The sequence below is a fragment of the Paenibacillus sp. 32O-W genome (assembly GCF_007679495.1).
Taxonomy (GTDB): domain Bacteria; phylum Bacillota; class Bacilli; order Paenibacillales; family NBRC-103111; genus Paenibacillus_L; species Paenibacillus_L residui.
Genome location: NZ_VEGP01000014.1, coordinates 57672 through 100312, shown reverse-complemented (window position 1 = coordinate 100312; position 42641 = coordinate 57672). Strand labels below are relative to the sequence as shown.

Below are 42641 nucleotides of genomic sequence, written 5' to 3'. Positions count from 1 at the left end.
CTCGCGGACGATGTCTTCATAGTAATGGCCTGTTGCCTCAATACCCAGGAACAAGCGAACAGCCTCTGTGGCTGTAATCGCTTGATTAATCTTCTTGCAAAGCAGCTCCATACCAGAATTATTCACTGAGAAAAAGAAGGGTTTTTCAATGATGTCGCCGAAATAGTTGCATATTAAGGCTTTTTGGTGGAGCTTGGCCGCATCGATCGCAACGATGAGGACTTGCTCCAGGTTAACGCCCCTTAGCTGTTGACTGAACTTAGTTCCCTTACGGCCTTGAATGTGCGAGGATTTCCCCATGCGACTTCAACCTCCTGTGGTTGGTAGGTAAGATTGAAGCTTCCCTGTCAGGTGCTTCTTTCTTCGATAGTCGCTGGGGATTTCCTCTTTATATTTTGATTATATTACACGCCAGAAAGTATAAGTTTCGCCTTATACTTGTTCTCATATTTCATCGGTAAACGCGCCCGTCCTAAGGACGGCTTATAGCAGTTTATCCTTGATGTGTTATTTCATTAGACACTATTTTCCCCATTTGTTATAATTGTGGGGATTATTCATTTCAAGAGACTGGAGGGAAACGGCGAGAATGCAGTATATTAACAATTACGTAATTGTCGCCATTTTCGTTTCGTTAGGCGTACTGCTCCCAGTAATCGCTCTGACGATCGGCAAGCTTTTGAGACCTAATAAACCGCACGAAGAAAAATTGACCACCTATGAAAGCGGTAACGTACCAGTGGGAGAAGGTCAAGTTCAATTTAATATCCGCTATTATTTGTTTGCTTTGATGTTCGTAATTTTTGATGTGGAAGCCGTCTTTCTTTACCCGTGGGCCGTAGCTTATCATAAGCTAGGGCTGTTTGCGCTTGTAGAGATGCTAATCTTTATTTCCTTGCTGGTTGTGGGGCTAATCTATGCTTGGAAGAAGAAGGTGCTGAAATGGAATTCCCGTTAGAGTCTATTCGTCCGGAGGAAAGACAGGAGCTGGAGAGAACTGTTTTTTACTCGACCATAGAGCAGGTCAAGGGTTGGGTTAGGAGCAATTCCTTATGGCCGCTCACTTTCGGTTTGGCTTGCTGTGCCATTGAGATGATGGGAGCCGGTGGCCCCCACTATGACTTTGACCGCTTCGGCGTCATGTTCCGTACCTCGCCCAGACAGGCGGATGTCATGATCGTGTCCGGGACGGTGACTAAGAAGATGGCCCCTCTCATTCGCAGGCTGTATGAGCAGATGCCGGAACCGAAATGGGTTATTGCCATGGGCTCGTGTGCAACAGCAGGAGGGCCTTATGTCCGGTCGTATGCGGTCGTCAAAGGAGTAGACCAGATTGTACCTGTCGATGTTTATATTCCAGGCTGTCCGCCTAATCCCGCAGCGTTGATTTATGGGGTAATGAAGCTGCAGGAGAAAATTCGTTACGAAGCGAAAACCGGGAAGCAGGTGACGAATCTGTGAGTGAGGATAAGAAGGAGCAGGGGAAGAGAGAAGATATTCCATCTGAGGAGCCGAGACAACAGGACCATTCGAAGAACAGCGGCGAAGTCTCATCTGGTGATTCTGAAGCGGTCAAGGCGAAAGCTGAAACAAGCCCTCCTCCCGAATCGGAACAGGATAAAATTATGAAACCGCTTGCGGGGGAGAATGCGGCCAGCCCACCTCCCAGAGCCGCGCGGAGTACCCGGAATCAAGCGGAGAGCCCGAAACCAGAGGCTTCAGAGCAGAAGACTGCTTCAGAGCCTTCCGATTCCGCGCCTAAGGAAGGAAAGGTACAGGCTGCAGAGGACCGCGAAGCCAAGCTGAAGAGAGCCGCGGAGGCGCGTGCCGCCAGAGCGGAAGCCAAGGCTAAGAAAGAAGAGGCGGAAGTTCTCAAGGAGCCCTCTCCGATGCAGCCTTTATTGGATAAGTCGGTACAATGGATAAGGGATAAAGTCTCTCCCGAGGCCGTTGAGGATGCGTTTATTAACGAATTAGACGGTCATCGGCCATACATTATCATCAAGAGCGATTATTGGGCGGAAACAGCGAAATTCGTTCGGGATCATGAACATTTTCAATTGAATTATTTACGGAATGTTGCCGGGATCGATCAGGAAACGCATATGGAAGTTGCGTACCATTTAATTTCTTTGAACACGAAGCAGGAGTTTTTGTTTAAGGTTAAGACCGACCGGGAGCAGCCTGCCGTTCCTTCTGTTACTTCCGTATGGCAAGGGGCAAATTGGCAGGAGAGGGAAATTTACGATTTGCTGGGGATTGATTTTCCGGGGCATCCGGATTTAAGGAGAATTATGATGCCGGACGATTGGGTCGGTCACCCGCTGCGCAAAGATTATGAACCGATTGATCCGGAGGTGTAACGATTGATACGGACAGAAGAGCTGCTGCTAAACGTAGGACCACAGCATCCCAGCACGCATGGAGTGTTCCGCATCATTGTCAAGCTGGATGGAGAGGTCATTAAGGAAGCCATCCCGGTTATGGGTTATCTGCACAGAGGGACAGAGAAGCTGGCCGAGAATTTATCCTATACTCAAATCATACCTTATACGGACAGGATGGATTACGTCTCGGCCATGACCAATAACTATGTGCTTGTCCATACAGTGGAGAAGCTTCTGCAATTGGAGGTTCCCGAGAGAGCCGAATTTCTACGGCTTATTGTCATGGAGCTGCAGCGGGTCGCCAGTCATCTGGTCTGGTGGGGGACTTACCTGCTCGACATTGGGGCGATGAGCCCGTTCCTGTTCGCCTTTCGCGATCGGGAAATGATTATTAATTTATTCAATGAGCTGTGCGGGGCCCGATTAACTTATAGTTATATGAGGGTAGGGGGCGTCAAATGGGATGCTCCCGAAGGCTGGATTGATAAAGTACGTGATTTCGTGCCGTATATGAAGAAAAAAGTCGAAGAATACGACCAATTGGTGAGCGGCAACGAAATCTTTCTGGCCCGAATTAAGGGAATCGGCCAATACGATGCGGAAACTGCCATCAGTTATGGGTTAAGCGGAGCCAATCTCAGATGCACGGGTGTGAACTGGGATCTGCGTAAAGCTCAACCTTATTGCCTCTATGACCGATTTGAATTCGACGTTCCGGTAGGCAAGAACGGGGATTGCTATGACCGCTATTGCATTCGGCTGGAGGAGATCAGGCAATCGCTTCGCATCCTGGAACAAGCTTTGGAGCAGTTCCCCGAAGATGGGCCAATTATGGGTAAGGTACCGAGAGTCATCCGCGCTCCGGAAGGGGAAGTTTATGCGGGAATTGAATCGCCACGCGGGGAGATTGGATGTTATATTATATCCAGAGGGCGTGATAAGCCTTATCGATTGAAGTTCAGAAGGCCTTCATTTATCAATCTGCAAATTCTTCCTAAACTGCTGGTAGGGGAAACGATGACCAATCTGATTACGATTCTCGGCGGGATAGACATCGTTGTTGGGGAGGTGGACAGCTAATGGCCAACTGGTTTCTGGACGCGTTAACGTGGAAGAGCTTCACTATTTATTTTCTGTTATCCGTAGTACTGCTTCTCGTCATCCTTGGTTATGTGACCTATGCCATCTATTTCGAGCGGAAGGTGATCGGCTGGATGCAGAGCAGACACGGTCCGAACCGGGTGGGCCCACTAGGGCTGCTGCAGACGGTGGCCGATGTCGCCAAGCTGTTGATGAAAGAGGATACGATTCCGAAGAAGGCGGAAAGACAGCTATTCATTCTCGCGCCGATCATCGCATTCGTTCCTTCCTTTGCCGTATTAGCCACCATTCCTTATACACAAAACATATATTTCGCCGACTTGAATGTCGGTGTGCTCTACTACGTCGCCCTGTCAGGAATATCGACCATCGGAATTATTCTGGGAGGCTGGGCCTCGAACAATAAATATGCGCTTCTGGGCGGCATGCGCTCTGCGGCACAGATGATCAGCTACGAAATTCCGCTCGTGATTTCGGTGGTTGGGGTCATTATGCTGTCCGGCAGCATGCAATTAACCACCATTGTAGAAGGTCAAAGCGGAGGTTTCTGGCACTGGAACTTCCTGCCCCAAATCATCGGCTTTGGTGTATTTGTCGTGGCTGCGGTTTCGGAGCTGAACCGGACCCCCTTTGACCTGCCCGAAGCTGAATCGGAGCTGGTGGCGGGTTATCATGTAGAGTACAGCGGCTTTCGCTTCGCCTTCTTTATGCTGGCGGAATATGTCTACGTCTTTGCCATTGCTTCGCTGACTACCGTTCTGTTTCTGGGCGGCTGGCATGCGCCGTTCCCTTTTCTTGATTTCGTACCGGGCATCATCTGGTTTTTGCTGAAATTCTCGTTTATTGTCTTTTTCCTGTTCTGGCTCCGGGCTACTTTCCCACGGGTGCGAGTGGACCAGTTGATGGGGTTGGGCTGGAAGGTGCTGCTTCCGCTGGCCCTGCTTAATATTATTATAACCGCCGTCTTCTACGAAATTTTTGGCCGGTAGAGCGAGCCGAAGGGAGGAGATCTCATGAAAGGCTTATTGAAAGGACTAGGCGTGACCTTCAAAAATATGACCCGGAAGAAAGTGACTTACGCTTATCCGAATGTTCCGCTGAAAATGCCCGATCGTTTCCGGGGAATTCAGTATCTGGATCCCGAAAAATGTATTGTATGCAATCAGTGTGCCAGAGTCTGTCCGACGGAGTGCATCACCTTGGTAGGCAAGCCGAACCCCGATCCGGAGTCGAAAATAGCCCGGGTACTGGAAACGTTCGACATCAATTTCGAAATATGCATTCTTTGCGATTTTTGCACAGAAGTATGTCCGACGGAAGCGATAGTGATGACGAATAATTTCGAACTAGCGACTTACAGCAGGGATGATTTGTTCAAGAACATGCAATGGCTGTACGAGAACGATCAGAACATTCGACAGGAAAACCATTCGTCGTCTCCTAAAGGGGGGGCGAAGAAGGATGCTTAGCAATATTGTCGAATTTTTCTCGAACGGAAGCAATCTGGTGTTTTTTGTCTTTGCCTTGTTGATTATCGGGGGAGCGATCTTCATGATCAGCTTCACCAAAGTGGTTCATATGGTCGTGGCGCTGGCCTTTTCTTTTCTAAGCCTGGCAGGCTTGTACGTGCTGCTTGAAGCGGAATTTGTAGCTTTTGTCCAGGTGTTGATCTACGCAGGGGCAGTATCGATCCTGATGATCTTCGGAATTATGATGACCAAGCATCGGGATGAAGACAAGGCACCCCCTCCCCGACAGACGCATAACATTCTGCTCGGAATCGGTATCCTGGGTTTGTTCGGAATTTTGTTCTATGCCATCCAGACAGCGGATTTTCCCGTGGAGAACGTCTCGTTGGCACAGGATAACACACTGGAGATCGGAACGCGTATTTTTACCGATCATGTCATCCCGTTTGAATTAATGTCGGTGCTGCTGACCGTAGCCTTCATAGGAGCGATTGTCGTGGCCAAAAGAGAGGAGGATTGACGATGAGCGGCCTTATTTCTCCTTATTTAACCTTGGGAGCCATTCTTTTTTGTATCGGTCTATATGGAGCACTTTCCAAAAGGAACGCCATCATTATCTTGCTTTCGATTGAATTGATGCTGAACGGGGTCAATCTTAATCTGGTAGCCTTCTCGAAGCTGGGGATCAACCCTTCCTTGACCGGTCAGGTGTTCTCTTTATTTGCAATAACCGTTGCGGCGGCGGAAGCGGCTATCGGGGTAGCTATTCTGATTATGCTCTACCGAAACCGGGGAACATCGAATGTCGATGAAATGAACTCGATGAGGCATTAGCCTAATCTTTAGAAAAAAGCCTCTTTTGTCTAACAACCATAAGGAGGAACAATAAATCCATGGAATTGGACATTTCACAATATGCGTGGTTAATCCCGCTAATTCCGTTATTGGCTTTCCTGGTCCTGATCGGCGTAGGCCGGCAGGCTAAAGATACGGGCGCCTACATCAGCATTCTAGCCTCGGCCGTTTCGTTCATCCTGGCTGTGCTCGTCTTGATCGAAAGGCTGGGAGGCCCGACCGAAAATTATTTATGGACCGGAATTCAATGGCTTAAAATCGGGGATCTGTCCGTAAAATTCGGATTCGAGATTTCCAATCTGAATGCTCTCATGCTCGTAATTGTATCTACAGTCAGTCTGCTCGTTAACATATATTCCAAAGGTTATATGCAGGAGGACGAAAGAAAGTCGGTCTTTTTCAGTTATTTATCGTTATTCACATTCTCGATGCTTGGCTTGGTCATGTCGCCTAATCTTCTACAGCTGTACATATTCTGGGAATTGGTAGGGGTATGTTCGTTCTTGCTTATCGGCTTCTGGTATTATAAACCGGAAGCGAAGGCTGCGGCCAAGAAGGCTTTTATTGTGACGCGAATCGGGGATGTGGGTCTTCTTCTGGCCATATTGCTTCTTTTCTGGTATATGCCAGGTCATGCTCTGGACTTCTCATCCATACATAAGGTATTCGCTCTCCAGCCGGATATAGCTCCCGGCATCGTTACATGGATTGCCATATTAATCTTTGTCGGCGCCGTCGGGAAATCAGGGCAATTCCCGCTTCACGTCTGGCTGCCGGATGCAATGGAAGGCCCGACTCCGATCAGTGCGCTTATTCATGCTGCAACGATGGTCGCTGCCGGTGTTTACCTGGTCGCCCGCACCTTCGATATTTTCCGGGCGTCGCCGGATGCCTTGACAGTGGTTGCGATCGTAGGAGCCTTCACGGCCATCTTTGCAGCCACTATAGGAACGGCACAGAACGATATCAAGCGGGTACTCGCTTATTCTACCGTCAGCCAATTGGGGTATATGATGATGGCGCTGGGGATAGGTACATGGGTATCCTACACGGCGGGAATTTTCCATTTGTTTACCCATGCATTCTTCAAGGCTCTGTTGTTCCTGGCTGCGGGCAGTGTCATTCATGCCGTGCACACGCAGAACATTAACGAAATGGGCGGATTGGCGGGCAGAATGAAGATTACAACCTGGACCTTCGCCATCGGGGCACTGGCGCTTGCAGGTGTGATTCCACTATCCGGGTTCTGGTCCAAGGACGCTATCCTGTCCGAGGCTTATCATCATAATCAGATGTTATTCTGGGTCGGGTTAATTGCGGCTTTCTTCACGGCCTTGTATATGTCCAGATTGTTCTTTCTCGTCTTTACCGGTCGGCCCAAGACCGAGCATGAAGTGAAGGAGTCGCCGGCATCCATGACCTTCCCGATGATAGTTCTTGCTGTGCTTGCGGTCATCGCCGGGTTTGTGTTTATTCCAGGGCTTAATCCCTGGTTTGGAAATTGGCTTGCACCGGAGGCGGTCGAGGAGTCGCTGAATTGGATCGTAGTGATTCTTTCCAATTTGGCAGCTATTCTTGGAATCGGTTTGGGGTGGGCGATTTATGGCAAAGGCAGCTTGTCCAGAGAAATGGTTTCGGAGAGAGCACCTTGGCTGTATCAGTTGGTCAACCGAAAATATTATATCGATGAGCTGTACAGCCGGATCCTTGTTCGTCCGCTGAAGGTTTTGGGGAAGCTTCTCTACGGGATAGACCGGTCCGTAGTCGATGGTCTGGTACGGCTGGTAGCGGGGTCTGTCGTTTCGCTCGGACGTCTCGGAACGAAGCTGCAGAACGGGCAGGTCCAGACTTACGGGCTCGTTACACTCCTTGGCTTTGTTGCTTTAGCATTGGTTTTGGCCGGAAGGAGGTTTATCGACCTTGGCTAATTTACCTATCCTGAGTATGATTGTCTTTGCTCCGCTGCTGGGCATCCTGGTTCTGTTATTTATCCCTAAGCAGCAAGGCCGCTGGATCAAATGGATTGGAATCGCCGCAACGCTGATACCATTAGTATTGGCGGGCTGGCTGTATGTTGATTTTAATCAGTCTGACGGAGGGGATCAGTACGCCGAGAGCTATAGCTGGATCAACATTCCGCTAAATTCAGAGCTGCTTTTTAACGAGCAGGGCACTTTCCACCTGAAATTCGATTACAGCCTCGCGGTAGACGGATTGTCGCTTCCGCTGGTGTTCTTGACAGCGCTCGTTGCTGCCATGGCGGCTCTGGCCTCGTTCTCAATTAAGAAACGGTGGAAAACTTACTTCATCATGTTCCTGCTGCTGGAGATCGGGATGTTGGGTGTATTTATGGCCCGGGATTTGTTCCTGTTCTTCGTCTTCTTCGAGGTCACGCTGGTTCCGATGTTCTTCCTGGTAGGCATATGGGGATACATGAATCGGGAGAAGGCCGCCAACCGTTTCCTGCTTTATAACGGAGTAGGATCCGCCATCATGCTTATTGCTTTCCTGATTGTGGTGACGACCGCCGGATTTGCTCAAATAGAAGGACCCGATGGAACGTCGGTTTATTTCACCGGAAGCTTGTACGAGATTTCAAACCATTTGTTTAATGAACCGCAGTCCTTCGTCAATACAGATCATCCACAGAGCCCATTCTTTATGACGGAAGGGTTAAAATGGGCGCTCTTCCTGATGCTGCTCATAGCCTTCGGCATCAAGCTGCCGATGTTTCCTTTCCATAGCTGGATGCTTAAGGTCCATACCGAAGCTCCACCGTCTGTTGTTATGATTCACTCCGGTATTCTGCTTAAGATGGGAGCGTATGGATTAATTCGCTTCGGGATCCTGCTATTTCCGGAGCAGGCCAAGGAATGGGCGTTCGTACTTGCCTTGTTGGGGTTAATTAACATTTTGTACGGGGCCGTACTGGCTTTTGTACAGAAGGATTTCAAGCTTGTGTTGGCCTATTCCAGTATCAGCCATATGGGCATAGTCCTGCTCGGTTTGGCCGCCTTTAACGAAATCGGCATGCAGGGGGCGGTTTTCCAGATGGTGTCGCATGGGTTGATATCTGCACTGATGTTCCTGCTTGTAGGAAGTATTTATGAGAGAACGCAGACATCAATGCTGGATCAACTCGGAGGGATGGCGGCATCCGTGCCGTTTATGAGCGGCATCTTGCTCATATCGGGTATGGCTTCCCTGGGCTTGCCCGGCTTGTCAGGCTTTATCAGTGAATATCTTTCCTTCCTCGGCTTATTCGGCTCCATGAAGATCATCACGGCCATCAGCTTGCTGGGGGTTATTCTAACAGCCGTATATGTCCTCCGTGCGGTAATGAAGATTACTTTCGGTCCAATGCCGGAGCAGTATAAGAGCCTTCGCGACGCACGTTTGATAGAAGCGGTGCCTATGGTCACCCTAGTCGCTTTCATTCTGCTGCTTGGGATTTATCCGGGCATTCTCAGCCAGCCATTGGACACAACCATAAGCGGCTTGAACCAGTTTATACAACAAGTAACTGTAGGATTGGGAGGGTAGACCAATGGAACAAGGTATCCAATTAAGCGATTTAGCTCACTTGGCGCCGGAGCTGACATTGGTCATCTCTGCTGTCATTATTTCATTAATCGATCTGCTGATGCCGCGTCATCGGAGCCGAACCGTCATTGGCTGGCTCACGATTGCCGGGTTACTGGCCGCTGCTGTCTTCATAGGTATGCGCCTTAATCTGGAGGAGCCGATTGAGCTGCTCCATCACAGCTATCGGGTCGACCATTTCGGCGATCTGGTGAAGCTGGTGCTGCTGGGATCTACCGCCTTGATCGTGCTGATGAGCATCGGGGGGATCAAGCAGAAGGAAACTCCGCATGTCGGGGAATATTATTATTTCTATCTTCCTGCGGTACTGGGCGGCATGATTATGGTTTCTTCCGGCGATCTGATTACATTATTTGTCGGATTGGAGCTCCTAAGCATTACTTCTTATATTATGGTAGCCATGAAAAAGAAGGACAGCCGATCCAACGAAGGGGCCTTTAAATACGTGGTGCTTGGCGGAGTGTCCTCGGCCATGATTTTATACGGGATGTCATTCTTGTATGGAATGTCGGGGTCCACCAATTTGGCGGAGATCAATGCGCAGCTGTCTCTTTATTCCGGTTCTTTCGGGGCTCTGATCTATGTGGCGTTTTTCCTGCTGCTGGCCGGCTTTGGTTTCAAAATAGCAGCAGCGCCTTTCCATACCTGGGCACCGGATGTTTATCAAGGGGCCCCGACACCGGTTACCGCTTTCCTGGCGGTAGTCTCCAAAGCGGCAGGGCTTGCCCTGATGTTCCGGGTGTTCTATATGGTCTTCTTCCAGGTCAACGCCGGCCCCAATCTGCCGATCGATGCGGATGTTTATATGTCCCTAAGCGTGCTGGCCGCGATCTCCATGATTGCCGGTCATTTCATGGCCCTTAAGCAAAAAAACATGAAGCGACTGTTGGCTTATTCCGGAATAGCCAATGCCGGATATCTGCTGGTTCCTATAGCGGCTAAAATCTCATTAATTCATACAAGCAATTTCTCTGAATTTATCTATTATATGGTAGCCTATGCATTGATGAATATCGGAGCGTTCGCTCTGTTATTCACGATAGAGGCAACGTCCGGAAGCTCTGAAATCAAAGGGTTTGCCGGATTGTATTACCGTGCTCCATGGACAGCCGTCGCGATGGTCTTAATCATTCTGTCCCTGGCCGGGATTCCGGTTACCGCCGGTTTCTTCGGAAAATTATTCATCCTCCTGGGCGCATTGGAGATGAAGCTCTATTGGCTGGCGATCATTATGATTTTGACCAGTGTGGCTTCTTACTATTACTATTTTGGCGTTATCCGGCAAATGTTCATGCGCAGCGGCGAGGAGCCGGAAGAGCTCAAGACAACCATTCCTCAGCAGATCACTCTATGGGTATGCGCCGGACTTGGAATTGTGCTCGGCTTTTTCCCCGGTTTATTGTTAAATTATGTAGAGTCGGTTTTCAGGCTGGGCAAGGATCTGTTTATTTACTAGCGAGTTCTTCAACGATGCGGGCGCATTGAAATCTCTAAATAATAAACCTTCTCCGAACCTACTGGGTTGCGGGAAGGTTTATTTTGCGATTAATCCGGAATCGAGTCAATATTTAGATTTGAACCACGACAGAATATATTCGATAGCCAGGTCATAGTTGCCGACCTGACAATGCTGCTCTCCGCCTTCGGCTTCGGTGAAGAGTCTGCTGGTCACATTGGCGTAAGGCAAATGCTCTTTTAAATAGTCAAACTGCCGATCGGAATAACTAACTGAATTCCGTAATGACGGTGCATCAGCTTGTTTTGCTCGCTGCCGAACATCACGATAAAGGGGTCGGCAAGACCAATAAAATTCATGTCGGCTTCACCACCGTAGTCCAATAATGATTGTACTTGCAGCAAATATGAGGTGTGTACGTCAAAGAATACAAGTTTTAACCATCGCAGAGGGCATTTCCATCTTGTGGAATGCTCCTTGATTATCTAGCATGATACTTGTTCCGGACATCGAATGGCAAGTAGAGTTTGTAGGTCTTTGTATGGGAAGTGGCAGATTCAGAGACCTTACTGATCACCTCATCTGCACAGCCTCGATAGCCGTTGCTTTCATTAATTCTGTCCCATAATCCAGCTTGCAGTTAATTATTCAAAGATATAGGTCTTTAGACCCTTTTGTGAAAGAGCGGAAGGGGGTAGTGTGAAGAGTATCGAATGTATTTTTTAAGAAGAAATTAGGACTACCTTTAAAGAGGATTATACATATGCGACTAACTAAAGCTCTGCTCTCCTTTGGCTTGGTTTGTATTCTGCTTCTGTCCTTCCCGTTATTCGCGGCGGAGGAACCCACCCCCTTGCTCTCGTCAAATACTACGGATTCCGAATTATCCTGGATTATTCAGTGGAAGAATGATGTGGACCCGGTTGTTTATGAGAACAGTTCGATCATTTCTCAGTATCCCGACATGAATGTAATGGTCGTTCGTCCCAAAACAACGGAGAATGAAGCTGCCTGGCTGGATTACTGGCGCGCTTCGGGACAAGTCGAATACATTCAGCCCAATCATCAATACCGTATAGCCGAAATGCCGAACGATTCAATGCTAAGCAATCAACAATATTTGAAGTTGATTCATGCGGAAGAGGCCTGGGATCAAGCGGTCGGCAGCGAGGATTTGGTTGTAGCCGTGGTCGATACCGGCATAGATATGAATCATCCGGATTTAAAGGATCACTTGATTGACGGGGTGAATCTCATTCAACCGGGGACTCCCCCTTATGATGACAACGGTCATGGAACAAGCGTTGCCGGTGTGCTGGCTGCGGTTTCGGATAATGAGATCGGGGTTTCCGGACTTCTGTGGAGGGCCCAAATTATGCCGATCAAAGCCTTGGAAGCGGACGGTAGCGGCGACGAGGATAAGTTAGGAGAAGGCATTCGGTACGCAGTCGATAATGGGGCGCGTATCGTGGTCCTTTCTCTTGGTTTGAATAAGCCTTCACCATTTATGAAATCCATAGTTCAATATGCGGAAGATCATGGGGTTCTTCTGGTGGCGGCTGCCGGGAATGAAGGGAATGCAGTCAAGTATCCGGCGGCCTATCCAACGGTTATCGCTGTGGGCGGGGTCACTCATGATTTACAGCCCCATAGAAGATCGAATTACGGCCCTGAACTGGATATAGTTGCTCCTTGGAACGTCTTTACGACTCTTCCGGGGGGAAATTATGGATATAAGGAAGGCACTTCCTTGGCTGCTCCGCAGGTAGCAGCGGTTGCCGGGTTGATATGGAGCAAGTATCCCGACCTGAAGCCTTATCAGGTGCGCAATCTGATCCGCCAATCGGCCCAGGAGATTACACAAACGGGGTGGGATCCGAAATCGGGTTATGGTCTGCTTCGGGCGGACCGGGCGCTAACGATTCCGTATAAGGAAGATATGTATGAGGGAAATCAAAGCCCGGACGGTGCTTATCCCATTTCCATCAGTCAACAAATCAATGCGGCTTTATCCGGAGCTTCTGATCAGGATTGGTTTTATATCGATGCGCCTTATGACGGAACCTTGTCTTTCTCGGCAGAGGCCGATCAGGCTGGGGCCGGAATGACCTTGACTTACTATACGGATCCCGGCGAGTCCGGCGTGCCTTATGAGAACATATTGTCAAGCGGAGCGGATATCCAGGTAAACAAAGGCAGAAGCTATATCAAGCTGCAGGCGGACCAGCCTGTAACTTACCGTCTGACCACCGATTTTTTAATTTATAAGGGTCCTTTCGAAGATAATGACCGGCAATATAAAGCTTATGTACTGCCTGACCGAAGCCAGACGATAGTAGGAACCTTCCATCAGGAGAATGACCATGACTGGTTCGCGATGCATGTGCGGAGCGAAGGCACCTTGCAATTGACGGTGTCCGTCGATACGGCACGGATAGACCCTGTTCTTCTTGTTCAGAAGCAAGGGGAGAAGGAGCTTCTGATCGATAAGAACGGAGATGGCGAAACGGAAACTTCGGGACCGATGAATGTCACACCGGGAACCTATTATTTCAGAGTAAGCAATATCCCCGGTTACTCGGCCCCTGTAGTTGGCGAATATACGCTGTCTATCGAGTACTCCCCCAAATTGGAGGATCCCAACGAACCTAATAATAGACCGAACCAGGCTTCCTCCCTCAATTTAGGAAAAGAAGTAAAGGGCCACATTCAGACGAAGGATGATTCGGATTGGTTCCAGTTCAGGCTGAATGAACGCAGCTTGGTGGATGTGGGGCTGCGGGATATTCCGCAAGGGGTACGGATGGAGATGGAGTTATACGATCATTCCATTCAATTGATCAGCCAGGAGCAGGGGAGTGCGGATGCCCTTACTCTTTCGCAGGAGCTGGAAGCGGGAACTTATTATGTTCGATTAAGAGCCGATCAGGCTTTTGATAATCAGTTTTATAGACTGAAAGCCGAAAGCATTCCGTTGACCGCCGGTTTCCGCGATGTGGAGGGACATTGGGCGGAAGAGGATATTATACGGTTAACGAACCTGAAGATTGTCGAGGGAATTGAGCCATTCCGTTTCGCCCCTGATCAGCCTATGACGAGGGCTCAGGCAGCGGCTGTTATTAGCCGGGCCTTCGGCCTTACCAGCAAGAGCGGAGCAGCGGCCTTTCCCGATGTGACTCCCAGCCACTGGGCTTACGATGCGATATCCGCCGTGTCCCAGCAAGGATGGATCGACGGATATCCCGACGCTTCATTCCAACCGGAAAGGACGATAAGCCGGATGGAGATGGTCGCTCTTCTGGCCAAAGTGCAGAATCTGATGAACGGTCTGCCCGCTGTTACAGAGGCCCCGTATGCAGATGTGGACCCGAGCTACTGGGGAGCCCCTATTCTAGTCAAGCTGATGAATGAAGGTTGGGTTTCAGGCTATCCTGACAATACATTTCGTCCCGACCATAAAGCCACCAGGGCAGAATTTGTTTCAGTCCTTGCTAAACTGTTGAAATAATACTAGTCTTGCCTTCAGCTGATGCCATTTAAGGCAATTTCGGATGGTAGGAAGCCTGAAGAAGCCATCGGGGTTCTGAAGGGTACCGGGAATCCCTTCTCCCTGTGGCCAGTTGCATTCTTACTTAATGAGACAAAATGAATTCAGCACTTCTCAGAAGTTTTATATAGAAGTTGGGCTATTTAATGGCTATACTATAGTTGCGTCAGCAATTTGTAAATTTAATGAAGCCTGTTATTTATAGCCACTAGGAAGGCGGGGAGCAGGATGGGCGAAACCGACTCCATCGGTTTTACTTTTGCAATGAGCGGAATGATTTACATATTGATTGTTTTGGTATGTATCGCCCTCTCCTGGTGGGGGCTGCAGCAATTCCGATTCGATCTGTTTGTGAAAAATCCGCGAAGCATTCAAAGCAAGCTGCTGCAAATTTTTCTATCCTTGGCATTAGGATATCAGGTGGCCCGATTCTTCATTGACTACTTTAACTGGTCGGCTATGCTGAAGGGGCTGTTTTAGAGTGATTAACCAGCGGCGGGGATGATTACCCGGGTCGGTTGCACCGCTCTATCAAGACTTCGAATAACATCGGTCTTACTTGTCAACAATGGAAATAAAACAGGTTGTTTCGACAAACTTCGAAGCCCAGCGAACATAGGAACGACGAAGGTTTGGAGCTAATATACGCAGCTACTGGTCTAAGTTAGATGCGTCTTTAATAATATAGACGAAGAAAACAGCGTTTTGGTTCTCAAACTGTGTGTAATGTTCGATTATTCGCCGATAATTTAATCGAGGGCGGATTATGAAGATAGGCTGGTATCCAGCCCTTTTTCAACAGAATAAGGAAAAGACATAAATACAACGGAACGCGGAGGGACCAGAGATGAGCAAAATAATCGTCCGCGGTGGCAAACGATTATCGGGAAAAGTCAAAGTACACGGCGCCAAAAACGCTGTTCTGCCTATTATTGCTGCTTCCTTGCTCGGTACAAAAGGAATTAGCGTAATTAAGGATGCCCCTCTGCTGGAGGATGTCAAAACGATTTACCAGCTGATCAAAAGCTTGGGGGCACAAATCAAATATGAGAATGAGGTCATTCGGGTCGATTCCTCGCGCTTGGATTCATGCGAAGCACCTTATGAGTTGGTCCGCAAAATGCGGGCTTCCTTTCTTGTTCTCGGTCCGCTGCTGGCCCGGATGGGGAGAGCGAGAATACCGCTCCCCGGCGGCTGTGCTATCGGAACCCGGCCGATCGATCAGCATTTGAAAGGCTTCGAGGCCATGGGGGCGGATATAGAGCTTGGCCAAGGCTTTATAGAAGCTAGAGTGAAGGGGAAGCTGCGGGGCGCCAAGATCTATTTGGATGTTGCCAGTGTCGGGGCCACCGAAAATATTATGATGGCGGCCACCTTGGCTGAAGGGACCACCTACATCGAGAACGCGGCCATGGAACCGGAAATTGTAGATTTGGCGAATTATTTAAACGCCATGGGTGCCCGTATTCGCGGTGCAGGGACCGGGGTGCTCCGTATAGATGGGGTTGATTCGCTGCAGGGTGCTATACATACGGTAATTCCGGATCGGATTGAAGCGGGAACTTACATGGTTGCAGCTGCTATTACCAGAGGCACCTTGTTTATAGAAGGGGCAATCTGCGATCATCTGAAGCCCGTCATTTCCAAGCTTAGGGAGATGGGCGTGAAGGTGCTGGAAGACGAGAATGGAGTCGAGGTATGCGGGGAAGGCCCGCTGCGGGCTGTCGATATGAAGACGCTGCCGTATCCCGGGTTTCCAACCGATATGCAATCGCAAATGATGGCCCTTCTCTTGAAAGCGGAAGGAACGAGTCTTGTGACAGAGACGGTGTTCGAAAATCGTTTTATGCATGTGGATGAATTTATTCGAATGAATGCCGAAATTAAGGTCGAGGGCCGGACGGCTGTTGTTCAAGGCAATACCCGTCTGCGGGGAGCCAAGGTGAATGCCACGGATTTAAGAGCGGGGGCGGCGTTGGTGCTTGCTGCTCTGGCCGCGGATGGGGAAACGGAAATATCCGGTATCCACCACATTGACAGGGGCTACGTGAACATTGTTGAGAAGCTTCAAGCGCTGGGAGCGGACATCCAGAGAGTGGATGGAGCCGTAGAAGTCGAGGAGAAACCTAGCGAGGTCGGCTTCTTCGCGGTGCAGCCCACTTGGGCGTAATGTTTGCCTCGGTCTGAGTCCTTCCCGTATAACTTAAATATAAAACGAATGATCTGCCTTGGTCTGATGACCGAGGCTTTTTTATTTTATAGGTTTTCTGTCATGAACAGGGTTTAAATTCTATTTGGCGATAAGAAAGCTTCTATTAATCCCCCTTCGCAGATGTCGACGCATCCTTCCTTACCGAATATTATCCCGGCTGGCTAGCAAGCTATTAAACGTTAACGCTTCTTTATGTTCTAGCATGTCTTCCAATCTCATAAAATAGGATAACTGCACGATGCAAATCGCTACAGTGCCTACATACATCATGTCTGGGAGGAACGATGCTATGAACCAAGAAACAAGGAAGAAAGTGATTCTATGGATGGCTCTGGCCCTATCTATTTCCATGCTTCTTACTATTCTTGTGCCGAGCCTGATCGTTCGCAAGACCGATCAGCCCGAGCAGACATCTAATTTTCTTCCTGAGCCTGAGGAGGGTTTGACCGATCCTGTTTCGGAAGCTGTCTCCCCTTTGATCGTGCCCGTCTATCTAACTAAGGAAAAGCGCGTGGATCATATCGATTTGGAGAACTATGTGCGTGGGGTGGTAGCGGCGGAGATGCCGTCCGATTTCGAGCTGGAGGCGTTAAAAGCCCAGGCGATAGCGGCCCGGACCTATATCATTCGCCGTTGGCTCGCGGAGGATCGCAGCAATGTCCCCGATGAGGAAGCGCTTGTTACCGATACGGTACTGCATCAGGCGTATTTGACCGATGAGGAGCTGAAACGGCAGTGGGGCAGCGAAAACTTCGAACGCAACCGAGAGAGGTTGAATCAGGCGGTCGAAGAAACTAGAGGGCAAGTGATAACCTATCAGAATAAACCGATTGAGGCGACCTTCTTCTCAACTAGTAACGGATATACGGAAAACTCGGAAGATTACTGGACTAATCCAATTCCTTATTTAAGAAGTGTGGCCAGTCCTTGGGATAAAGAGATAGCGCCAAGATATAAGGAGACGATCTCTATCCCTTATAGCGAGTTTCGCAGCAAGCTGGGATTGTCGGAAACCTTGTCCGCCAGCAGCGTTTTTGCCAACAGTAAAGTCTTGGAATATACGGATGGAAAAAGAATAAAGAAACTATCGATAGGAGGCAAGACCTTCTCCGGCAAAGAGGTGAGAGAGAAGCTCGGTTTGAACTCCTCTCAATTTCAATGGAAGCTTAACGGGAAAGAAGTGGAGATTACTACGACAGGCTACGGTCATGGGGTTGGAATGAGCCAGTGGGGGGCCAACGGCATGGCCAAGGAAGGCAAGACAGCAGTGGAAATTCTTAAACATTACTATACCGGGGTAGAAGTTCAGAACGCATCGAATATAGCAAATTAAAATAATATGCCGATTTATATCATCTCAAGTATAAAAGCTATCGATCTGGCAACAATGGTACTGAGGTGATATAACTATGAGTGAACAATACAAAGAGATTCAAACCGAAAAAGAAGCTCCTCAATCCAAAGAAGGAGCACAAACTGCAACCCCGTACTCTCCGTGGCGCAGACTGCTCGCCAAGAAATGGGCTTTTCCGGCGCTCTACATGGTGGCGGCTGCAATTATTTTAACGTTAATGTTGGTGTATCAAAACTCGGGGAAACAGCCACCCCTAACGGATGAGAGCATCGGTCTCGGTTTGGAGCAAGGCGAGAACGCAACTGATCCGGATGCCCAACCTGTTGCAGCCAATGTAGAGAATATGCAGTGGCCGGTCAAGGATTACAACGAAATGGATGTGACCATGCCATTCTTCGACAGCAAAGCTTCCAGTGATGTAAAGCAGGAAGCGATGGTTGAGTATGGTGATACGTTCACACCGCATATCGGTGTTGATCTGGCCAGACCGGATAAAGAGTCTTTCGAAGTACTGGCGGCTCTAAGCGGTAAGGTAACTGCGGTGGAGAGAAACCCGGTTGTCGGAAACCTGGTTGAAATTACTCACTCCAACGGATTGGTTACGGTATATCAGAGCCTTGATGAAATTAAGGTGGCCAAGGATGTAGAGGTGAAGAAGGGCGATGTTATCGGCACAGCCGGTCGCAACGAGCTGGAGAAGCATCTCGGCAATCACCTTCATTTCGAAGTACGCCAGGGTCAAGACGGAGCAGCCTTGAATCCAAGTGAGTTAATCGCAGAACAATAATGAAACGGCCTGCGGGGGCCATGCAGATTAAAGCAGCGGGAGGTAAACCTCCCGCTATTTGTTTTTTCCATAAGTTATAAGGTTATGTGGAACCCCTAAAAATCGTCGGGCCATAGTCCGAAATAATAAAAAGAAGCCTTGTCCCACAAATTTATTGGCTCGTCCGTGCTTGTCAGCTCTTTAAACAAAGAATATATAGGCTCGCTCCTCATATAATGTACCAAACTATCTTGAGTAGGGAGGCGAGGGGAGTGCATGATTACATCAAAGAGCGGACCATTAAAATCGGTCGATGTATCGTGGAGACGAGGCACACAGTTCGTGCAATCGCTAAACAATTTGGGGTATCCAAAAGCACGGTTCACAAGGATCTAACCGAGAGGCTTCCGGATATAAACCCGGAATTGGCCAATCAAGTTAAGACGATATTGGAATATCACAAATCGATTCGCCATCTGCGGGGAGGTGAGGCAACGAAAATTAAATATAAGAAATCGAGAAATTATAAGAAAAATTCCGATTTATTAGTCTCGTCCAAATCGTAAATTCGATTCTCCCAACCGTTCGTTTTTTTACCCTTATATTTTAACGGAAAAAGGAGGATTTTGTTTTTTTTTGGCGAAACTACCTATTAAGGATAACTGGGCTTACCTTCTTACAAGGGTAAATGAACGGTCAGTGACGGGCAGGGAGGATCATATTTAATGTTCAGTAAGGACATCGGAATAGATTTAGGTACAGCTAATGTGTCGATTTATGTTAAAGGCAGCGGCATTGTGCTGGATGAGCCTTCGGTTGTAGCTGTAGACAGCGAATCGAAGAAGGTGCTGGCTGTAGGGGAAGAGGCTCGCAGAATGGTTGGGCGGACGCCGGGCAATATTGTGGCGATTCGACCCCTGCGTGAAGGAGTTATTGCCAATTTCGAAATGACGGAAGCTATGTTAAAATACTTTATAGATAAAGTGGGCGGCAAAAAATGGTATAGTCATCCAAGAATTTTGATCTGCGCTCCTACGAATATCACTTCCGTGGAACAGAAGGCGATTCGGGAATCGGCGAAGCGCAGTGGGGCCAAAGAGGTATTTTTGGTAGAGGAGCCGAAGGCGGCCGCGATCGGCGCGGGTATGGATATATCACAACCTAGCGGAAATATGGTTATTGACATTGGAGGGGGCACTTCGAATGTAGCCGTCATCTCGATGGGCGACATTGTAGCCGCCTCCTCTATTAAGGTTGCAGGGGACAAGTTTGACGATGCCATTATGAAGTATATCAAGAATAAGTACAAGCTTCTTATTGGCGAACGGACTTCGGAAGATATCAAGATTAGGATAGCTACGGTTCATCCGGAAGGCCGCCAGGAAGAGATGGATATTAGGGGAAGGGATATGGTCACCGGCCTCCCCATCTCTATAACCGTGCATGCCATGGAGATCAAGGAGGCTTTGATGGAGCCGATTTATTCGGTCGTAGCCTCTGCCAAAGCACTGCTGGAGAAGACTCCTCCTGAATTAGCCGCTGATATTATTGATAAAGGAATCATTCTGACTGGCGGCGGTGCGATGCTGCACGGTCTGGACCAGCTTCTGGCCGATGAACTGCTGGTTCCCGTGCTGGTGGCGGAATCCTCGATGCATTGTGTCGTCAAGGGGACCGGAGTCATGCTGGATAATCTCGATAAAGTAGCCAAGAAATCAGCTTTGAAAGGATTATAAAGCTCGGCAGAGGAAAGGGGCGTAGGAATGCTAAGAGGATTGTATACTTCAGGTGCCGGGATGATCACACAGCAAAGGCGTCACGATGTGGCAACCAATAACATCGCTAATGTGCTGACTCCCGGCTATAAGCAGAATAATGCGGTAGCCCGGTCATTTCCGGAAATGATGATCTCGCTTTTGAATGGAGACGATCATGGCGCGAACTCCAGACATATAGGCCGAATGAATACCGGTGTGTTCGCGGAGGAGGCTTTGTCGGTATATCTGCAAGGAGACCTTATGGAAACAAAGCAGCCATTTGACTTGGCCATTGTCTCCAATGTGCAGCTTCCTGGAGTGACCTTCGATGGTTCAGGTAAAGCTATAACCGCTGATGGAGAGAGGATATATCAGCCGCAGGCCTTTTTTACCGTTGTTGATGGACAAGGCAACCGCACTTATACTCGGAACGGCAGCTTCCAAGTGAATACGGCGGGGGAACTGGTAACCGAGAGCGGGTATCGGGTGCTTGGACGGGACGGACAGCCATTGACACTGATGAATGCCGCCACGGGTGAGCCGTTATCGGGTGCAGTCATCGGCCGGAACGGAGAACTGTTGGATCCTCTGAACGGGGAACCGTTGCTGAATACAGCCGGAGAACAGGCGGGGCTGCTGCTGTCGATCGTCGAAGAGCCTAATCGGCTGATCCGCATGGGCGATGGGCAATATCGGTTGAATGAAGAGGATGCCGATCTGGTTCGTGGGATGAATCCGGACGATGATGTGGAGGTTTATCAAGGGTATTTGGAACGCTCCAATGTAGATTCGTCCCATGCTATGATCGATATGATGTCCGCACTCCGTGCTTATGAAGCGAATCAGAAGATGGTTCAGTATTATGACAAGAGCCTGGAGAAAGCTGTTAACGAAATTGGACGGGTATAGATGTATACTTGAAGCGAAATAACAGTGTTCGGAAGTTCTAACGAATCTTGTGAGTTACCCAACGAACGTACTTCTGAACGCCGTCTTGTCTTGAGGAGGAACTATAATGAATCATTCCATGATTAGCTCCATGGTGACGATGCGTTCACTTCAACAGAAGCTGGATGTATTATCTAATAACGTAGCCCATTTTGACACGGCTGGATATAAGAGAAAAGATGTAACCTTCGAAGATGTGCTGACTAATGTTAAACAGCAGCCCGAAAGCTTTCGCAAGGAGGGCAGGCTGACTCCGCTCGGCTTGACGCAAGGCTGGGGAGTCAGGCTGGGTCAGGTCAAGGTAGACCTGTCTCAAGGTCCGTTAAGCGAATCCGGGCTTTCGACGGATCTGGCGATTGAGGGACAAGCCGTTTTTGCTGTTCTGAACCCTGTTACGGGGCCGGACGGCAACCCGGCAATGGAAGAGGTCTATACAAGAGAGGGCTCCTTTCAACTTACTCTTCGTGCAGGTGATACGGAAAGTACCTACTTGGCCACTAAGGACGGGCTGCTTATTAGCGATGTGAACGGACAGCCCATAGCTATTCCATCTGGCTACGATATGAAAGTAGATGAACAGGGCAATGTCTGGGCCTATCGGCCTTCCATGCCCGAGGCGGAGGCAGTTCCTGCAGGCCGTATTAAGTTAATGCGCGTCATGCGTCCCCAATATCTTGAGGAAATCGGGAATAACCGCTACCAGGTAGCTGCGGGGGCCGATCGGAATTTGGTCGTGCAGGGTGCCTTTGGTCCAGGCGGGTTGGAGAGAGGAATTTCGGTTAAACAAGGATTTGTAGAACAATCGAACGTTAATTTAGGGGATGAAACCGCTGAACTGATGATGGTTCAACGGGCATTTCAATTAAATTCCCGGGCCATCGCTTCCTCTGACACCATGATGCAGCTGGCCAACAATCTTAGAGGATAGTGAGCGAGGAATGACCATGAGCGAATCTAAACCAACTCCGAAGGGCCGTCCCTGGTATCGCAAACTGAAACCGGTATTGCGCTTGTTAAGAATACTTCTCGTGCCGATCCTGTGTGTGGCAGCTCTTTTCGCAGGACTGATCATCGGTTATGTTTACGTCGGGAAACAGCCTTTAGAGGATGTATGGAGTATAGAAACATGGAGGCACTTATTCGACTTAATGTTTGCCGGTACTTAGGGGGACATTAATAAGTTTATTAGCCCAAAGGCATCATCTTTTTTACATTTACATGCCGCTTATCGACAGCACTCCCCCAGGGGAGTTTTTTTTTTACAATTTCAAAGGTATAATGTAACAATGTAGAATTGTGTACAGAGGAGAGACCCGAAGTGAACCTGCCAAATACGTTGACACTGCTTCGTTTTGCTCTAGTGCCTGTCTATTTATTTGTTTTTTTCTCGGGGCATGTCAAAATTGCTTTCTTTATAATAGTCATCGCGGGAGCAACGGATGTCCTGGACGGGCATTTAGCCAGAAGCAGGGGGATGGTAACGGATTTGGGAGTCGTGCTCGACCCTCTGGCAGATAAAACGATGATGCTGGCGGTTTTTGTCTCATTGCTCATCTCGGGTATGATTCCATGGGAGGCGGCTGCAGCCATCATGATTCGCGATGCGGGTATGATTGCGGGTTCGGCGTTTTTCCATTTTCGGGGCAAGAAGACGGTCCCCGCCAATTCTTTGGGCAAATTAACCACGGTATTGTATTACATAGCCATTCTGATGCTGTTCTTCAGTATCCCGTATGCTATTCCTTATTTATGGGCCGTCATAGCTTTTTCATTTATAACATCAGCTATCTATATACTGAAGTTCCGCCTGCTGAATTCCATGGCACATAAATAGGAAAAGGACATATTTCCAAGACTCGCGATGCCTCATGTGGAAATATGTCCCTTATATCAACCTTCACTACTGCAGATCGTGAAGGGGACACTACTAGTTTAAGTATATTGGGAAAGATTTATACAATGATAAAGAAAAAGGAGCTGTCCATATGCTGGATGTTCAACAAATTAAACAGATTATCCCTCACCGTTATCCTTTTCTGCTTGTTGACAAAATCTTGGAGGTTGAAGACGGGGTACGTGCGGTCGGTCTGAAAAACGTTACCATTAACGAGCCCTTTTTTGAAGGGCATTTTCCGGAATACCCGGTCATGCCTGGAGTGCTGATCGTCGAAGCTTTGGCACAAGTCGGTGCGGTGGCTATGCTCAAGGCGGAGGAAAATCGCGGAAAGATAGGATTTCTTGCGGGAATCGACAACTTTCGTTTTCGAGGTCAGGTCAAACCGGGGGATACTCTGATTTTGGAGCTGGAAGTGACCCGGTTGAAGGGTTCAATTGGTAAAGGAAAGGGAACTGCTAAAGTGAATGATAAAGTTGTGGCAGAAGGTGAACTGATGTTCGCTCTGGCTAATCCGGAATAAATACAATGAGGGAGGAATTTGTAGGTGGATACTATGTCTCGAGTACGCAAGCTGTATGAACAATGGCTTCAGGACCCGGGAATTGATCCCGCGACCAAAGAAGAACTGAAGGCTATCGAGGGCCAGGAGAAAGAGATCGAGGATCGTTTCTATAAAGATTTGGAGTTTGGCACCGGAGGGTTAAGAGGAGTTATTGGAGCCGGAACCAACCGTATGAACAAGTATACAGTGGGTAGGGCGACCCAGGGACTGGCCCAGGATTTGCTGCAAGCTTCAAGCGGGCATCCTTCTGTTGTCATTGCTTATGACTCGCGCAATCAGAGTCCTGAATTTGCTTTGGAAGCTGCATTAGTGCTTGCCGGTAACGGTATCAAGGCATATGTTTTCGAATCCTTGAGAACAACTCCGGAGCTTTCTTTTGCCGTTAGACATTTACAAGCTTCTGCAGGGATAGTTATTACCGCCAGTCACAACCCTCCGGAATATAACGGCTACAAAGTATATGGGCCTGATGGGGGACAGATCGTTAAGGAACAGGCGGATCGCATCATCGGGCAGATTCAATCACTGGAATTCAACATGATTCGCAAGCTTTCCAAGGAAGAGGCGGAATCCCAAGGGGTTCTCCAATGGATAGGCCAAGCTATCGACGATGCCTATGTGAAGGCAGTGCTGGCAGTCCGTCCGAGGCCTGAAGTGGGTATGCAACAAGGAAATAAAGTGAATATCGTTTATACCCCTCTGCACGGCTCGGGAAATATCACTGTTCGCAGAGTGCTTAGGGAAGCCGGGTTTAAGAACGTTCATGTTGTCCCGGAGCAGGAGAAGCCGGACTCTCAATTCTCCACCGTCCAATCCCCGAATCCGGAGGAGAAAGAGGCCTTTTCACTTGCCATAGAGTTGGGTAAACAAGTTGAGGCCGATGTCATAATCGGAACGGACCCTGATTGTGACCGGATGGGTGCCGTTGTTAAAGATGCCACAGGGCAGTATGTAGTGCTAAGCGGCAATCAATCGGGCGCTATCATGGTTCATTATCTGCTCTCCAGCTTACAGGAAGGCAAGGGAATCCCGACGGACGGAGTGGTCATCAAGACGATTGTAACGAGCGAGATGGGAGCGGAGATTGCCAGACATTACGGGGTGGAAGTCATGAACACCCTAACAGGTTTTAAATATATTGGCGAGAAAATGACCGAATTCGAGCGCAGCGGCCATCATAGCTTCTTATTTGGTTATGAAGAAAGCTACGGTTATTTGGCGGGAACTTATGCCCGGGACAAAGATGCCGTAGTAGCTTCCATGTTAATCTGCGAAGCGGCGGCCTACTACAAAAGTCAAGGGAAGACGTTGTATGATGTACTGCAGGAACTTTACAGGCAGTTCGGTTATTACCGGGAGGCATTGGAGTCCCGAACCTTGAAGGGCAAGGATGGTTTGGCCAAAATAAGACAAATTATGGAGGAGTGGCGTAGCCATTCGCCATCGAATGTCTGCGGGAAGAAAATAACGACCATGCTTGATTATACCCAAGGCATTGATAGTCTTCCTAAAGAAAATGTGCTCAAATACTTGCTGGAAGACGGATCGTGGTTCTGCCTGCGTCCATCCGGTACGGAACCCAAGATCAAAGTATATTTTGCGGTTAAAGCCAAGAGTGCCGAGGAGTCGGAACGGTTATTGGCAGAGCTGAGCCAAGAAGTGATGACTCGGATCGACAGATGATAAGGATATAGGATAGGGAGTGGAACTATTGATTCAATGGTATACACGCTGGAATCGAAGAGCCTCTAAATGGCTTTGGTGGGTAGTGATTGTCGGTTTATTGGCTTCTCTGCCGCTGGCTTATGAGAGGATTATGACCGAGAGCTCCTCCAACAAGATAGAGTTTGTTTTTGATTACCGCGATCTGCTGGATATTGCGGAGTTTCGCCCTAACCCGCGCGAATTCGTCGATGAGCAGCTGGATGCCATGAAGCGTGCCGGAATCGAATCGATGGCGGTTTATGAAAGCACGCTGAATGAGCTTAGACTGGCGCAGCGGGTCGATTTATATTCGTCGCGTGATGCCGCTTTGATAACAGGTCAGCCTGCGGCTGCAGGAGAAAATTTTACGTATGTGCTGTTTAAAGATCAAGAATCACAGCAGCGATTGCAGCCGATGGTGGAGAGGGCTTTCCAAACTCAGGGCATAACGGTCCGGCCCTGGTCGTATGAAGATCGGCAAGGACTAGTTGTCGAAGCATCACTGGAGGAGGCTTCATTGAAGGTGATGGATCCGGATCCGATCGCCTTGGAGCACCTTCAGAACAAGGGCTTTCGCATCGTTGCCCGTTTGTCCAACCGCAGCCTGCCTTTCTCCGCGGAGGATATGGACCGCAAGCTGAGCCTGTATAAAGAGGCTGGTGCCAAGTCGATTATTTTCGAGGGAGAAAGCGTGCCGGGTTATACCGGGAAAGAGAATTCTCCGGAACTGGAGCAAATGGCTGAGCTCCTCGATAAATACGATATGGCCCTTGCAGCCATAGAACTGCAGAAGGCTCCGCAAAAAGGCTTCAATTATTTAGCCAAGGAAAGCCGCTACAATGTGTTCCGGCTGCACTCTCTCTCTGAAGCGGAAGCGGACAGGCTAAGCGGAAACTTAACCGAACAAGAGCAGGCAGAGCGAATTCAAATTGTTGCGGACCGTTTCGTCCTGGCTGCCAAGGATCGCAATATTAAGATGATTTTCCTGAATGCACGGCCTTCCAAAAACTTGGAGAGGGCATCCTATACGGATCCTCTCGAACAGATAAGAGAAACCTTGAGGGGAGAGGACGGGGCTTTAAAACGGATTGTTAAGGCAGGCTACACTTTGGGTCCCGCTCACTCATTCACGATCTATAATTCGAGTTGGCAAGGATTGCTCAAGCCGGTGGCCGTCGTTGGGTCCGTTGCCGTTATCGCATTGACTTTGGCCCATTTCTTCCCTTGGCTGCTGCTGATCAGTTTTGTTCTTGGTACAGGGATGGCTGGAGGCTTGTACATCCTCTCCCCCAATATGCTGTTCAAAATGCTTGCATTAGGTGTTGGAATATGCGCACCTACTCTGGGAATGATTCTAGCGATCCAAAGTATCCGCAAGCGGCGGACCGGCAAACTGGCCGGGGCTAAAATGGGCTTCGCGATCAATCTGTTCATCCGGACTTCGTTGATCTCGATGATCGGCGTCGTGTTCATTGTTGCTTTGTTGAACAATATTATCTATAGCCTTGTGATCGACCAATACCGTGGGGTTAGCCTGCTGCATCTGGCTCCTATTCTGATTATCGGAATCTATTTGCTGTTCTTCAGTGAGGGGCTCAAGGCGGGTGAGATCGTTAATCGGGCCAAAAGCTTGCTGTCTTCGTCCGTAACTGTTCTCTGGGTGGTTATCGCCGGAGCATTGGTTGCCATGATTATGTATTATCTGTCGAGGACAGGCAATGAGGGCAAAGCCTCTGCCTTTGAAAAGCTGTTTCGCGCGCTTCTGGAAAATAATCTGGGGGTACGCCCAAGAATTAAAGAGTTCTTATTCGCACACCCCGTATTTATCCTGGGGGCGTATCTAGCGATTAAATATCGTCCGTCCGCTCTGTACATCTTTATTCTTGGCATTATTGGACAACTGTCCATTGTCGATACCTTCGCGCATTTGCATACGCCGGTATATATTTCATCGATCCGTGTCGGATACGGACTCTTGTTAGGGATCATTGTCGGAATTCTCTTTATAGTGGTATGGGAATTGTTGGCGAGGAGTTGGCGAAGATGGGTGCTGCCGTCAAGAGAATAGTTCTCTCGGGTTATTATGGATATAAAAATAGCGGCGACGAGGCTGTCCTGCAGTCTATCTTACTCGCTTTGCAAAAAGAAGGCGGGCGGCATGGAGTGCGGGTCGAACCCATCGTATTGTCCGGCGATCCGGCTTGGACCGATCGTATGTATGGGGTAAGGGCCGCCCATCGAATGAAGCCGATGGAGGTCATTAGGGCCATCAGGCAAAGCGACGGCTTGATTAGCGGGGGCGGAAGCCTGCTTCAGGATGCGACGGGAGCCAAGACGATCCCGTATTATCTGGCCATTATTAAGCTTGCCCAATGGTTCGGAAAGCCGACATTTGTTTATTCCCAAGGAATTGGCCCCGTTCGTCGAAAAATGTTTTATTCTTGGATTTCGCGGGTATATAACAAATGTCAGTATCTCTCCGTCCGGGATTCTGAGTCGGCAGAGCTTCTAGCCCAAATGGGAATTCGAGGGGAGCGGGTGGAAGTCGTCCCTGATCCCGTTATGGGGCTGACCCCAAGGGATAACGGATCACTGCGCAACCCGTCAGAGACGGATCGCCCCGTTGTGGGCGTATCGGTCCGGTATTGGAAGGAAGACCGGTCGGAGCTTCGCAAGCTGGCTAAATGCCTTGGCAGGTTAGAGGAGGAGCGGGGGATCGAAATCCGTTTCCTTCCGTTCCATCTTCCGGACGATGAGAGGGCATCCCTAGATGTAATGGACTGGATGAATGCAAAGGGCAAGCCTAATGTGCATATCGTACGTGATGTTATACATCCGCAGGATATGCTGGCTCAGGTCGGACAATGTGATTTGCTGATTGGAATGAGATTACATTCACTTATTTACGCCGCTTCTCAATACGTTCCGGTGATCGGAATCTCCTACGATCCGAAGATTGATCAGTTTTTGCATCGTTTGGGGATGGAAGCGGCCGGGTCGACGGATCATATGGATGTTCCCAAGATTCTGGAGGAAGTAGACAGACTGTTGCGCGGTAAAATGCAATGGATAGAGAGCAAGCGTCTGTTAATCGATCAATTGAAGGAAGCTGCTCACCGGCCGGCTGAACATATCCTATCCTTGATGCAGGAAAGTAAGCGAGCGCTGAAAGAAGGCTCATAAGTCTTCAAATACCATTCATAGTGAGCGATATAAGAATACAGTTGTATAGATTGAATGCGGATAGTATCAATTTAACCAACGGATGTCTTAAGGCGTTAGTTTGGCCGCAAGCGATTTTTTGAAAATATAAGAAAGTATAAATTTTCATCTATCCTGTTCTTATATTTCATCGGTAAACACGCCTGTCCAAAGGACGGCGATAGCCGTTTATCCTTGCATGTTCGAGAAATATCGGAAAAGTAATGCGGGAGAAAGATAATGTGACCAAACTATGAAAAAATGACTGACAATATCACTAAAAACCCGCATTTTGTCGATAAAACGGGTTGGAGTAAGCACTGCAAACAAGGTATAATGGAGTGCTGAAAGCAACTGGAGAGACTAAGGGGTTGTAAATTATAATGAATTGGATCATTTATGTCATAGGATTAACGGTTTCGTGCGTTCTGGCTGTCATTTTGACCCCGCTAGTGAAGAAGTTTGCGGTTTGGTTCGGCGCTATTGATGTGCCTAATCATCGTTCGGTTCATACACGGATTATGCCTCGAATGGGTGGCTTGGCCATATTCCTTGCTTTTGTTGCAACTTTCTTTATTATTTCGCCCGCCCTTAACGATTTTGATACTCATGTCGTTCTTGGGTTGATCTTGGGCGGTGCCATCATTGTATTCGTAGGCGCATTGGATGATAAGTATAATTTATCTCCCAAGATAAAGCTTGCAGGCCAATTAGCGGCTGCCGGGGTGGTTATAGCTTTTGGGATGCAGATTGATTACATAAAGCTGCCCTTCGGCGATGCCATTGATCTGAATTCCTGGATCAGCATTCCAATTACAATATTTTGGATAGTTGGAGTAACTAACGCCATTAATCTGATTGACGGACTAGACGGTTTGTCCGCAGGGGTTTCTGCGATCGCCACATCTGCAATTCTTGTACTTGCGATTATGATGGGAAACCTGACCGTTATTGTCATAAGCTTGATTTTGCTTGGTAGTATTGTAGGATTTTTGTTCTATAACTTTCACCCTGCCAAAATTTTTATGGGCGATTCCGGATCGCTGTTTCTCGGATTCAGCTTGGCAACCTTATCGATTCTTGGGTTTAAGTCGGCTACCATCGTTTCTTTTTTGGTCCCTCTTGCGATATTGGGAGTGCCGATTTCGGATACATTAATGGCCATCATCCGCAGGAAGTTGAACAAGAAGCCTATCTTTACGGCCGATAAAGGCCATCTCCATCATTGCTTGATGGGGCTTGGCTTCAGCATGCGCAAAACGGTTCTGATTATCTACGGCATCTCGCTGGCCTTCGGGCTGTGTGCGGTCCTGCTAACCAAAGCCTCCCAATGGGGCGCAATTGTCATTGTCGTTGTTTTATTGCTTGTTATGGAGGTTGGAGCGGAGGCGATAGGAATAATAAGCAAGAGCCGCAAGCCGGTGCTCAGACTTCTCCGGCGACTTCTTCCGGCATCCGTTAGGCGGACTTCTAAATAACATACTAGTTTTTTAAGACCCTGCATTTTGTGATGCAGGGTTTTTTGGTCTGCAAAAAGCTATAAAAAAAGATCGTTCATTTGCCGATAAAGTTAAGTATGTATCCACTTTTTTTTGATGTTTGGATTGGAGGGAAGTAGCGAAAAGGGAGAGGAACAGAAGTGCCTCAACAGACTGGATGAACGATTACCCGTTCCCCGAACGGAGTATATAGGATAATACACAAGGAGGTTCTAACGTTGAACGTATTATTGCGAAAATGGACAAGCATGCTTATGGTTGCGGCTTTGCTGGTCACTCTTATTCCGGCATTGGCGCCCAAGGTGTATGCGGCGGCTCCAAACTATTTTATACCCGACAACCAGCAATTAGCCAACAAAGCCAATCCCGGTGAAATAAGCAGGGATAATTCCTATGTGGCGGATTCCAATCGCCTGAACATTACTGGAACTTATCAGTATGTATCCGCCGAATCCATAACCGTAAGGGTGGAACAGTTAATTAACCAATCGGGCAAATGGGTTCCGGATCCCCAGAGATATTTCACGGCGGCGGGCAATCCTTTGTCAAACAATCGGTTTGAAATTCGCAGTTTGGAGTTGTTTTCCGGATTCAATAAAGTGACCATTACCGGGAAGCAGGGAAATATCGAACGTTCGGATACGTTTTATATCGTGTATGATGATGCTCCTTACCTGCAATCGTTGAAGGTGAGATCCGATAACAGCACGGCGGTTGACCTGAACGAAGGGGCACCCATTGTGATAGAAAAGCCGTCCGGAGTGGATGAAGCGTTTGAAATGCAGGTCTATATTGATGGGAAAGCCAATAATGTTAAGACAATTCTGGTCAATGGCCAGAAGGCGAATGTTCTCGAGGACGGGATGTTCTTCGTTCCTCCATTGACACTGAAGCCCGGCAAGAATGAGCTCGATTTTCAGTTGGAGAATCAAGCCAATAAAGTCAATGTAAAGCGCACTATTTACTATTATGATCCTGATCAGCCGTACTATAAGCTGGACATTGTCCATGCCGGGGATGGAACCCAGTCTCTATTAGCAGGGAAACCGGCACTGACCGATCCTTCACAGCAAGCTGTGATTGAAGCGGGCATGATTATTCCGTATTCTGCCGTACCGTTTGACTTGAATAATGTTACGGTAACCGTTCAAGACCCTAATAATGCCGCCAACAATCCAAATCCGGTTAATTTGGCGAACGTCACTTCTATTACCGATGTACCCGCTAATGATGGAAGTATCAAATATCGGTTAGTGGAGTTCAAAACGAACCCGTATACAATCACGACCACGGGACTGCCGGCTTCGGGAGAACAGGCCGTAGCGATTCGTGTGGAATACGACTCTCTGGATACAACCGTTACTCGTTACTTCAGCTATTTGCCAAACCAAAGGCTTATAAAGAATATGTATCTGGTAGAGAAAGACGGCTCACAGTATATTAACAAGGGAAAACTGGATAATAGCGAAGTACAGTCTTCTACTTTCTATGTACAGGTAGAATTTGATAAGGACATTGCTGCAGGCGCAGAAGATAAATTAAAGGCGGCGCTCATGCCGTTAGGCAGCCTGACTGTAAAGCATATCAGTCGAATTGATTCTAAAAACCATATTTACGAGATCAGTAATTTCCCAAGCGGAGAGCAAAAAATTCGGTTTAGTTATGATGGAACGACGGCAGTTTATACCGTTACTGTTAATTATGTATCCAAAAACTTTATCTACGTAGAAAATTATTATGATGGCCAGACCATTACACTGGATTCCAGGCAAGGGAACAAGACCTTGGATGCTCCTAAAGTAAAGCTGGTCGGATTCGATTCGGTTAAAGAATTCGACTACTCGGTCAACGGGATAACCCCGTCTTCCTTCCGCTATGATGGAACTTCACTGGAGTTTACTCTGGAGCCTTTAGTGGTAGGGAATGCTCTGGGGCAATTAAACTATGGCGAGAACAGACTTGTTCTTCGAGCGCTATATACAGACGATAACTCCATTATTCGTGAAGTTATCAAAGAAATTCGTTTGTATATCGTAGACACTAATGTGTCGACAATCGAAAGATTTGAGCCTGTTATTATTCCGAGTGATGGCCGAGCCCCTTTGTCCGTAAATGGCACGGATAATGAATTGAATAGAATATTTGTCGATTCCCCGGACATCCTGTTCCGCAACGGTCAATTTTCTACCAGTCTGAAGAAGGTGGATATAGTCTTTAAGGCAGGTGGAGCCAACTATGTCAAGCTCTCTCATGGCGGAGAAACGATTGTTGAATTTAAAACAACGAACGATGGAGATCCCGATCCTTATAATGACCGGCCGAAAAGCTCGACTCCGTTGGATCTTAGCATAAAGCAGGGGTATGACTACGATTATTATGGAAGTCCCAAGAACTTTACGTTCCGGCTGCAAAATTTCGATATGAGCAATACAGGAAGCTACCCTTTTGTACTGGAATTGAAAAATAATGTGGGAGCTACCAGCGTTCAGAGAATTGAAGTGGTCCGCGAATTGGCCAGCTTCCGTATACTCTCCCCTCAGCCAACGGTAGGAGATCGGATTGTCGTGAACAAAAACTTCGTTCATTTTGACATCGAGGCGGAAGGTGCCACTGAAGTGTTGATCAATGGGCAGAAGGCCGAGAAACGTTCGGATTATAATGACCGTTTCGTGCTTGATTATGTCGGCTTGAAGCCTCAAAAGGATAACGCGCTCAAAATTGTCATCGAGCGACCATCGGGAAAAATTAATGCTTCGGTTAATGTTTACTATGCCTACAGTAATCAAACAGGCGCTCAGTACATGGAGAAAATATCAAATAAGCACAGCGTTTTCGATAAAAATCTGGAGCTGACTTTCCCGAAAGGAACTATTTTGAGAAAGGCTTATCCAGGTCTAAATAATAATGTCGAACAGTTTTATGAAGATACCAAGCTGTTGTTCGGGATTGCCGACCCAAGCGATGGTGTCGTGGAAAGAATGAACGATTACGGAAATATTATCAACTTTGATCCGGACCAGGGATCGGATAATAAGGATGGGAACGGGCATAAAATTGTTCCTATCGAGCCCCGCCTTTCCAGGCTGTTTACCAGTATGATGAACAGGGATCATTTTACCCCGGTTTCAGATATTTATTGGATTTCCGGGGGAGTGGGAGAGTATGGGCGTAAGGGGACAACTTCCTATAAGCCGGCTACAAACGGTTTAAACCCATATTCTTTGGAAGGGACCTTTACCCTATTCGAGCCCGCACGGAAGCTTGTTCCCACTAAACGGGGCGAATTGACCATCAAGTTCGACGATTCCGTGGTGAATGATGCGGGAACGAACGTGACCGTATTCTTCTTTAACGACAAGGGGCAGTGGGTTAATATTGGTGGAGAAGTAGATACCAAGAAAAATACAATTACGGTTCCGTTCGATGACTTTGGTTATTATATGGTGGCCAAATTAAGATACGGATTTAACGATGTCACCAACCATCCGTGGGCCCGTAATGTTCTGCAGGCGTTGTTCTCTAAAGGTGTTATGACGAACCTGCGGACAGAGGATTTCGGGGTGGATGATTACACCACTCGCGGGGAATTTGCGGCACTATTGGTCAAAGCGCTAAATATTCCGTTGAACTATGAAGGGGTTCCAACCTTTGTAGACGTTAACCCAGGGGATCAGGCGATCACATGGAATTACGAATATTTAGAGACTGCAGCCCGGGCGGGTCTTATTGACGGGGTATCGAATCGATACTTTGCGCCAACAGAGAGGCTGAGACGTGAACAGGCTGCAACCATGATAGCACGTGCGTTGGAGCTGAAGCTTGCCATTAATGACGAGAAGCTGTTTGCTAAGCTGGAGAAGAGTTTTAAGGATGCTTCGGAGATCACTTATTATGCCCGCCCGTCTGTAGAAGCTATCAACGGAGCGGGGATTATGGTGGGGCAGCAGAACCCGCTGGCTGAAGGAGAGAAGAAGCCAACCTACAGTTTCCATCCGCAATCGTACCTGACAAGAGCGGAAGCCGGACAAATTGCCGTTCGTCTTCTGCAAAAATCGACAAAGATGTTTCCTAAAAACTTAAACTAGGGTATTATAATGGTAGAGCCTGTCTATTAACGGTCAGGCTCTATCCCATGGTAATTATTTCAGAATGACGGTCCCCGAATAACCATGTATACTAGGAAGTGCCGGACAAGTAGGGTGAATACATAAACAAGTGAGAAAACATATTGTATTTATTTCCATCTAAAAACTTTTTCCGAATAAGCGCAACTTTTTGAAACGGGGTACGTTTAATACATTGAACAACAATGATTCAACCCGTTATTACCGGGATTCGATTGGATAAATTTCTCAAAATACACTTTACGACAAGGATAGGCCATTGTATAATAGGTAAAGTGGCATTCGAGTCTCTAGTTTTCTATGTTTACTAGTTTCTGTAACATCATGTTGCAGACCTTCATTATAGTAATGACGCTCAACTCTGGAAAGGGGGTGAATCGGCCAATGAGGAAATCGAGCTCCAATTATTGTAATACTCACACTCATGAACCGAAACGATTTCGAGGAGGAGAAAAAAAGGTTATGAAGAAAAGTTTGTCTTTACTCGTAGCAATAGCTATGGTCTTCTCCATGTTTGCTTCAGTAGTTTCTGCTGCTGAGCCTGCAACTACTTTGGAGAAATATGAGTTCCTTAAAGGAAAGGGAGTTTTCGAAGGAACTGACGGCGACAAGCCGGCTCTTGAAGAAAACATGACTCGCGCACAATTCGCGAAAGTTTTGACTAAAACTAAAGGTTTGACCGAGGATGCTGCTGCAGCTAACGTTTATACTGACCTGGATGGTGCAGGTTGGGCTGCTGGTTTCATCGGTGCAGTAACTAAAGCTAAGATCATGGATGGTACTTGGGATGGAATTTTCTCTCCTTCCGGTGAAGTAACCATCGAGCAACTGGCAACTACTTTGGTTCGCGCACTGGGAATTGCTCAGTCTGACGACGAAGTAAAAGGTGTAGTTTCCGACTGGGCTAAAGCTCATGTAGCTGCTGCTCTCAAAGGCGGTTTTATCTCTGAAGCTGCTGACTACACTGTACCTGCTACTCGTGCTCAACTGGTTGAGGCAATCTACGCTGCTTACAACAAAGTTAACGTACCTGCTGAACTTAACATCTCCGATGTTAAAGCTGTAGGAGCTAAGAAAATCGAAGTATCCTTCAACAAAGCTGTTGAAGATACCAGCAAGATCACTCTGACTCTGAGCAGAGGTGCAAACAAAGTAACTCTGGCTGAGAAAGACGGCCTTGTATGGAACGATGCGAAAGATAAAGCGACTTTCACCACTAACGTGGCATTGATTGAAGGTACTTATACTGTTAAATTGGAAGCTGCAGAAGGCGTTAAGCTTGGATCTTCCACTTCCAAAGACGTTTCTGTTCAAGCTGAAACGATCAAATCGATCAAATTCAAATCTACTAGCGACATTATTCCGATCGCTAAAAATGTAACTATTGAGTTTGAAGCTTTGAACCAATATGGCGAGCAATCCACTCTGCCTGCTTCCCGCTTCAATGTTCTTGGAAGCAATAGTGCAGTTGCCTTGAGTGCTGCAAATGATAAGCAAAGAATTACTCTGGATACTAAAACTCCTAGTGAAGGCAATAGCCCTCAAATTGGAAGAGGAAGCTACTTCTCCATCACCATCATTGCTGAAAATGGTGGAGTATCGGCTAACAAAAACTTCCAAATTGGCGACACTCAAACTGCAGGTAAAGTAACTCTTAAAGAACTGGTTCTGCAAAACGGTAAAGAGCGTTTGAATGCAGGTGACTATGCTTATATTACCTACGAAGCTTACGACCAATATGGTCATCCGCTGACAGACCTGGATACTCTTAAGCAGTATGTTCAACTGTACAGCACTAACCCTGCTGCATTGAAAGTTGAGTTTGTAAGAGACGAAACTGGTGACAAAGTACCGGATATTCGTGTTGAAGCTAGCAACTCCTTTACGGTAGATAGTGAAATTACTGTAAATGCTGTAGCTATCGGTACAGGATCCAGCAGCCAATTGAAAATCAACGTAGCCTCTCCGAAAACTCCTTATGAAGTATCTTTCGGAGAGTTCAACGGAACTGTTGCAATCGGTGACGTAGATGCTAAGTATCTTCCTTTGGTTGTTAAAGATCAGTATGGTGCAACTCTGAGTGCTGACGATATTGTTAAAGCTTATAATAATACGCTTTTCGTATACGGAGCTTCCCCTTCGGCTACGGTAACACTTGAAACTAGCGGTCCGGACAAAGGTAAGATCAAAATTCAACCTAATGAATCTGGCCAAAAAGGAACTGTTACTATTCATGCCCAAATTCCGAGAAGCGGCAAGAATGCACAAACAACGATCTCTGTTCAAGAAAAGCGTTATCCGAATGAGATTTATGTATCCAGTGCAATGAAAGATCAATTACTTTATGATGCGAAGTCTTCTCTGAAACTGAAGTTCAAAGACCAATATGGCGAAGAACTGAAAAACAGCAAATTCTTCACAGACTATAAAGTTAAGACTGAAGTAAGTACTTTGTCCGGAAGCTTGAGCGATATTGAAGCAAGTGCTCTTGCTAACACAGTTGTTACCAATATTATTGATAACCTCAATGACAAAGAAATTACTTTCAAATCTATTAAAGATGCGAACAGTCGTTTCAACTTCACTGCACAACTGTTGAAAGTTGAAAATGGAAAAGAAGCTCAGATTGATTCTGTTTCTGTAGTGTTTGACACCATTAAAGCTGAAGAAGCTAAAAACCTGACCTATGAAGTTAAGAAATACGAAAAAGGTCTGTATGCTCTTGAGAACAACAAAGGCAAAACAGTTACGGATGCAGTTTACAACAAATACGTTTCTAAGTTGCCTAAAGTTGAAGTAATTGCTAAAAATTCCGGCGGAAAAACTGTTGCACTTCCGGATAATGCTGTTAAAGCAGTATCTGTTTCCAACAGTTATGTAGCTGGTGTTGATAACGCAGACGGCTTCAGAGTATACGGTAAGAACGCTGGTAAAGTTGACGTCACAGTTGAATTTGCTCCTTCCTTCGTAGGAAGCTATTTTGAAACTCTGAAGGACGTAGAAGTAAGCAACACTGCTCCTTATATTGAGTCCATCACAGCTTCTGATACTAAAGCTAAGAAAATCTCCGGTACTACTTTGAACGTTAAAGATCTTTTCGGAGATATCAAAGTTAAGGATCAATACGGAGTTGAATTCAAGAACGAAGATCTCTTCGGAGATGCAGGAATGTTCACTGTTTCCTTCTCCGCAAGCAACATCGAAGGAAGCGGTAAAGTAACTGACAACAAAAACGGTACAATTACTGTTGAAGCAGGAGTTACTTCCTTTAAGTTGACTGCTGTTACTACTAGCGGTAAAACTGTTTCTGTTGATCTGGCAAGATAATTGTTTCCACTGAAAGAACCCCTTCGGGGGTTCTTTTTTTTGTCCGGTTTTGGTTTAATGTAGTTAGCCTGGTTTAAAAAAGAACAAGAGGTGACTTTATGAAATCGAAATGGAAGTTTATAGCGGCCCCCGTTTTGTTGGGAGCGGGATTGTGGCTTGGTTCGATTATGACGACAAGTGCTGATACCGGAGCTGGTGAAAAGCCTGGAACGGCTGACGATCCGTTAGTTACAAAAAGTTATGTAGATCAGCAAATTAAGGCTATAACCGGAGGCGGTGGCACCCCGGCAACAACAGATATTGATCTTCAAAAGCTGAAGGAAGAAATTCTTAAAGAAATACAGGCAGGTTCAGGGTCCGGCTCTTCGGTTGGAAGCAGTCTAGAAGTGACGGTAGTTGAACTAGATCCTGGCCAGACTTTATATGCTGCCCCCGGGACGGAGGTTATAGTGCGGAATGGCAAAGCCATTGCCGTAAGCAGTGACGATAATGGGATTCCCGATGTTACCTCAGGAAAAGATTTGTCAGCAGGAACCGTCATTGAATTGAATCATTTATTATTATTCCCAAGAGAAGGACGCGGTATTCAATCGGATACAAGTAACCAAACCGTCATATATGTAATGGTTAAAGGCAATTACATGGTAACTAACAAAGACGGCTCTAAAGTTACGCCATAATTTTTCCCCTCATGGCATAAAGTTATACGTTTGTAGGTCGAAGGACAAGCCATACTAGGGTTACACGATATAAGGAGGTGACTCTAGCAATGGCAAAGTCCAATAACAATAAAGTAGTACCTGCAAGCAAACAGGCCTTGGATCAAATGAAATACGAAATTGCTGCTGAATTAGGGCTTCCGGTGGGCCAGCAATATTATCAAACAGCGGCGTTGGATACTGAATTCGCTGCAGAATTAGGATCCGTTGCTTCCCCGGCGGTTCGTGAAGATTATTGGGGGCATATTGCCACCCGGGACACGGGGGCTGTTGGTGGTACCATAACCAAAAGATTGATCCAAAAAGCAGAAGAAGCTCTCTTTTCCTTATCCTAAATAATTCCGCGCTAAATCAGGCAAGTCACCGATTGACAGCTTTAGACAAATAAAGTACTATGAATTAATGAAGGTATTCCAACCATCTCTCCTAATTGGAGAAGGTTGGTTTTTTGTGTAAAGCATATTTGAATAGGGAGGTCGAAGAAGTGACGACTTCAAGTAATAGACGTTTATTTACTTCGGAATCGGTGACGGAAGGTCATCCCGATAAGATTTGTGACCAGATTTCGGACGCGGTTTTAGATGCATTTCTTAAAGAAGACCCTAACGCTCGTGTAGCATGTGAAGTATCTGTAGCGACAGGGCTCGTTCTCGTGATTGGGGAAATTTCGAGCCGTGCGGATTATGTGGACATTCCTGCGATTGTGCGTAATACGATTAAGGACATTGGATATACTCGCGCAAAATATGGTTTTGATTATAAAACCTGCGCTGTTTTAACATCTTTAAACGAACAGTCCGCTGACATCGCTCAGGGGGTTGACCGTGCTCTGGAAGCCCGTGAGGGACAGATGACGGATGAAGAGATTGAAGCGCTTGGAGCAGGCGATCAAGGCCTTATGTTCGGTTTCGCCGTGAATGAAACTCCTGAATACATGCCGATGCCGATTGCATTGGCCCATCGGTTGTCCCGCCGGTTGGCCGAAGTTCGTAAAGATGGAACTTTGAGCTATCTGCGCCCAGACGGGAAAACGCAGGTAACGGTCGAATACGAAGGAGACAAGCCGGTAAGGGTGGATACTATCGTTGTGTCTACTCAGCATGCTGAAGATATTACATTGGAGCAAATTCAGAAGGATATTAAAGAGCATGTTATCCTGCCAGTAGTTCCTGAACAATTTTTGGACGCAGATACGAAGTATTTCATTAATCCGACAGGCCGATTTGTTATTGGAGGTCCTCAAGGGGATGCCGGCTTAACCGGTCGTAAAATTATTGTAGATACTTACGGCGGATATGCCCGCCACGGCGGAGGAGCGTTCTCGGGGAAAGACCCGACTAAGGTTGACCGCTCTGCCGCTTATGCCGCACGATATGTGGCAAAGAATATCGTGGCTGCAGGTCTTGCGGATAAGTGTGAAATTCAATTAGCCTATGCTATTGGAGTAGCTCGCCCTGTTTCCATAAGTGTAGACACATTCGGAACAGGCAAAGTAAGCGAAGCAAAGCTTGTTGAACTCATTCGCAAACATTTCGACCTTCGCTCTGCAGGCATTATTAAGGAACTTGGTTTAAGAAATCCTATTTATAAGCAAACAGCGGCTTACGGCCATTTTGGACGGACAGACATTGATCTTCCTTGGGAAAGAACGGATAAGGCCGAAATTCTTAAGCAGGAAGCAATGAACTAAATTACACAGATATAAAATAACAGCATCGATTGCTTTTCAAAGTATAAATTAACTTAATTCGACAAAATTCCGACGCCTATTTTTCCTAATAGGCGTTTTTTTGTTGATTAACGTAACTTTTTACCTATAAGTAGAGTCTAATACTAGAGAAAAAGAATGAGAGACTAATAAATTTGGAGGAGAGAAAAGCAAATGCAACAGCAAGAGAAGCGTAAAAAAAGAAAAAAACGCTATGTAAAAGCTTTGACTTGGGTATTAGCGTTCATGCTGGTTTTGCAGACATGGTCCTTTTCGGCTGAGACAGCTTCTGCCAGCGGAACTGTAACTTATAAGGGGCAAGAGATTATTACCGCTGGTGCGATTCTGAAAAAATACGACTGGGTGTCTACCCGTAATAATAAGCCTGCTCACGTCAACGTCAATGTGATTGAAGTAGCGTTGGAAAACCCTATGGTCAAGTTGGATGTGATGACCGGAAAAGGCGGCAAATTTACAACGAAAAATACAGTAAAGAAAATGGCGCTGGAGACCGGTGCCGTAGCCGGAGTGAACGGAGACTTCTATAATACTAAAGCAAACCTAGCTCCGATGGGACCGCAAATGTCCGGCGGAGAGATTATGGCTACCCCGAATGAACTGCCGGGCTTCTACAGCTTTGGATTGACCAAAGATAACAAGCCGGTCATTGATATGTTTACTTTCACCGGATCGGTTACGGCCGCCAATGGAAATAGCTATTATTTGGGTGGCGTTAATAAAACTTACTATTGGTTTGAACCTAGTGGGCAGCACAGTATGATAGATAGTATTTTCCTCTATACCAGTTCTTGGGGAAGCTCAGACCGTGCCAATGATGGGGTGACGGTTCCAACGGAAGTGCTGGTTCAGAACGGCATTATTCAAGATATTAAAGTAAATGGAATTTTTGAGATGGCACCTCCCGAAGACGGGTACATACTTAGGGCAGCGGGTGCAGGAGCACAATTTGTTCAGGATAACTTGAAGATAGGAGACCCCATTCATTCTGCCTATAATATAGTCCCGAGGGATCCCAGCCGTCCGTACGATGCCGAAGATTTTCAAATGATGATCGGTGGTCATACGATTCTAGTGGATAATGGGCAGCCTGCAGCCTTGTCTAGAAAAGATGCGGATTACACAAAGGCCAGGGCGCGTACCGCAATTGGTTACTCCCAGGATGAAAAATATGTTTATCTTATAAATGTGGAAGATAATGCGAACAGTGATGGAATGAGCTTTGCCGAAATGCAGGATGTTATGACCCAGATTGGAATCTGGAAAGGAATGAATCTGGACGGCGGAGGTTCCTCCCAGATGGTAGCCCGCCCGCTTGGGGAAACCGGTGTGGAGTTGGTTGCTGCTCCAGAGTCTAACTATCAGCGCGAAATTGTTAATGGGATTGGTGTATACACTCTTGCCCCTAAGGGAGAAGCGCTTGGATTGAACATTTCCGGACCGAAGAAATTATTCGTCAATGAATCGGCAGCTTATTACGCAAGAGGCTATGATACTTATTATAACCCGATTACAAATTTGGACGACAACGCGGTTTGGAGTAGTACGGATGGCATGGGTACCTTCGAAAACAACGTCTTCACACTTACGCAAGCGGGGAAAGCTACGATTTCCGTCTCGTCAGGACAAGCTACCTCCAGCAAAGAGGTGGATGTTGTTCGCAGGGAAGATATTGAAAGCTTGACCATACAGCCTTCCAGTGGAGTGCTGATGAATAACGAAGAGATTCAATTGTCCGTTAAGGCCAAATTAAAAGACGGCACAGAAAGAACCGTTCCCGCGGAATCATTCCAATGGCAGATCAAAGGGTTTCAAGGGGAAATCAAGGGAGACACTCTTCATATTACCGATATTCAAGGAACAAGTGCAGGACAGTTGATTGCCAGTTATGACGGTTTCAGCACGATTCTGAATCTGCCGCTGGGGTCGGAGAAGCTTTGGGCTGATTTTGGACAGAGTAATCCGGCGGTATCCTTCAGCTCTACAGAAGGTGTAACTGGCGAGATAAGTCGAGTAGCGGGAATGTTTGGCTTGGCAATGGATAACTATGCGGTACAAATGGACTATGAATTGATTGCTGAAACAGGAACTTTGGCGGCATACGCTGATTTTGGACAAGAAGGTGTATTGCTGGAAGGCGAGCCCCAATCGATGAGTGTTAATGTGTGGGGCGATAACAGCGGCAATTGGTTACGTGCAGAACTAATTGATGCAGCCGGCCAAACCCATCGGGTAGATCTCGCCAAAGAGATAAACTGGGATGGTTGGAAAACGGTGAAGGGGAACTTCTCCAATCTGGACATGGCTTATCCGGTACAATTGAAGCGAATTTATATTGCGGACATAGAGCAAGGAAGAGCGGATAGAGCCCGTAAGGGAACCGTTGCATTAGACGATATTAAGCTGCATTATAAGACGGAAGTCCCA

Annotated in this window: 34 protein-coding genes and 1 pseudogene (1 of these 35 only partly in view); 33 read left to right on the top strand and 2 right to left on the bottom strand. The window is 47.3% G+C overall.

Annotation, left to right across the window (positions count from 1 at the left end; genetic code table 11):
* Positions 1-300, bottom strand: a pseudogene (locus FS806_RS08230) (IS110 family transposase); the annotation flags it as partial.
* Between the two features lie 289 nt (positions 301-589).
* Between FS806_RS08230 and FS806_RS08225 the strand changes: the two are divergent.
* From FS806_RS08225 to FS806_RS08175, 11 genes are read left to right on the top strand one after another with little or no spacing between them, the layout of a single operon-like run.
* Positions 590-958, top strand: a complete 369-nt coding sequence (locus FS806_RS08225; protein ID WP_144934350.1) for an NADH-quinone oxidoreductase subunit A — start codon at positions 590-592, stop codon at positions 956-958.
* On the top strand, positions 943-1461 hold the full coding sequence (locus FS806_RS08220) for a NuoB/complex I 20 kDa subunit family protein (RefSeq protein WP_144934348.1): 519 nt from the start codon (positions 943-945) through the stop codon (positions 1459-1461). Before FS806_RS08225 ends, FS806_RS08220 begins: the two co-directional genes overlap by 16 nt.
* On the top strand, positions 1458-2363 hold the full coding sequence (locus FS806_RS26980) for an NADH-quinone oxidoreductase subunit C (protein WP_313960570.1): 906 nt from the start codon (positions 1458-1460) through the stop codon (positions 2361-2363). The genes FS806_RS08220 and FS806_RS26980 overlap by 4 nt, the downstream gene beginning before the upstream one ends.
* A 3-nt stretch (positions 2364-2366) precedes the next feature.
* Complete coding sequence (locus FS806_RS08210) at positions 2367-3467, top strand: NADH-quinone oxidoreductase subunit D (protein ID WP_144934346.1); 1101 nt, start codon at positions 2367-2369, stop codon at positions 3465-3467.
* Positions 3467-4477: an NADH-quinone oxidoreductase subunit NuoH gene (nuoH, locus tag FS806_RS08205; protein ID WP_144934344.1), complete on the top strand. Its 1011-nt coding sequence runs from the start codon at positions 3467-3469 to the stop codon at positions 4475-4477. The genes FS806_RS08210 and nuoH overlap by 1 nt, the downstream gene beginning before the upstream one ends.
* A gap of 24 nt (positions 4478-4501) precedes the next feature.
* The gene (gene nuoI / locus FS806_RS08200; protein ID WP_144934343.1) at positions 4502-4957 is read left to right on the top strand and encodes an NADH-quinone oxidoreductase subunit NuoI; all 456 of its coding nucleotides are present in this window, start codon (positions 4502-4504) and stop codon (positions 4955-4957) included.
* On the top strand, positions 4950-5477 hold the full coding sequence (locus FS806_RS08195) for an NADH-quinone oxidoreductase subunit J (RefSeq protein ID WP_144934341.1): 528 nt from the start codon (positions 4950-4952) through the stop codon (positions 5475-5477). The genes nuoI and FS806_RS08195 overlap by 8 nt, the downstream gene beginning before the upstream one ends.
* 2 nt (positions 5478-5479) lie before the next feature.
* Complete coding sequence (nuoK, locus tag FS806_RS08190) at positions 5480-5791, top strand: NADH-quinone oxidoreductase subunit NuoK (RefSeq protein WP_144934339.1); 312 nt, start codon at positions 5480-5482, stop codon at positions 5789-5791.
* A gap of 59 nt (positions 5792-5850) precedes the next feature.
* Positions 5851-7740, top strand: a complete 1890-nt coding sequence (gene nuoL, locus FS806_RS08185; protein WP_144934337.1) for an NADH-quinone oxidoreductase subunit L — start codon at positions 5851-5853, stop codon at positions 7738-7740.
* A 16-nt stretch (positions 7741-7756) separates the two neighbouring features.
* Positions 7757-9355: a complex I subunit 4 family protein gene (locus FS806_RS08180; RefSeq protein WP_144934363.1), complete on the top strand. Its 1599-nt coding sequence runs from the start codon at positions 7757-7759 to the stop codon at positions 9353-9355.
* A 4-nt stretch (positions 9356-9359) separates the two neighbouring features.
* Positions 9360-10871 carry an NADH-quinone oxidoreductase subunit N gene (locus FS806_RS08175; RefSeq protein WP_144934335.1) on the top strand — a complete coding sequence of 504 codons (1512 nt, stop codon included), beginning with the start codon at positions 9360-9362 and terminating at the stop codon, positions 10869-10871.
* 105 nt (positions 10872-10976) lie between these two features.
* Here the strand turns inward: FS806_RS08175 and FS806_RS26625 are convergent, their stop codons facing one another.
* Positions 10977-11102 (bottom strand): hypothetical protein, encoded by a 126-nt coding sequence (locus FS806_RS26625; protein WP_260982028.1) that lies wholly within the window; start codon positions 11100-11102, stop codon positions 10977-10979.
* 532 nt (positions 11103-11634) lie between these two features.
* Here FS806_RS26625 and FS806_RS08170 point away from each other — a divergent pair.
* The 22 genes from FS806_RS08170 to FS806_RS08065 all read left to right on the top strand — a co-directional run.
* Positions 11635-14379: a S8 family serine peptidase gene (locus tag FS806_RS08170; RefSeq protein WP_260982027.1), complete on the top strand. Its 2745-nt coding sequence runs from the start codon at positions 11635-11637 to the stop codon at positions 14377-14379.
* Between the two features lie 267 nt (positions 14380-14646).
* A complete protein-coding gene (locus tag FS806_RS08165) occupies positions 14647-14898 on the top strand; it encodes a DUF1146 family protein (RefSeq protein ID WP_144934334.1) in 252 nt (83 codons plus the stop codon).
* A 367-nt stretch (positions 14899-15265) separates the two neighbouring features.
* Positions 15266-16588, top strand: coding sequence for a UDP-N-acetylglucosamine 1-carboxyvinyltransferase (gene murA, locus FS806_RS08160; RefSeq protein WP_144934331.1), 1323 nt, complete (start codon positions 15266-15268; stop codon positions 16586-16588).
* Positions 16589-16919: 331 nt separating this feature from the next.
* A complete protein-coding gene (gene spoIID / locus FS806_RS08155) occupies positions 16920-17963 on the top strand; it encodes a stage II sporulation protein D (RefSeq protein ID WP_144934329.1) in 1044 nt (347 codons plus the stop codon).
* Between the two features lie 76 nt (positions 17964-18039).
* Positions 18040-18771, top strand: coding sequence for a M23 family metallopeptidase (locus tag FS806_RS08150; RefSeq protein WP_144934327.1), 732 nt, complete (start codon positions 18040-18042; stop codon positions 18769-18771).
* Between the two features lie 251 nt (positions 18772-19022).
* Positions 19023-19316, top strand: a complete 294-nt coding sequence (gene spoIIID, locus FS806_RS08145; protein WP_144934325.1) for a sporulation transcriptional regulator SpoIIID — start codon at positions 19023-19025, stop codon at positions 19314-19316.
* Between the two features lie 159 nt (positions 19317-19475).
* The gene (gene mreB / locus FS806_RS08140; protein WP_144934323.1) at positions 19476-20486 is read left to right on the top strand and encodes a rod shape-determining protein MreB; all 1011 of its coding nucleotides are present in this window, start codon (positions 19476-19478) and stop codon (positions 20484-20486) included.
* 27 nt (positions 20487-20513) lie between these two features.
* A complete protein-coding gene (locus tag FS806_RS08135; RefSeq protein ID WP_144934320.1) occupies positions 20514-21416 on the top strand; it encodes a flagellar hook-basal body protein in 903 nt (300 codons plus the stop codon).
* A 106-nt stretch (positions 21417-21522) separates the two neighbouring features.
* The gene (locus FS806_RS08130) at positions 21523-22383 is read left to right on the top strand and encodes a flagellar hook-basal body protein (protein ID WP_144934318.1); all 861 of its coding nucleotides are present in this window, start codon (positions 21523-21525) and stop codon (positions 22381-22383) included.
* A 16-nt stretch (positions 22384-22399) separates the two neighbouring features.
* Positions 22400-22621, top strand: coding sequence for a DNA-directed RNA polymerase subunit beta (locus FS806_RS08125; RefSeq protein ID WP_225312532.1), 222 nt, complete (start codon positions 22400-22402; stop codon positions 22619-22621).
* 152 nt (positions 22622-22773) lie between these two features.
* Positions 22774-23289: a CDP-alcohol phosphatidyltransferase family protein gene (locus FS806_RS08120; protein ID WP_144934314.1), complete on the top strand. Its 516-nt coding sequence runs from the start codon at positions 22774-22776 to the stop codon at positions 23287-23289.
* Between the two features lie 151 nt (positions 23290-23440).
* Positions 23441-23872 carry a 3-hydroxyacyl-ACP dehydratase FabZ gene (fabZ, locus tag FS806_RS08115; RefSeq protein ID WP_144934312.1) on the top strand — a complete coding sequence of 144 codons (432 nt, stop codon included), beginning with the start codon at positions 23441-23443 and terminating at the stop codon, positions 23870-23872.
* A 33-nt stretch (positions 23873-23905) separates the two neighbouring features.
* The gene (locus FS806_RS08110) at positions 23906-25597 is read left to right on the top strand and encodes a phospho-sugar mutase (protein WP_144934358.1); all 1692 of its coding nucleotides are present in this window, start codon (positions 23906-23908) and stop codon (positions 25595-25597) included.
* A 28-nt stretch (positions 25598-25625) separates the two neighbouring features.
* A complete protein-coding gene (locus FS806_RS08105) occupies positions 25626-27686 on the top strand; it encodes a DUF5693 family protein (RefSeq protein ID WP_144934310.1) in 2061 nt (686 codons plus the stop codon).
* The gene (gene csaB / locus FS806_RS08100) at positions 27662-28801 is read left to right on the top strand and encodes a polysaccharide pyruvyl transferase CsaB (protein ID WP_144934308.1); all 1140 of its coding nucleotides are present in this window, start codon (positions 27662-27664) and stop codon (positions 28799-28801) included. Before FS806_RS08105 ends, csaB begins: the two co-directional genes overlap by 25 nt.
* Before the next feature lie 401 nt (positions 28802-29202).
* Complete coding sequence (locus tag FS806_RS08095) at positions 29203-30297, top strand: MraY family glycosyltransferase (protein ID WP_144934306.1); 1095 nt, start codon at positions 29203-29205, stop codon at positions 30295-30297.
* 239 nt (positions 30298-30536) lie between these two features.
* The gene (locus tag FS806_RS08090) at positions 30537-34403 is read left to right on the top strand and encodes an S-layer homology domain-containing protein (RefSeq protein WP_144934304.1); all 3867 of its coding nucleotides are present in this window, start codon (positions 30537-30539) and stop codon (positions 34401-34403) included.
* A 501-nt stretch (positions 34404-34904) separates the two neighbouring features.
* Positions 34905-37769 carry an S-layer homology domain-containing protein gene (locus FS806_RS08085; RefSeq protein WP_186328266.1) on the top strand — a complete coding sequence of 955 codons (2865 nt, stop codon included), beginning with the start codon at positions 34905-34907 and terminating at the stop codon, positions 37767-37769.
* A 98-nt stretch (positions 37770-37867) separates the two neighbouring features.
* A complete protein-coding gene (locus tag FS806_RS08080) occupies positions 37868-38449 on the top strand; it encodes a hypothetical protein (protein WP_144934300.1) in 582 nt (193 codons plus the stop codon).
* An 89-nt stretch (positions 38450-38538) separates the two neighbouring features.
* Positions 38539-38823, top strand: coding sequence for an alpha/beta-type small acid-soluble spore protein (locus tag FS806_RS08075; protein ID WP_144934298.1), 285 nt, complete (start codon positions 38539-38541; stop codon positions 38821-38823).
* 149 nt (positions 38824-38972) lie between these two features.
* Entirely contained in the window at positions 38973-40178 is a 1206-nt protein-coding gene (metK, locus tag FS806_RS08070) for a methionine adenosyltransferase (RefSeq protein ID WP_144934356.1), read from the top strand.
* 192 nt (positions 40179-40370) lie between these two features.
* A protein-coding gene (locus FS806_RS08065; RefSeq protein ID WP_144934296.1) for a stalk domain-containing protein crosses the window boundary here: on the top strand, positions 40371-42641 show its 5' portion. It continues 387 nt past the right edge of the window; only the first 2271 of its 2658 coding nucleotides appear in the window; its start codon is at positions 40371-40373; the stop codon falls past the right edge of the window.

Excerpts from the sequence above, each read along its gene's own strand:
- spoIID (WP_144934329.1), top strand. The coding sequence starts at position 16,920 with ATGAACCAAGAAACAAGGAAGAAAGTGATTCTATGGATGGCTCTGGCC.
- FS806_RS08085 (WP_186328266.1), top strand. The coding sequence starts at position 34,905 with ATGAAGAAAAGTTTGTCTTTACTCGTAGCAATAGCTATGGTCTTCTCC.
- murA (WP_144934331.1), top strand. The coding sequence starts at position 15,266 with ATGAGCAAAATAATCGTCCGCGGTGGCAAACGATTATCGGGAAAAGTC.
- FS806_RS08170 (WP_260982027.1), top strand. The coding sequence starts at position 11,635 with ATGCGACTAACTAAAGCTCTGCTCTCCTTTGGCTTGGTTTGTATTCTG.
- FS806_RS08095 (WP_144934306.1), top strand. The coding sequence starts at position 29,203 with ATGAATTGGATCATTTATGTCATAGGATTAACGGTTTCGTGCGTTCTG.
- nuoL (WP_144934337.1), top strand. The coding sequence starts at position 5,851 with ATGGAATTGGACATTTCACAATATGCGTGGTTAATCCCGCTAATTCCG.
- mreB (WP_144934323.1), top strand. The coding sequence starts at position 19,476 with ATGTTCAGTAAGGACATCGGAATAGATTTAGGTACAGCTAATGTGTCG.
- csaB (WP_144934308.1), top strand. The coding sequence starts at position 27,662 with ATGGGTGCTGCCGTCAAGAGAATAGTTCTCTCGGGTTATTATGGATAT.
- FS806_RS08080 (WP_144934300.1), top strand. The coding sequence starts at position 37,868 with ATGAAATCGAAATGGAAGTTTATAGCGGCCCCCGTTTTGTTGGGAGCG.
- FS806_RS08220 (WP_144934348.1), top strand. The coding sequence starts at position 943 with ATGGAATTCCCGTTAGAGTCTATTCGTCCGGAGGAAAGACAGGAGCTG.
- nuoH (WP_144934344.1), top strand. The coding sequence starts at position 3,467 with ATGGCCAACTGGTTTCTGGACGCGTTAACGTGGAAGAGCTTCACTATT.
- FS806_RS08075 (WP_144934298.1), top strand. The coding sequence starts at position 38,539 with ATGGCAAAGTCCAATAACAATAAAGTAGTACCTGCAAGCAAACAGGCC.
- FS806_RS08165 (WP_144934334.1), top strand. The coding sequence starts at position 14,647 with ATGGGCGAAACCGACTCCATCGGTTTTACTTTTGCAATGAGCGGAATG.
- FS806_RS08150 (WP_144934327.1), top strand. The coding sequence starts at position 18,040 with ATGAGTGAACAATACAAAGAGATTCAAACCGAAAAAGAAGCTCCTCAA.
- FS806_RS08125 (WP_225312532.1), top strand. The coding sequence starts at position 22,400 with ATGAGCGAATCTAAACCAACTCCGAAGGGCCGTCCCTGGTATCGCAAA.
- FS806_RS08225 (WP_144934350.1), top strand. The coding sequence starts at position 590 with ATGCAGTATATTAACAATTACGTAATTGTCGCCATTTTCGTTTCGTTA.
- FS806_RS08195 (WP_144934341.1), top strand. The coding sequence starts at position 4,950 with ATGCTTAGCAATATTGTCGAATTTTTCTCGAACGGAAGCAATCTGGTG.
- FS806_RS08130 (WP_144934318.1), top strand. The coding sequence starts at position 21,523 with ATGAATCATTCCATGATTAGCTCCATGGTGACGATGCGTTCACTTCAA.
- fabZ (WP_144934312.1), top strand. The coding sequence starts at position 23,441 with ATGCTGGATGTTCAACAAATTAAACAGATTATCCCTCACCGTTATCCT.
- FS806_RS08135 (WP_144934320.1), top strand. The coding sequence starts at position 20,514 with ATGCTAAGAGGATTGTATACTTCAGGTGCCGGGATGATCACACAGCAA.
- FS806_RS08175 (WP_144934335.1), top strand. The coding sequence starts at position 9,360 with ATGGAACAAGGTATCCAATTAAGCGATTTAGCTCACTTGGCGCCGGAG.
- nuoI (WP_144934343.1), top strand. The coding sequence starts at position 4,502 with ATGAAAGGCTTATTGAAAGGACTAGGCGTGACCTTCAAAAATATGACC.
- FS806_RS08180 (WP_144934363.1), top strand. The coding sequence starts at position 7,757 with ATGATTGTCTTTGCTCCGCTGCTGGGCATCCTGGTTCTGTTATTTATC.
- FS806_RS08110 (WP_144934358.1), top strand. The coding sequence starts at position 23,906 with ATGTCTCGAGTACGCAAGCTGTATGAACAATGGCTTCAGGACCCGGGA.
- nuoK (WP_144934339.1), top strand. The coding sequence starts at position 5,480 with ATGAGCGGCCTTATTTCTCCTTATTTAACCTTGGGAGCCATTCTTTTT.